General features: G+C 45.3%; 71 protein-coding genes, 1 rRNA gene and 1 other annotated feature (1 of these 73 running past the window's edge). Of the genes, 5 read left to right on the forward strand and 67 right to left on the reverse strand.

Features of this window, described 5'->3' with window-relative positions:
• Together D469_RS0117155 and D469_RS0117160 are read right to left on the reverse strand one after the other, a co-directional pair.
• A 16S ribosomal RNA gene (locus D469_RS0117155) occupies window positions 1–124 on the reverse strand; the annotation flags it as partial.
• Between the two features lie 336 nt (window positions 125–460).
• The gene (locus D469_RS0117160; protein WP_018924620.1) at window positions 461–679 is read right to left on the reverse strand and encodes a hypothetical protein; all 219 of its coding nucleotides are present in this window, start codon (window positions 677–679) and stop codon (window positions 461–463) included.
• A 114-nt stretch (window positions 680–793) separates the two neighbouring features.
• Between D469_RS0117160 and D469_RS20715 the strand changes: the two genes are divergently transcribed.
• Window positions 794–1,546, forward strand: coding sequence for a polysaccharide deacetylase family protein (locus tag D469_RS20715; protein WP_018924621.1), 753 nt, complete (start codon window positions 794–796; stop codon window positions 1,544–1,546).
• A 67-nt stretch (window positions 1,547–1,613) separates the two neighbouring features.
• Here D469_RS20715 and D469_RS0117170 read toward each other — a convergent pair whose 3' ends face one another.
• Entirely contained in the window at window positions 1,614–2,318 is a 705-nt protein-coding gene (locus tag D469_RS0117170; RefSeq protein WP_018924622.1) for a KinB-signaling pathway activation protein, read from the reverse strand.
• Window positions 2,319–2,783: 465 nt separating this feature from the next.
• Between D469_RS0117170 and gerD the strand changes: the two genes are divergently transcribed.
• On the forward strand, window positions 2,784–3,455 hold the full coding sequence (gerD, locus tag D469_RS20720; RefSeq protein WP_018924623.1) for a spore germination lipoprotein GerD: 672 nt from the start codon (window positions 2,784–2,786) through the stop codon (window positions 3,453–3,455).
• A gap of 11 nt (window positions 3,456–3,466) precedes the next feature.
• On the opposite strand, the gene D469_RS0117180 is transcribed toward gerD, so the two are convergent.
• From D469_RS0117180 to D469_RS0117225, 10 genes are all read right to left on the reverse strand, one after another.
• Window positions 3,467–4,549, reverse strand: coding sequence for an FAD-dependent oxidoreductase (locus D469_RS0117180; RefSeq protein WP_018924624.1), 1,083 nt, complete (start codon window positions 4,547–4,549; stop codon window positions 3,467–3,469).
• A gap of 357 nt (window positions 4,550–4,906) precedes the next feature.
• Window positions 4,907–6,349, reverse strand: coding sequence for a dihydrolipoyl dehydrogenase family protein (locus D469_RS0117185; RefSeq protein ID WP_018924625.1), 1,443 nt, complete (start codon window positions 6,347–6,349; stop codon window positions 4,907–4,909).
• The gene (locus D469_RS20725) at window positions 6,333–7,034 is read right to left on the reverse strand and encodes a TVP38/TMEM64 family protein (RefSeq protein WP_018924626.1); all 702 of its coding nucleotides are present in this window, start codon (window positions 7,032–7,034) and stop codon (window positions 6,333–6,335) included. The genes D469_RS0117185 and D469_RS20725 overlap by 17 nt, the downstream gene beginning before the upstream one ends.
• A complete protein-coding gene (locus D469_RS20730; RefSeq protein ID WP_169577122.1) occupies window positions 7,031–8,071 on the reverse strand; it encodes an ABC transporter ATP-binding protein in 1,041 nt (346 codons plus the stop codon). The genes D469_RS20725 and D469_RS20730 overlap by 4 nt, the downstream gene beginning before the upstream one ends.
• A gap of 5 nt (window positions 8,072–8,076) precedes the next feature.
• Entirely contained in the window at window positions 8,077–8,877 is an 801-nt protein-coding gene (locus D469_RS0117200; protein WP_018924628.1) for an ABC transporter permease, read from the reverse strand.
• Window positions 8,874–9,740, reverse strand: a complete 867-nt coding sequence (locus D469_RS0117205) for an ABC transporter permease family protein (protein ID WP_018924629.1) — start codon at window positions 9,738–9,740, stop codon at window positions 8,874–8,876. Before D469_RS0117205 ends, D469_RS0117200 begins: the two co-directional genes overlap by 4 nt.
• Complete coding sequence (locus tag D469_RS0117210; protein ID WP_156817027.1) at window positions 9,727–10,995, reverse strand: ABC transporter substrate-binding protein; 1,269 nt, start codon at window positions 10,993–10,995, stop codon at window positions 9,727–9,729. The genes D469_RS0117205 and D469_RS0117210 overlap by 14 nt, the downstream gene beginning before the upstream one ends.
• A gap of 199 nt (window positions 10,996–11,194) precedes the next feature.
• Window positions 11,195–12,241 carry an Mrp/NBP35 family ATP-binding protein gene (locus D469_RS0117215; protein ID WP_018924631.1) on the reverse strand — a complete coding sequence of 349 codons (1,047 nt, stop codon included), beginning with the start codon at window positions 12,239–12,241 and terminating at the stop codon, window positions 11,195–11,197.
• A 95-nt stretch (window positions 12,242–12,336) separates the two neighbouring features.
• Window positions 12,337–13,059, reverse strand: a complete 723-nt coding sequence (gene cwlD, locus D469_RS0117220; RefSeq protein ID WP_018924632.1) for an N-acetylmuramoyl-L-alanine amidase CwlD — start codon at window positions 13,057–13,059, stop codon at window positions 12,337–12,339.
• Between the two features lie 75 nt (window positions 13,060–13,134).
• Window positions 13,135–13,566 carry a DUF2521 family protein gene (locus tag D469_RS0117225; RefSeq protein WP_018924633.1) on the reverse strand — a complete coding sequence of 144 codons (432 nt, stop codon included), beginning with the start codon at window positions 13,564–13,566 and terminating at the stop codon, window positions 13,135–13,137.
• A gap of 517 nt (window positions 13,567–14,083) precedes the next feature.
• On the opposite strand from D469_RS0117225, the gene D469_RS0117230 reads away from it, so the two are divergent.
• Genes D469_RS0117230 through D469_RS0117240 form a run of 3 tightly spaced genes read left to right on the forward strand, consistent with a single transcriptional unit; the run spans window position 14,084 to window position 16,322 of the window.
• Complete coding sequence (locus D469_RS0117230; RefSeq protein WP_018924634.1) at window positions 14,084–14,512, forward strand: MarR family transcriptional regulator; 429 nt, start codon at window positions 14,084–14,086, stop codon at window positions 14,510–14,512.
• 58 nt (window positions 14,513–14,570) lie between these two features.
• The gene (locus D469_RS0117235; protein ID WP_018924635.1) at window positions 14,571–15,485 is read left to right on the forward strand and encodes a daunorubicin resistance protein DrrA family ABC transporter ATP-binding protein; all 915 of its coding nucleotides are present in this window, start codon (window positions 14,571–14,573) and stop codon (window positions 15,483–15,485) included.
• Window positions 15,486–15,500: 15 nt separating this feature from the next.
• Window positions 15,501–16,322, forward strand: coding sequence for an ABC transporter permease (locus tag D469_RS0117240; protein WP_018924636.1), 822 nt, complete (start codon window positions 15,501–15,503; stop codon window positions 16,320–16,322).
• A 329-nt stretch (window positions 16,323–16,651) separates the two neighbouring features.
• Here D469_RS0117240 and rpsI read toward each other — a convergent pair whose 3' ends face one another.
• The 54 genes from rpsI to rlmB form a co-directional block, all read right to left on the reverse strand.
• Window positions 16,652–17,044 carry a 30S ribosomal protein S9 gene (rpsI, locus tag D469_RS0117245; RefSeq protein ID WP_018924637.1) on the reverse strand — a complete coding sequence of 131 codons (393 nt, stop codon included), beginning with the start codon at window positions 17,042–17,044 and terminating at the stop codon, window positions 16,652–16,654.
• Between the two features lie 59 nt (window positions 17,045–17,103).
• Complete coding sequence (gene rplM / locus D469_RS0117250; protein ID WP_018924638.1) at window positions 17,104–17,541, reverse strand: 50S ribosomal protein L13; 438 nt, start codon at window positions 17,539–17,541, stop codon at window positions 17,104–17,106.
• A 199-nt stretch (window positions 17,542–17,740) separates the two neighbouring features.
• Window positions 17,741–18,499 (reverse strand): tRNA pseudouridine(38-40) synthase TruA, encoded by a 759-nt coding sequence (truA, locus tag D469_RS0117255; protein ID WP_018924639.1) that lies wholly within the window; start codon window positions 18,497–18,499, stop codon window positions 17,741–17,743.
• Between the two features lie 13 nt (window positions 18,500–18,512).
• Window positions 18,513–19,310: an energy-coupling factor transporter transmembrane component T family protein gene (locus D469_RS0117260; RefSeq protein WP_018924640.1), complete on the reverse strand. Its 798-nt coding sequence runs from the start codon at window positions 19,308–19,310 to the stop codon at window positions 18,513–18,515.
• On the reverse strand, window positions 19,307–20,194 hold the full coding sequence (locus tag D469_RS0117265; protein ID WP_018924641.1) for an energy-coupling factor transporter ATPase: 888 nt from the start codon (window positions 20,192–20,194) through the stop codon (window positions 19,307–19,309). The genes D469_RS0117260 and D469_RS0117265 overlap by 4 nt, the downstream gene beginning before the upstream one ends.
• Entirely contained in the window at window positions 20,170–21,009 is an 840-nt protein-coding gene (locus D469_RS0117270; protein WP_018924642.1) for an energy-coupling factor transporter ATPase, read from the reverse strand. Before D469_RS0117270 ends, D469_RS0117265 begins: the two co-directional genes overlap by 25 nt.
• Before the next feature lie 249 nt (window positions 21,010–21,258).
• Window positions 21,259–21,621 carry a 50S ribosomal protein L17 gene (gene rplQ, locus D469_RS0117275; protein ID WP_018924643.1) on the reverse strand — a complete coding sequence of 121 codons (363 nt, stop codon included), beginning with the start codon at window positions 21,619–21,621 and terminating at the stop codon, window positions 21,259–21,261.
• A 46-nt stretch (window positions 21,622–21,667) separates the two neighbouring features.
• On the reverse strand, window positions 21,668–22,612 hold the full coding sequence (locus D469_RS0117280; RefSeq protein ID WP_018924644.1) for a DNA-directed RNA polymerase subunit alpha: 945 nt from the start codon (window positions 22,610–22,612) through the stop codon (window positions 21,668–21,670).
• A gap of 185 nt (window positions 22,613–22,797) precedes the next feature.
• Entirely contained in the window at window positions 22,798–23,190 is a 393-nt protein-coding gene (gene rpsK, locus D469_RS0117285) for a 30S ribosomal protein S11 (protein ID WP_018924645.1), read from the reverse strand.
• A 22-nt stretch (window positions 23,191–23,212) separates the two neighbouring features.
• On the reverse strand, window positions 23,213–23,581 hold the full coding sequence (gene rpsM / locus D469_RS0117290) for a 30S ribosomal protein S13 (RefSeq protein ID WP_018924646.1): 369 nt from the start codon (window positions 23,579–23,581) through the stop codon (window positions 23,213–23,215).
• Between the two features lie 21 nt (window positions 23,582–23,602).
• A complete protein-coding gene (gene rpmJ / locus D469_RS0117295; protein WP_018924647.1) occupies window positions 23,603–23,716 on the reverse strand; it encodes a 50S ribosomal protein L36 in 114 nt (37 codons plus the stop codon).
• Between the two features lie 71 nt (window positions 23,717–23,787).
• Entirely contained in the window at window positions 23,788–24,006 is a 219-nt protein-coding gene (gene infA / locus D469_RS0117300; protein WP_018924648.1) for a translation initiation factor IF-1, read from the reverse strand.
• A gap of 4 nt (window positions 24,007–24,010) precedes the next feature.
• Entirely contained in the window at window positions 24,011–24,316 is a 306-nt protein-coding gene (locus tag D469_RS0117305; protein WP_018924649.1) for a KOW domain-containing RNA-binding protein, read from the reverse strand.
• 23 nt (window positions 24,317–24,339) lie between these two features.
• Window positions 24,340–25,086: a type I methionyl aminopeptidase gene (gene map / locus D469_RS0117310; protein ID WP_018924650.1), complete on the reverse strand. Its 747-nt coding sequence runs from the start codon at window positions 25,084–25,086 to the stop codon at window positions 24,340–24,342.
• Window positions 25,083–25,736 (reverse strand): adenylate kinase, encoded by a 654-nt coding sequence (locus D469_RS0117315; RefSeq protein WP_018924651.1) that lies wholly within the window; start codon window positions 25,734–25,736, stop codon window positions 25,083–25,085. The genes map and D469_RS0117315 overlap by 4 nt, the downstream gene beginning before the upstream one ends.
• 79 nt (window positions 25,737–25,815) lie before the next feature.
• Window positions 25,816–27,108, reverse strand: coding sequence for a preprotein translocase subunit SecY (secY, locus tag D469_RS0117320; RefSeq protein ID WP_018924652.1), 1,293 nt, complete (start codon window positions 27,106–27,108; stop codon window positions 25,816–25,818).
• Window positions 27,108–27,548 carry a 50S ribosomal protein L15 gene (rplO, locus tag D469_RS0117325; RefSeq protein ID WP_018924653.1) on the reverse strand — a complete coding sequence of 147 codons (441 nt, stop codon included), beginning with the start codon at window positions 27,546–27,548 and terminating at the stop codon, window positions 27,108–27,110. Before rplO ends, secY begins: the two co-directional genes overlap by 1 nt.
• A gap of 29 nt (window positions 27,549–27,577) precedes the next feature.
• Window positions 27,578–27,766: a 50S ribosomal protein L30 gene (gene rpmD / locus D469_RS0117330; RefSeq protein WP_018924654.1), complete on the reverse strand. Its 189-nt coding sequence runs from the start codon at window positions 27,764–27,766 to the stop codon at window positions 27,578–27,580.
• A 13-nt stretch (window positions 27,767–27,779) separates the two neighbouring features.
• A complete protein-coding gene (gene rpsE / locus D469_RS0117335) occupies window positions 27,780–28,277 on the reverse strand; it encodes a 30S ribosomal protein S5 (protein ID WP_018924655.1) in 498 nt (165 codons plus the stop codon).
• 20 nt (window positions 28,278–28,297) lie between these two features.
• Window positions 28,298–28,657 carry a 50S ribosomal protein L18 gene (gene rplR / locus D469_RS0117340; protein ID WP_018924656.1) on the reverse strand — a complete coding sequence of 120 codons (360 nt, stop codon included), beginning with the start codon at window positions 28,655–28,657 and terminating at the stop codon, window positions 28,298–28,300.
• A gap of 34 nt (window positions 28,658–28,691) precedes the next feature.
• Window positions 28,692–29,228 (reverse strand): 50S ribosomal protein L6, encoded by a 537-nt coding sequence (gene rplF / locus D469_RS0117345; RefSeq protein WP_018924657.1) that lies wholly within the window; start codon window positions 29,226–29,228, stop codon window positions 28,692–28,694.
• Window positions 29,229–29,260: 32 nt separating this feature from the next.
• Entirely contained in the window at window positions 29,261–29,659 is a 399-nt protein-coding gene (gene rpsH / locus D469_RS0117350; protein ID WP_018924658.1) for a 30S ribosomal protein S8, read from the reverse strand.
• Between the two features lie 28 nt (window positions 29,660–29,687).
• Window positions 29,688–29,873 carry a type Z 30S ribosomal protein S14 gene (locus tag D469_RS0117355; RefSeq protein ID WP_018924659.1) on the reverse strand — a complete coding sequence of 62 codons (186 nt, stop codon included), beginning with the start codon at window positions 29,871–29,873 and terminating at the stop codon, window positions 29,688–29,690.
• A 32-nt stretch (window positions 29,874–29,905) separates the two neighbouring features.
• Window positions 29,906–30,445 carry a 50S ribosomal protein L5 gene (gene rplE, locus D469_RS0117360; RefSeq protein WP_018924660.1) on the reverse strand — a complete coding sequence of 180 codons (540 nt, stop codon included), beginning with the start codon at window positions 30,443–30,445 and terminating at the stop codon, window positions 29,906–29,908.
• 27 nt (window positions 30,446–30,472) lie between these two features.
• Window positions 30,473–30,799, reverse strand: a complete 327-nt coding sequence (gene rplX / locus D469_RS0117365) for a 50S ribosomal protein L24 (RefSeq protein WP_018924661.1) — start codon at window positions 30,797–30,799, stop codon at window positions 30,473–30,475.
• 51 nt (window positions 30,800–30,850) lie between these two features.
• Entirely contained in the window at window positions 30,851–31,219 is a 369-nt protein-coding gene (gene rplN, locus D469_RS0117370; RefSeq protein ID WP_018924662.1) for a 50S ribosomal protein L14, read from the reverse strand.
• Between the two features lie 34 nt (window positions 31,220–31,253).
• Window positions 31,254–31,517, reverse strand: a complete 264-nt coding sequence (gene rpsQ / locus D469_RS0117375; protein ID WP_018924663.1) for a 30S ribosomal protein S17 — start codon at window positions 31,515–31,517, stop codon at window positions 31,254–31,256.
• A 27-nt stretch (window positions 31,518–31,544) separates the two neighbouring features.
• A complete protein-coding gene (gene rpmC, locus D469_RS0117380; RefSeq protein WP_018924664.1) occupies window positions 31,545–31,748 on the reverse strand; it encodes a 50S ribosomal protein L29 in 204 nt (67 codons plus the stop codon).
• Window positions 31,738–32,172, reverse strand: coding sequence for a 50S ribosomal protein L16 (rplP, locus tag D469_RS0117385; RefSeq protein ID WP_018924665.1), 435 nt, complete (start codon window positions 32,170–32,172; stop codon window positions 31,738–31,740). Before rplP ends, rpmC begins: the two co-directional genes overlap by 11 nt.
• A 2-nt stretch (window positions 32,173–32,174) precedes the next feature.
• The gene (gene rpsC, locus D469_RS0117390; RefSeq protein ID WP_018924666.1) at window positions 32,175–32,834 is read right to left on the reverse strand and encodes a 30S ribosomal protein S3; all 660 of its coding nucleotides are present in this window, start codon (window positions 32,832–32,834) and stop codon (window positions 32,175–32,177) included.
• Window positions 32,835–32,837: 3 nt separating this feature from the next.
• Window positions 32,838–33,179 carry a 50S ribosomal protein L22 gene (gene rplV, locus D469_RS0117395; protein ID WP_018924667.1) on the reverse strand — a complete coding sequence of 114 codons (342 nt, stop codon included), beginning with the start codon at window positions 33,177–33,179 and terminating at the stop codon, window positions 32,838–32,840.
• A 21-nt stretch (window positions 33,180–33,200) separates the two neighbouring features.
• Window positions 33,201–33,482: a 30S ribosomal protein S19 gene (rpsS, locus tag D469_RS0117400; RefSeq protein ID WP_018924668.1), complete on the reverse strand. Its 282-nt coding sequence runs from the start codon at window positions 33,480–33,482 to the stop codon at window positions 33,201–33,203.
• A gap of 61 nt (window positions 33,483–33,543) precedes the next feature.
• Window positions 33,544–34,383 carry a 50S ribosomal protein L2 gene (rplB, locus tag D469_RS0117405; RefSeq protein WP_018924669.1) on the reverse strand — a complete coding sequence of 280 codons (840 nt, stop codon included), beginning with the start codon at window positions 34,381–34,383 and terminating at the stop codon, window positions 33,544–33,546.
• Window positions 34,384–34,409: 26 nt separating this feature from the next.
• A complete protein-coding gene (gene rplW / locus D469_RS0117410; RefSeq protein ID WP_018924670.1) occupies window positions 34,410–34,694 on the reverse strand; it encodes a 50S ribosomal protein L23 in 285 nt (94 codons plus the stop codon).
• The gene (gene rplD / locus D469_RS0117415) at window positions 34,694–35,317 is read right to left on the reverse strand and encodes a 50S ribosomal protein L4 (RefSeq protein ID WP_018924671.1); all 624 of its coding nucleotides are present in this window, start codon (window positions 35,315–35,317) and stop codon (window positions 34,694–34,696) included. Before rplD ends, rplW begins: the two co-directional genes overlap by 1 nt.
• A gap of 26 nt (window positions 35,318–35,343) precedes the next feature.
• Complete coding sequence (gene rplC, locus D469_RS0117420; protein ID WP_018924672.1) at window positions 35,344–35,973, reverse strand: 50S ribosomal protein L3; 630 nt, start codon at window positions 35,971–35,973, stop codon at window positions 35,344–35,346.
• A gap of 43 nt (window positions 35,974–36,016) precedes the next feature.
• Entirely contained in the window at window positions 36,017–36,325 is a 309-nt protein-coding gene (rpsJ, locus tag D469_RS0117425) for a 30S ribosomal protein S10 (RefSeq protein WP_018924673.1), read from the reverse strand.
• A 581-nt stretch (window positions 36,326–36,906) separates the two neighbouring features.
• On the reverse strand, window positions 36,907–38,097 hold the full coding sequence (gene tuf / locus D469_RS0117430) for an elongation factor Tu (RefSeq protein WP_018924674.1): 1,191 nt from the start codon (window positions 38,095–38,097) through the stop codon (window positions 36,907–36,909).
• Window positions 38,098–38,219: 122 nt separating this feature from the next.
• Window positions 38,220–40,298 (reverse strand): elongation factor G, encoded by a 2,079-nt coding sequence (fusA, locus tag D469_RS0117435; RefSeq protein ID WP_018924675.1) that lies wholly within the window; start codon window positions 40,296–40,298, stop codon window positions 38,220–38,222.
• A 53-nt stretch (window positions 40,299–40,351) separates the two neighbouring features.
• Window positions 40,352–40,822 (reverse strand): 30S ribosomal protein S7, encoded by a 471-nt coding sequence (gene rpsG / locus D469_RS0117440; protein ID WP_018924676.1) that lies wholly within the window; start codon window positions 40,820–40,822, stop codon window positions 40,352–40,354.
• Window positions 40,823–40,863: 41 nt separating this feature from the next.
• Window positions 40,864–41,283, reverse strand: a complete 420-nt coding sequence (gene rpsL, locus D469_RS0117445; protein ID WP_018924677.1) for a 30S ribosomal protein S12 — start codon at window positions 41,281–41,283, stop codon at window positions 40,864–40,866.
• 115 nt (window positions 41,284–41,398) lie between these two features.
• Window positions 41,399–41,650, reverse strand: a complete 252-nt coding sequence (locus tag D469_RS0117450) for a 50S ribosomal protein L7ae-like protein (protein ID WP_018924678.1) — start codon at window positions 41,648–41,650, stop codon at window positions 41,399–41,401.
• A gap of 77 nt (window positions 41,651–41,727) precedes the next feature.
• The gene (rpoC, locus tag D469_RS0117455; protein ID WP_018924679.1) at window positions 41,728–45,345 is read right to left on the reverse strand and encodes a DNA-directed RNA polymerase subunit beta'; all 3,618 of its coding nucleotides are present in this window, start codon (window positions 45,343–45,345) and stop codon (window positions 41,728–41,730) included.
• 91 nt (window positions 45,346–45,436) lie between these two features.
• On the reverse strand, window positions 45,437–48,976 hold the full coding sequence (rpoB, locus tag D469_RS0117460; protein ID WP_018924680.1) for a DNA-directed RNA polymerase subunit beta: 3,540 nt from the start codon (window positions 48,974–48,976) through the stop codon (window positions 45,437–45,439).
• A 363-nt stretch (window positions 48,977–49,339) separates the two neighbouring features.
• Window positions 49,340–49,936 carry a class I SAM-dependent methyltransferase gene (locus D469_RS0117465; RefSeq protein ID WP_018924681.1) on the reverse strand — a complete coding sequence of 199 codons (597 nt, stop codon included), beginning with the start codon at window positions 49,934–49,936 and terminating at the stop codon, window positions 49,340–49,342.
• Between the two features lie 403 nt (window positions 49,937–50,339).
• Window positions 50,340–50,705, reverse strand: coding sequence for a 50S ribosomal protein L7/L12 (rplL, locus tag D469_RS0117470; protein WP_018924682.1), 366 nt, complete (start codon window positions 50,703–50,705; stop codon window positions 50,340–50,342).
• 74 nt (window positions 50,706–50,779) lie between these two features.
• A complete protein-coding gene (gene rplJ, locus D469_RS0117475; RefSeq protein ID WP_018924683.1) occupies window positions 50,780–51,277 on the reverse strand; it encodes a 50S ribosomal protein L10 in 498 nt (165 codons plus the stop codon).
• Between the two features lie 89 nt (window positions 51,278–51,366).
• Window positions 51,367–51,535 (reverse strand) — a sequence feature (ribosomal protein L10 leader region).
• Between the two features lie 53 nt (window positions 51,536–51,588).
• The gene (gene rplA, locus D469_RS0117480; RefSeq protein WP_420834859.1) at window positions 51,589–52,296 is read right to left on the reverse strand and encodes a 50S ribosomal protein L1; all 708 of its coding nucleotides are present in this window, start codon (window positions 52,294–52,296) and stop codon (window positions 51,589–51,591) included.
• A gap of 104 nt (window positions 52,297–52,400) precedes the next feature.
• Entirely contained in the window at window positions 52,401–52,826 is a 426-nt protein-coding gene (gene rplK / locus D469_RS0117485; protein ID WP_018924685.1) for a 50S ribosomal protein L11, read from the reverse strand.
• 146 nt (window positions 52,827–52,972) lie between these two features.
• Window positions 52,973–53,509, reverse strand: a complete 537-nt coding sequence (nusG, locus tag D469_RS0117490) for a transcription termination/antitermination protein NusG (RefSeq protein ID WP_018924686.1) — start codon at window positions 53,507–53,509, stop codon at window positions 52,973–52,975.
• A gap of 66 nt (window positions 53,510–53,575) precedes the next feature.
• Complete coding sequence (gene secE, locus D469_RS0117495; RefSeq protein WP_018924687.1) at window positions 53,576–53,794, reverse strand: preprotein translocase subunit SecE; 219 nt, start codon at window positions 53,792–53,794, stop codon at window positions 53,576–53,578.
• Between the two features lie 345 nt (window positions 53,795–54,139).
• Window positions 54,140–54,787, reverse strand: coding sequence for an RNA polymerase sporulation sigma factor SigH (sigH, locus tag D469_RS0117500; protein ID WP_018924688.1), 648 nt, complete (start codon window positions 54,785–54,787; stop codon window positions 54,140–54,142).
• 76 nt (window positions 54,788–54,863) lie between these two features.
• A complete protein-coding gene (locus tag D469_RS0117505; protein WP_018924689.1) occupies window positions 54,864–55,379 on the reverse strand; it encodes an NYN domain-containing protein in 516 nt (171 codons plus the stop codon).
• A gap of 2 nt (window positions 55,380–55,381) precedes the next feature.
• Window positions 55,382–55,727 carry the 3' end of a 23S rRNA (guanosine(2251)-2'-O)-methyltransferase RlmB gene (gene rlmB / locus D469_RS0117510; protein ID WP_018924690.1) on the reverse strand. Its footprint extends 401 nt past the window's final position, so 346 of the gene's 747 nt are visible here — the last part of the coding sequence; its start codon lies beyond the right edge, outside the window; the stop codon is at window positions 55,382–55,384.

The raw sequence follows: 55,727 nt of genomic DNA on the forward strand, positions 1-55,727 counted from the left end.
ACCCGTCCGCCGCTCGATCCACAGGTGTCACCCCGAAGGGATCAACCTGCTTCACGCGCTCGACTTGCATGTATTAGGCATGCCGCCAGCGTTCGTCCTGAGCCAGGATCAAACTCTCCGAAGCACAGGGATGTGCAAGTGCCGACGTTGCGACAGGACGTCGCGACGTTAGTCGGCCTTCCTTAACACTTACCTGCGTAATTTCGAAGCGATTTGACTCGCTCTCATATAAACTATCAATTAAAATTGACAGGCGCTTTCTTTCATTCAGTTTTCAAAGGGCGAATTCTTGTCGAGACAACTAACATTGTAACTCAACTGTGCATATCTGTCAATACTCCTTCTTGTGTTTGCCGGATGTCCGGAGTCACTCAATGGAAGTATTGATACATTTTTTAGCCCGCTATTTTAAGCGGCAAAAAATAATATATCACCTGCATTTCATTTGGTCAACACTTTTTTATCCTTTTTTTAAAATGGAAGGATAACGATAATAATCTTCAGGAGGTGTTAGTCTTTTGTACAGGGATAACAATAACTCATACTTCTCTTTCATCACGGTTTTTACATAATCATCAATTCGTTCGTCCTCGACGTCCAATAGGATTTCTTCCATCTCTCGTTTCAATAGGTATTCTATTTCTTTTTGTTCTTTATAATTTAACAGTAGGCCAATCACAGAAAAACCTCCTGATTTTTAGACTTAGCTGAAGAGATCCTCCCCATATATACACATATCTTGTCCTCCCGAGCATAAACTTATGCGAAGACTCGTTTTCTAGGGAGGTATGATGTGAAAAGGACACCTGTTTTTTCTCAACTTAAAACTGCTTTTGTTCTTGTAGTATGTTCGATCGCTGCAGCAAGCTGGATATATCTCTCTCAACCAGTTGTCGAAGTGACAACCTCCGAGGCGTTAGACGGTGCCATTTCTTCAGTAGAAACAGATGAAAAAAAAGTAGCGCTCACCTTTAATGTCGGTTGGGGGGATACCAACCCTGAAGCAATTTTGAATGTATTAACTGAAAATAACGTAGAAGAGAGCACCTTTTTTCTTTCAGGTGCATGGGCTGAACGACATCCTGACCTCGTTGAAGCACTTGCAGAAGCGTCATATGAAATTGGTAATCATGGTTACCAATATAAGCCCTATTTAACCTGGGAAACCGACGACATGGTAGCCGACATGAGAAAAAGCCATAACGTACTAGCTGATTTATCTGATGAAGAACCCCGTTTCTTCAGGCCTCCTGCAGCAGAAATGAATTCCAACGTACTCGAAGCGTCCAAGCAACTAAATTACCCATTAATTCAGTGGAGTATTGATGGGAAAGATTGGATGAACCCAGGTGTAGAACAAATTGTAGCTGATATAAGGGGCTCTCTGGAACCGGGTGGGGTGTTAATGTTTGATGCTTCTGATGGGTCGAAACAATTAGAAAAAGCGTTACCTCAAATTCTTCAAGAATTGAATGAGCAAAATTACGAAATTGTCTCCATAGAAGAACTAATCCACTTAGCCGATGTGGAAATTGAAGAATTATAAGAAGAGTCCTTCCTAATCAGCATATTTTGTACCAAAAACCGGCACGCCAAATGGCATGCCGGTTTGCTTATTTTTTCTTCTTCTTTTTCTTTTTTGATTGGTTCGGGTTTTTCGTTTTAACCTCGCCTACTTTTTTGGCGTTGTTATCTGCTTCTTTTCGTACGCCATCCTCTCCTTCGGGCTTTTCATACAAACGGTGTAAGAGTAAAAGCTGCCAGGAATTAGCGGCAAGAAGTGGAGATAAATAAATCCAGAGCCATTTTGAATTGTTGACTTCCTCCACCGTTAAAGCAGGTATCCATTCAATAGTAGTAATCACATACATAAAGAAAAGAGCTGGAACAAACGCAGAGCGATTCGTTTCTTTCATTTTCCAATATGCAATAATTAGAGCAAACACAAGCAATAATATTGGCATTATAAAATAGCCAGCTAATGTCTCGCCCGGTTCAGCATAGGCCCAATAGCGCAGGAAGATTAAGTCGAAAAAAACAAATGCTATCAGAACCCATTGGATCCAGTTCCAGAGGCGAACTGACTTAAAAAGGCTCAACGCAAAACGATGAACGGTCAGGTAGGCAAAAAAGCCCATTTGCGCCACCACACTAATGGCTGCGCTAATACCGAGCATCCAAATAACTCCTAAAATAAAATTAAGCGGTCCTTCGCCAAGGTACATGTCTAAGTCAATTAAAACCCCGACGACAGCTCCCGCTATGGAACCAATTACAATTGTCGTCCAGAACCAAAAAACGATTTTTCGTGTATTCAATGGAATCGTGCCCCCATCCATAGTTCAAATCATGTCTGCCATGCTCGATTGTATCAACCCCGCTCAAAAAAAACTAGCATTCCTTGCTTTCCGCATATTTTGTTCGCACAAACTTCATATTAAGAAAAGCGGAGGCAGCTTGGGTAAACACCGCAGATTTTCAATTTTTGCAGCGCGGTCGTAGTTTGAATCCACGGATCCGAAGAAAAAACAGGGTGGAGTTGACCCCTTATATTAACGGCCATCTCTTCCGTTATTTTTATAAATGGCTTAATTTCGAAAAATAACGGCTCTCATGTTCGTTACTCACCAATATGCTTATGCTGCTTAAAACGCAAAGCGTTTGCAAGTAACGGGGGACTCAATCAACTTCTTCTCCTTTAGCCTGGCCTGTTTTATGTAGTTATTAACCGTAATACCACTTATTTACTATATAGTCATACAAACTACAAAGGAGGTGGAGAGATGAAAAAACAAATCGAACTTTTGGCTGCAGTCTTAATGCTCGTGTTACTTGGAAGTTGCGCCCCTGAAGCCGAAGGTACTCAAGCTCAGCATATGGATTATGAGCAATCTAAAGAAATGATGGTGGACTTGTTAAAGTCTGACCAAGCCAAAGGTGCATTGCTTGAGGTATTAGAAGAAGAAGAATTTCAACAAGCGCTCGTGTTAAACCAGCCTGTTGTAAAGGATGCAATTGAAGATCAGCTTTTATCTGAAGAGGGCAAGCAGTTTTGGAAGCACGCTTTTAACGATCCAGAATTTAGCGCTACTATGGCTAAAAGCATGGAAGAAGAACATGAGCAATTATTAAATGACTTAATGAAAGAACCTGAATATAGGCAAAGAATGACAGAAATCCTAGCCGATCAAGAAATGAGTGACGTTTTTTTTGACATGATGAAAACGTCGGAATATCGGCAATTAATCATGGATGTGATGGCAGAAGCGCTCGAAGCTCCGCACTTCCGCCTCAAAGTTCAAGAACTCTTACTTCAGCAGGCCGATGAAATTGCTGAGGAAGGGGATACAGAGGATCATGAAGGGGAAGAAGAAGGGGATGAGGATGAAGAAGAGGAAGACGAAACCGAAGAAGAGGAGGACGAACCTGTTGAGTTTGAAGGCGATGAGAGCTAAAAGTAGCCGGTTTATTTGAATTTTTTCATGAAGCGAGTATCAATTCTGTCCTTTAGTCGCCAAGAAAGACGCCCAATGAACGAACGTCCTCCGTATAACAGGAGGGCTTTTCTTTTGCCAAGCGATATAATCGCTAAATATCTCTCCTGAGGCCGGTAGGGGCGCAGAGAGTGACGGCGGAGTCGCCTTAATAAGTTTTCATGCAAGACAGGCGTGTGACTAAGTGCATAAACACCGTTCTTTGGCAGGTCCGGATGCGATTGGACTGTGATGCAATCGCCAGCCCCAAATATATCAGGGTCTTCAATAGATTGAAGGGTGTGCTTGACAGGCAAAAAACCATCTTCACCGGCAAGGTCTGCATTGGCAAACAAAGGCGGAGCACCACTTCCAGCAAGCCAGATGGCTTTATCATACGGAATCTTTTCTTGGCGCGTAATTAAGGAACTCGGGGTCATTTCTTTCACCGCTGCTTGTTCATAAAGCTGGACGCCTGCACGTTCTAATTCATTCTTCAGCAATGCCTTGTCTTCTTCTCTTAAGTCCTCCATTATTTCTCCTTTGGTAAGAAGTGAGGTTGTTTGATAACTGCCATGTTTTTCATTGTAGGATTGAAATGCAAAGGCAACTTCTACGCCTGCAGCTCCGCCTCCTACAATAGCCAGGTTTTTAGCACCTTTCACCTGCTGGACCACAGTAGGCAAGCGATGGGTCGGTTTTATCGTATGAGCGTATTGCTCAGCTCCAGGTACGTGTTCCCACGCAGCGCTTGAGCCTATATTAAACGAAAGAAGGTCATAGGAAACGACACTCCCTCCTTCGGTATGGAGCTCTTTTCGTTGCGGGTATAGTTGTGAGACTGCATCCTCAATAAAGCGAATGCCGGCTTTTTCACAGAGGCGTTTCACATCAATTCTTATCTCCGGTTCACTATAGAGGCCTTCAATAAACCCTGCGTACATACCTGAATAGTATTGATAACGCGACGGTGAAATAAGCATCCACTCTGCTTCACGCACTGATTTCTTCATTTCTTTTCTAAGTAATGAAACATGGGCATGGCCCGCTCCTACTAATACGACCCTGGCAACCATCGACTCACCTCGGTTTGTGTTTTAGGCGGTTTTCTAAAAGATTGTTGTTTTACAAAAAGAACGGAACCTCTTTGCATACATTCCAGACGGAGGCTTTCACTGCAGGCACAAGCGTGACGCCGGCATCCTCTAACCGCGTTTTAGGTCGCCGTGTCTTCTTTGCCGCAAGAACAAGTGCATGTTCTCGGGAAACCCTAGCTGCGGGATCTTACCCAGCCTCGCCTGTTGTCCCGCTAGCATGTCCGCTATTCTTGTATAAACGTCAACGATTACACAAACTGCCTTGTTTAAAAGTCAGAAATAAGTGTGGGCTGTCATGTAAAACTCTGTACCCACTTCTTTCTCTTCCTGTTTTCATCAACGGAGAATTTTAGACAACCTCTTCATCCAGCGCGAAGATTTTCCGGCAAATAAAACATCCCGCCAATACTGGTCGGCTATTTGTTTTACAATTTCTCCTCTGGCTGGATATGGATAAATGGCATTTGCTAATGTTCTAAGCGGCTGTTTGGAAGCATGGAGCTGCACCATTTCCTGCATCCAGTCCCCTGCATTTTCTCCGCACGCGTGCGCTCCGAGTAAGTATCCTTTTTCGTCGGTAATAACTTTTACAAACGCTTCTGTCTTCTGTTCTGCAATCATACGGTCTACCCGCTCTCCATTATTTCGGTAGATACGTATTTTATCCTGGTCGTAAGTTTTTAATGCTTCTTCTTCGGTTAAACCAAAATGAAATAAGGAAGGGTCAGTATAATAGCTCCAAGCCATGCCCTCGTCCTTCACCTGTCGTTTTAAACCAAAAGCCAAATTTCCTACTACAGTCTGTGCTTCAAGTCCTGCTCGGTGGGTGAACGGATAAGCTCCTGTCACATCCCCCACGGCAAAAATGTGTTTTTGCGATGTTTGCATGGTCTTTTTGACAGCAAGCGAGCCGTCTTCATTCACAGCCACGCCTGCTTTTTCTAGCTCTAGCGTATCTGTATTTGGCTGCCGTCCTACTGCACTAAAAAAAACATCTGCAGCGATTGTCTTCTCCTTGCCGTTGTTCTTATTAGCGAGGACAAAGTCATAACCCTCCGCCTGGGAACGGATGGCAACCACTTGTTGGTTCAAATGGAGATGCAGTTCATGCTGTAGTTGCTGTTGCACTTTCTCAGCCACTTCCGGCTCTTCATTAGGAAAAAGGTGGGGATGCGGATCAACAATATGTACTTCCGTCCCAAACCGGGCCAGTGCCTGAGCAATCTCCATTCCAACTGGGCCGCCTCCAGCTACCACCATCCGTTTAGGGACTTGCTCAAGGTTATACACCGTTCGGTTCGTTAACACGGGCACCTCTTGAATACCCGGGATTTCTGGTACGACTGGTCTAGAGCCAGTAGCGATTACCAAACGTTCTGCTTTTAATTCGAACGCTCCATTCACTATTATGTTTCGCTTATTTTTAAACGTCGCTTCTCCAGTGAAAACGTCTACTCCTAGTTCTTCAAAGCGGGCTGCATCATCATGCGCTTGGATATGAGAGCGGGCCTCTTCAATTCGCCGTCTCGCTTCCTTAAAGTCAGGAGCTCCAACCGTACCCATTCCGAAGGCATAGCTTGCTGTTTTGGCGGTGTATACTTCCTTTGCGGAAGCGATCAGTGCTTTTGAAGGTACGCATCCGTAGTGAAGGCAATCCCCACCCAACTGTTCGCTTTTATCAATGAGAGCCACCTTTATGCCAAAGGATGCTGCCCCTGCAGCTACTGTTAACCCTCCTGCACCACCGCCAATTACGATCAATTCATACTTTTTTTTCATGTTCTTTTTCCTCCCCTTGTTCTGCTCTCGTCTCATCAGGCACATGCATCGTCGTTCGTTTTCGTAAAAACAAACGCAAGCCAACCGGAAGCAGCATGACGAGTAGAAAAACGATAAGGGTCCACATGATTAAGGCAGGATCACCTTCTACAATCGTGCTGCCAGCCATCGTATAAGCGACTGCTCCAGGCAAAAGGCCAAACATGGTACCAAACAAAAATGGAAAAAACCGCACCTTCGATATACCTGCTAAATAACTGACAGCGTCAAAGTTAAGGACAGGAATTAACCGAATAGCGAGCATGTAAAAAAAGCCGTGCTGTTCCATTTGATTTTGCAACGTTTTATAGCGCCCTGTCCATTCACGTTGAACAATACTTGCGCCAAACCAACGTGACAAGCTAAAGGCAAGGGCAGCACTGCCGAGCGCTCCTGCTACATTTAGAAAAAAGCCCCAAAATCCAAAAGCTAATCCGCCTGCCATCGAAAAAATAGAGGCTGGAAACAATACGAGCGGACGCAGCGTGTAGAGAATTACATATATTAACGGCGCCCATATCCCAAAGTTAAGAATCCAATCGCGCAACACCTCAGGTTCAAACACAAGATCATCCCGGTATAACCACCCGGCCGCAAGAGCAGCTACAATTAGAGCAATGAATAGCAGCAGCTTGAGCCGATTCATATCTCGTTTTCTCCAACAAAAGCAGGCTTTGGATCATCAGAAAAAGAACTGCAGCCTCCATTTAACGGCTGAAGTGCAGATTCCTCTGCCCACACCCATACGTTTGCTCCAACCTTTAATTCACCCGCTGCCGGCAATATCACGTCTTGCTTATCTGTAAACAGTTGCAGGCCAAGAAACACTTGACCATGGCGACGAAAGCAGTGCGTTACCGTTCCTTCCTGGATATAATAAGCTGACTCGGGCAACTGAGCCTTGTGCAAAACTACTGAGAGATTAGCGGCGCTGATAAATGTTCGATTTTCAAGTACAATACCCTCTCCGATTAAGTTGGCAACTTCAAGATTTTCGGGGCTCTCTGTCAATTCAGCAGGCTTACCGCTTGAAAGTACAGTTCCCCGCGCCATGACGAAAATCCGGTCTCCCATTAACATTGCTTCCTCCCGGTCATGGGTGACAAAAAGAGCGGTGACGCCTTCTTCTTTTAATACCCCTTTCACCCATGTTCGCATCATACGGCGCAACGATTCATCCAAACGAGCAAATGGTTCATCCAGAAGCAGCAAGCTTGGCTTCGTAATCAACGCTCTGGCCAGCGCAATACGCTGCTGTTCTCCGCCCGAGCATTGATGCGGATATCGATTGGCGTGCTCCACCATGTCTACTTTTTTTAAATAGTAAAGGCCTTCACGCTCGCGTTCTTGTTTGTTGTAACGGCGTACACGCAAGCCATACGTGACGTTTTCTAGCACAGTCATGTGCGGAAAAAGCAAAGAGTCTTGAAACATAAGAACGATTGGCCGTTTCTTGGCCGACCAATTGGAAATGTCCTGCTGGTCGAGTTCAAGCTGAACCGCTGTACATGATTCTATGCCGGCTATACATTGTAGCAGGGTTGATTTCCCAGCTCCGGAAGCCCCCATGACACTTACAATTTCCCCTTTCTTAACCGAAAAACTAACCTCGTTTAACACGTTCCCCTTCTGATACGTTTTGTTTAATTTTTGAATCGATAGTGCTTGCACCAATTCAGTCACCTCATTTATATCTTACTCACTCGATATGGCAGACAAAGCCGTATAAGCCCTTCAATTAAGAAAAGAAAGGTCAAGGGCAAGAGCGCAAACAGGATTGAAAATGCAGCCATGACCTGGGTTGAAGCGCTCTCGGCAAAAGGGAAATATAATAAAGCTAACGTCACCACTTCTCCCCCTCCAATCATCGTCGTTAACGCATATTGACTAAGGGAGATGACCGTAACGAGAAAAATGGCAGCGCGGACACTAGGAAGCAGTTGGGGAAGTGTAATATGAAAGAACACATGCACTTGTGAGGCTCCAAGCGTCTGAGCCTGGCTTTCCTGCTGTGAACCCAACCGTTCAAAACCTGCCCTTACTATTCGTATCGTGTAAGGAAGCGTAGGCAGCATGTGTATAAGCACTACTCCCCAAAAAGTGCTGGCCAGACCAATCCGCAGAAGGGTAAGATGAAGCCCCATTGCAAGCGCCAACGCTGGAATAAAAATCGGTAAAAACAGCACCGTTTCAATCATTTCCTTTCCTCGAAAAGAAGAGAAGGCCAGTTGTTTTGCTGCAGGAAAAGCAAGCAGCAAGTTTAAGAGAATCACAGTTAATGTCAGGCTCCACGTCGTCCAAAGAGCCGAAACCAAGGAAGCATCTTGAAAAATACTTTCCCACCCGTAATAGGAAAATGAAGATGGCAAAAGGTGAGGAAAGCGCCATTCTCCAGCTATACTTTGCAAAAACAGGAGTAGAACAGGTATGACAAAACAGCTTGACAATGCTAGTAGGAGAAGTTTATGCTGCGCGGCCTCTTGCTTCATTTTGCTCCTCCTTTCATCATCCGGTACCGCAAACCTCGTACCCAGCGCAGTGTTCCCCAGGCAAGGAGAAGAAACACTAAGGTAGTCATCATCATTATGGCTAAAGCTTCAGGGCGCCGCTCCCATAAACCTTGATGAAACCACTCATAAGTAAGCACAGCCAGCATTTGCGGGTCACTTGCGCCAATCAGTTGAGGCACTTCGAAGGCGGCAAATGTAAAAGCAAAGAGAATGACCGCGGTCTCAAAAAAAATGGGTTTGATTTGTGGCCACTCCACCTCTTTAAAGGCAGCAGCTTTTCCACCGCCTAACGTATAAACCACCATACGTAAACGCTCATCCATCTCCACATAAGCTGGAAGCAGCATAAGAATAACAAACGGAACCTCTTTCCACATATAGGTTAATAATATACCAACACCGCTGCGGTCTTGTGTGAGCGCTGGAAAATCAGCAGGATCTTCAATCACTCCTGCATGAAAGAACAAGCTCGGCACCCAGCCGCTTTGTGAGAAGAACAATATAATGACATACGCTGCCACAAAATGTGGTACCAACATCGGAAGCCATGCGAGTGCTTTGGCATAACGGTGTAAACAGCTATAATACAGCCAACGGGTTAAGAGCCAGCCAACTATAAGAGAAATAAGTGTAGATAAAAAGGCTATATATAAGCTAAAGCCAAGACTCTCTCTTACCCGCTCATCCGTTAAAACAGTACGGTAAGCCGAAAGTGACCCTTCAGACCAGCTGCCATCAAGGTGCAAGCTCTGCCAAACTCCATGAAAGAAGCTAAAAAAAGATAGAAACCCTAATAAAAATAAACTAGGCAAAAGCCAAATATACGCTTTACGAACTCTCACGAACAACCTCATCAATCCAGTGCTGCTCTACCCAGTCTACAAAGCTGGCATCCATCTCTGGCTCAAATGTTTCATTGAGCTCCTTCTCATCAGGTACGGTGTCTCCTCGCTCAATCGCTTCAACTTCTTCTTGTTCTTCGGCTGAGAGGCTAGCTGGTTCAAGCACCATGCTCTCTCCCCACATGGCAGGGTCAAGCTTGGCAATTTGAGCTTCCGGCGACAACATAAAGTTTATCGCTGCCATCGCTCCTGCCTTATTTTGCGCATTGTATGGAATCGATAAATAATGAGTGTTTCCTATAGAGCCTTGTTCAAATAACTGACTTTCTGTTGCTTGAGGGAACGTTTCATTTTGAACGAGATGCTCCGCTCTCCCTTCGTTGTAACCCATCGTCATCCACACTTCTTCATTTGCAAACAGCTGATCTAGTTCAGCCAGGCTAGATGGATAGGTTTCTCCTTCACGCCAAAGGTGCGGGCTTAGTTCTTGAAAATAGGACCATACTTCTTCCCCGTAACGCTCTTCTGCTTCGTTAGGGTCATTGATCGTAAGCACTTCTTCGGTATCAGGAGTCAGTTCGTATATCAGCTGGCGCACGAAGGCATTGCCAGTAAAGTCTTGAGGTTCAGGGTACGTAAAACGCCCTGGATTCTCTTTTGCCCATGCTAATAATTCTTCATAGGTAGCAGGAGGGTCAGTTACGTGCTCGTCGTTATAAAAAAGGGTAAACTGCACGTTGCCCCATGGTACCTGCAACCCCTCTACCGCTGTGCCAAAATCATAGGCTACGTCCGGGTCCTCCATATCGACATATTCCTCTACGTTCGGAAGTCGCTCAGCAAATGCACCCCACAGTAACTCTTCTTCTTTTGCCAGGCGAAAATTTTCCCCATTCAACCAAAACACGTCTGTGCTCCCGGCGCCTTCACCCGCTTGTTTTTCCGTATAAAGACGCTGTACCACTTCTTCTGTGTCCAGTGGCACCCGCTCTAAATAAATATCATATTCTTCTGCTAAACGAGGAGCGACCCATTCGTCTATGTATGTATTGGTCCCTTCATCTCCGCCCCACATGTGAAAACGTACGTCCGTTCCCTCCGCCTCTGCCACTACTTCCTCCCATCCCGCTTCAAGCAAATCATCTGCCGACTCGTCCTCATCTTGTTCTTGAGCACAGGCAGAAAAAAGAAATATAGCCGGCAAATACACAAGAAAAGCACCCTTGTTTATACCATTTCGTTTTTCGTTCATCATTCATCCCCTTACCGTAAAAAATTACCCTTTACTGAAAAAAGACTCTGCGTTCTTTTCCCGAATTGAGATAAACATAACCTCCTCTAAAGGTCAGTGGTCTCTAAGTTGGCTACCGTCTTATCAACTACATTTCCTCTAGCAGCTAAGAAAAGCTGATAGCAAATTAGTGCCATCAGCTTTACCTACTGTCTTCTTCCTTTTAAGTCTTCTCAATAAGGCGTTTTGCCATTTCCTCGTAAACTTGTCCGATCGGATGGTCTTTTTCATAAACAGACGGCGCAAAGTCTTCTTCATTGATGGTCGGTTGGCCAAGCGGAATGCGGCCGACAATCTCCGTTTTTAATTCTTCACTTAAACGCTCACCGCCGCCGGTGCCGAAGACATATTCCTTTTCACCGGTAAGCTGGCTTTCAAAGTAGGCCATATTCTCTACCACACCTAAAATTTCATGGTGGGTCTTGATCGCCATTGCCCCTGCCCGTGCTGCTACAAACGCTGCGGTCGCATGAGGGGTGGTCACAATTAGTTCTTTACACTCAGGCAGCATCGTATGAATATCTAAAGCCACGTCACCAGTACCTGGAGGCAAATCCAAAATTAAATAATCAAGGTCTCCCCATTCTACTTCGTTAAAGAAATTGTTAAGCATTTTGCCAAGCATTGGACCGCGCCAGACAACAGGCGCATTGTCCTCCACGAAAAAGCCCATGGAAATGACTTTCACACCGTAACGCTCTACCGGGTAAATGGTCTCTCCGACAACTTGTGGCCGTTCTTCAATTCCCATCATGTCTGGGACGCTAAAGCCGTAAATGTCTGCATCAATAATGCCGACTTTCTTTCCTTCACGGGCCATCGATGTAGCAAGGTTAACGGTGACGGTAGATTTTCCAACTCCGCCTTTGCCACTGCTTACCGCAATGAACGTAGTGTCATTATTTTCAGACAAAAGACTGCCGGCACCTTCCGCTGTCTGTTTACCTCCGTGAGCTTCTACTTCTTCAGAGGAAAGTTCTTCAAAACGAAGCCCTACTGAAGCTGCACCTGCTTCTTTTACTTTGCCGACAATTTCCTGCTGTAGCTGCATTTGTTCGGCCGTGCCAGTTTGGACAAGCGCGATTTTAAGGCTTACATTATCGCCATCAATCTTTACTTCGCGCACCCCGCTAGTCTCAGTAATACTTTTATTTAAATCCGGATCTTTAATCGGTTGTAGTGCTTCAATGAGTTGCTGCTCTGTTAACAAACGTGACACCTTCCTTTATAGTAATCGTTTTCTTACCAAGTATAGCATAACAGGAAAGATTTCTTTAGAGAAAGGCACACGGCTTATAAAGAATGCTATTTTGCTTCTTCTCCACTTGCATATCGAAGCATCCCCCGGTAAATGGAAGCAGCTACTTGATTTTGATAACTAGGCTGCTGCAATCGCTTTGCTTCTTCCGGGTTTGATAAGAAACCAATTTCTGAGAGGATACCAGGAATTTCTGCTTCTTTTAGCAAATAAATGTTCGATAACCCTTTGGCCTGTCGCGTTGTATTCTCTAAGTCGGTTACTAGCGCCTCCTGAACATGTTTGGCCAAACGCTCGCTGTCTTCATTCGTTGGGTAATAAAACGTCTGCGCCCCAGTATATTGCTGTTGCGGAATCGCATTTAAATGCAGACTGATAAAAAAGTCAGCGTCTGATTCGTTGATTAATGCTTTGCGCGCTTTAAGATCATCAATTTTTCGCTGCCTATAACGACTTACATCTTCGTCGGCCAAATCATAATCTCCTTCACGCGTCATCTTCACAAGGGCTCCTGCTTCCTGTAGATAATCGCGCAATTGGTAGGATACTTGTAGTGCTATGTCCTTTTCCAAACCACCATCTTTAGCTACGGCACCGCCGTCTACACCTCCGTGTCCTGAATCAAGAATGATGACCTGTCCTGAAAGCGGTAGGCTCCAGCTATTAACAGGTTGGTCCTCACTCGGCCAAATAGAATAGACCATGAAGCCGACAACCAACCCAATCGTTAAAAATCCAATGATTGCAGGAGATAATAGACGCCCTCTCATATTTGCTTCGCTCCTTCATTTACTTGTCCTTATTTCAACGTATGCAAAAAAGCACGGACCTATACAAGTCCGTGCTTACAATTTCATCCGGTTGCGTTTTTGACCAAGCCGGTAACCAACCATCCACCAATCTTCTACATATTTTTGGGTGCCATGGCGCAAAATAGCTGGACGAAGACGCTTGGGGTCCACCCAGGAAATGATGAGCATTTGCAGTTCAATAATTAAATACGCTAACGTCGGAAATGCTTCAGAAAATGCTTTAATTTCACACGTATCAATCGCATGGCCGCTCCCCATCTTAGCACCGATCACATAAGATTCCACGCCGATGTCTATACAAAATTCCTCCAAAAATGAGGCTCGAAAAGTAAATCCGGGGAGAGAAGAAGCCATATATCTAGAAGCCCGCTCCGCTACCTCTTCATACGTAAGCATGCCAATGACCTGACGTTCTAACGTGTGCTCTTTTTGCTCTTTATATGATTCAAGTGAGACAACTGTCATTTAAACCGCTCCCCTCACTCATAGCATGGGTTTTTTCCCTTCTCCTCAGCCAAGAAAAATGGACCAAAAATGAAGAAATACTGAAGAAAGCGGAGGACTTACTTCATCACACAGTTCCTTCTCACCAGCTAGAAGGCTGACCCTGCAGCATGGTTCAAAAAAGATTTAAAATCCTCCCCGAGCAATGATTAGAATAGCAGGGGTGTTTTATGAAAATGGCCCACATCTTCTCTGCAATTGCTCCTGAATGGTTCTCCCTTTAACGTTCTTCGCTCGTTTAAACGGCCGCTCGATCCTTCACAATGCAGGTAGTCAGGTTTTAATCAAATCTTCCAGGAAACCGTTACCACGCGTGAATTTTTATATCCTGGGCATTTTAAACATATACTTATTTGTTTACCTCCCTTTTTCTTGACAAAAACAGCACATAAGCGATAATTAAGTTATAAATAGTTCGCATACGAATTATTTACATAAGAACTTTTTATAGGTATTTACCGAATGAGGATGATAAAGCATGCACAACCATGATGAGATCTTTCGGGTACTATCATCATTCAAAGAAGTGAACAAGAGCTTATTTCATATCTTACAAGACGAAGCAGGCAAGCTTGGAATTACTGGCTTGCAAGTACTAGTACTTAAAGTACTCGTCGATAAGCCACATCTTACGCTCGCGGAGCTTGCCGAGCAATTACATTCAAGTACCAGTACGATGAGCGGTGTTGTGGACCGTCTCGTTAAAAATGGTTACGTCCGCAGGGAACGTTCAGAATCAGATCGTCGTTCTTTAATGTTATCTCTCACGCAAGCGGGCATAGAGAAAGAAGCAGAAACATATCAAAAAATTATTACTACGCTAGCCGAAAAATTACGTGATGTTCCAGAAGAGGAGCTTGAAGTCCTTTTGGCGTTACATGATAAGTTGTTAAAAAAACTGAAGTAGCTACAAATAACAGAAGCTTTCTTCTCCGCCACCAACTGATTTTAAAGGAGGTCGCACGATGATTGACGTTCAACATTTAAAGAAAACATACAAATCCTTTGCAGCTGTAAAGGATAGCAATTTTCATGTCAAAGAAGGTGAAATTTTTGGCTTTCTCGGCCCGAATGGCGCAGGGAAAAGTACCACTATCAACATTTTATCTACCGTGTTGCAGCCAACGAGCGGCACAGTTACCATTAACGGTTATGATGTCACCAAGGAACAAAACCGAGTGCGAGAAAGCATCGGCATTATTTTTCAGCAAAATACACTCGATGAAAAATTAACAGCCCGGGAGAACTTAAAGCTGCATTGTAAGTTTTACAGGGTTCCGCGCTCTAAGCGAAAAGCCCGTATCGACGAAGTGCTAGAAATTGTTGACCTTAGCGATAACATTGATACGATGGTGGAAAAGTTTTCAGGCGGCATGCAGCGGCGTCTTGAAATTGCCCGCGGCCTGCTTCACTATCCTAAGGTGTTATTTCTCGATGAACCCTCGGTCGGCCTCGACCCGCAAACCCGAGCTCATATATGGGAATACATTTTAAAACTAAAAGAAAAAGAAAATATCACCATGTTTTTGACGACTCATTATTTGGATGAAGCCGAAATCAGCGACCGGGTCGCGATTATGGACCACGGCGAAATTATTGCCATTGATACGCCGAAAAAATTAAAAGACCAGCTCGGCGGCGATATTATTGAACTTACGACTACGGATAATGAAGCGGCTGTCGAAGAAATTAAAGCTTCTTTTGATAGAGTCGATGTAGAGTTAAAAGACGAGGTTATCTATTGCAAAGTAGACAATAGCGATGCTTTTATTTCTACATTTGTGAAGAGGCTAGAAACCCCCCTAACCGGATTAGATATTCGGAAACCTACGTTAAATGACGTCTTTTTGTCGTTTACCGGACGGGAAATTAGAGATTAAGCGGAGGAATGACTTGTGGAAGGGATTATCGCGATTTGGCAGCGAGATATTATAAAATTTTTTAGAGACCGGGCTCGTTTGATCGGATCCTTTTCCATGCCGATTTTGTTTTTAGTCGTTTTTGGCGTCGGCATGGGCGGAGCTATGGAATCACTCGTAACAGCCGGAACAGACGCTACAGATTTTAACTACATAGAATTTATTTTTCCAGGCATCGTCTCGATGACATTGTTAATGACATCTGTCTTTTCTTCTCTCTCGATCATTCAAGACCGGGATTTTGGCTACATGCGGGAAATTCTAGTATCTCCGGTATCGCGGGTGAACATTGCGATTGGAAAAATGCTGGGGTCAGCGACAGTTGCGTTTTTACAAGGAATCATGATGTTTGTCCTCATGCCTTTTTTAGGGATCAGTATAGACCCCCTCTCGTTTCTTCAATTACTACCTGTTATGTTTATGATCGCTTGCACTTTTTCTTCGCTCGGCCTATTAGTGGCAAGCTTATTAAATTCCACGCAAGGCTTTCAACTGGTCGTAAACATTTTAGTCATGCCGATGGTTTTTTTGTCCGGTGCGTTGTTTCCTTTGAGTAATATGCCGGCCTGGGTTGACGTTATCGTCACCTTAAACCCGGTGACCTACGGGGTAGACTTGATGAAACATATCATGATTGATGTAGACAGCTTAAGCGCCCAGGTGCAAGAAGAAATGGGCCTCAACCTTACATTCTTCGGGTACCCTGTTACCACCACCAGTGAAGTTATCTTTTTAGTAGGATTTACTACATTGTTGATTTTGCTTGCCACAGTTAGCTTTAAGCGGCAGAACGGATGAATTTTATACAGAAAACTTGGTAAAGCCAAGCCTACGGCGTAGGCAGAGCCTTAGTTGCACGCCTACCGTTTCTTTCAACTATTTATACATTCTTATAGTGTAAAAAGAACCAGTCGTGATATGAGATCGCTGCTGGTTCTATTTCTCGTTACGGACACTGGTCACTAGCGACGCAAATCCACCAAAAAATTGCATTGATTCTTTACGATTTCTTACTCTATGTAATGTCAGGTCTGAACTCGCTGCTAGCTCATCCAGCGGTTAAATTAAAAACCCTCTCTGCCGGGTTGGGGAACAGAGAGGGCTGTAAGCCTTGTAGAAAGGCGATATTAACGCTTCGAGAACTGTGGCGCACGACGTGCTGCTTTAAGACCGTATTTCTTACGTTCTTTCATACGGGAGTCACGTGTGAGGTAGCCGTTCTCTTTAAGAGGCTTGCGGAAGTCAGGGTCAACTTCAAGCAGCGCACGAGCTACACCGTGCTGGATCGCGCCAGCTTGCCCGGTGAAACCGCCACCGTCTACGTTTACTTTCAAATCATATTGACCTTCTGTTGCAGTTTCCACAAGTGGCATGCGTACAACGCGCTTTAGTGTTTCAAAATCAAAGTACTCGTCGATTGTACGACCGTTGATAGTGATGTTTCCGTCGCCAGGCTGCATGAATACACGAGCGACAGCGTTTTTACGGCGTCCGGTACCGTAGTATTGAACTTGTGCCAAAAGGGTTCCCTCCTTTAATATTGTCCTTTATTCAAGGTAAAAATGTAATTTAAAAATGCTTAGCCGCGAAGCTCGTATTTTTCAGGCTGCTGTGCTTCGTGCTTGTGCTCTGGCCCAGCATATACGTGTAGCTTCATGCCTTGCTTTCGGCCCAAAGTGTTCTTTGGAAGCATACCTTTGATGCTTGTTTCAAGCAAACGCTCTGGGTTGTTGTTGCGCATGTCAATTGCGCGTGTTGACTTAAGTCCGCCTGGATGCTGGCTGTGGCGGTAGTATCTCTTGTCAGTCAATTTGTTACCTGTAAGTTGAATCTTCTCCGCATTGATAACGATCACGTGATCACCTGTGTCTACGTGCGGTGTGAACTGAGGCTTGTGCTTGCCACGAAGAATTGCAGCTACTTCGCTTGCAAGACGGCCTAGCGTTTGGCCTTCAGCGTCAACCACGTGCCATTTGCGTTCAACTTCGTGCGGCTTTGCCATGTATGTCGTACGCATTATTTTTCCCTCCTGCATATTCCTTGTCTATCATCTCTTGTCATTATTGTCCGTTCTATCATTTCAACTTCCCGGGGCTAGTGGGACGTGAAATGCCAAATAACATCATATAACAATTCCAACGCCGTGTCAATGCCGAATTTGGCCGGTTGGCGTAGAAGTTTCAAACTTCTCTATATTCATGGGTTGGCATGTTTCCCTACTTTTTTTCATAACCTATTTCCCAAAGGTAAAGACCGCTCCCTGGTACCGTCGGCCCCGCTTTGCGCCGGTCTTTGGCGGCAAGTATAGCCTCGATGGAATCTTTTTTCCTGCCGACTCCAATTTCAAGTAATGTGCCAACTAGAATACGGATCATGTTATATAAAAAACCGTCCCCCCGGAACGTGAATATAAGTTCGTCCCCTTGTTCTTCCACCTCGGCTACATAGAGCGTTCTTACTTTTGAGTTCACTTTCGTATTGGTCCCGCTAAAAGAAGTAAAGTCATGCCTCCCTATTAAAGCAGCGGCGGCTTCTTGCATAGCAGCTACATCAATGTCACCATACAAATGATACGTATAATTGCGGCGGAAGACATCTCTCTTTCGCTTCCGGTAGACGCGGTAGCGATATTCCTTTTCGATTGCATCGTAACGGGCGTGGAAACGATCGCTCACTAACTCGGCCTCTGAAAGAAAAATATCTTTTGGTAAGTATTGTTCCATGGCCAGGGACCACTTGTGCGCTGGAATAGCTAGGTCAGTATCAAAATGGATAACTTGCCCAATTGAATGAACGCCTGTGTCTGTTCGTCCGGCCGCATGAACCGTTACAAACCTTCCTTTATGCAGCCTTTTTAGTGCTTTTTCCACTTCTTCCTGCACTGTTCTGCCTGTAGACGTACGACCAGCGGGCTGACGCTGCCAGCCTGAAAAATGGGTGCCGTCGTAAGCTATTGTTGCTTTTATCCGTTTCATGTTCGTCCCTCCGCTATGTTCGCATCATCCATAACACCACTCCAAAAACGATAACAAGAAAACATCCCCAACTGTCACGCCATCCCCATTCCAGTACTCTTAGCTTTGTCCTTCCTTCTCCCCCGTTATAGCCTCTTGCTTCCATCGCAGTAGCCATATGTTCAGCACGCTGAAATGAACGGGCAAACAACGGGATAATGAGAGCGATAATCGATCTGGAACGGTCTTTTAAACTACCTTTTACAAAATCAGCCCCCCTGGCACTCTGAGCTTTTAAGATTTTTTCCGTTTCCTGCAAAAGTGTGGGGATCAAACGGATAGTAATTGACATCATCAATGCCATTTCGTGAGCCGGCAGCCCAAAACGCTTAAACGGTGATAATAACTGCTCCAACGCATCCGTTAAATCAATAGGCGTTGTCGTAAGGGTTAAAAGGGAGGTCAGCACTACTAGACTGCCAATTCTCGTCGAGATGTACACCCCTTGCCAGACGCCACCCTCATGCACGGTAAAAGCTCCAAGTTCAAATAATTCATCACCTTCATTTGTAAAAAAGAAATGAATAAAAAAAGTAAATAGAATTAATATAAAAACGGGAAATAAGCCTTTCGCTAAGTAACGAATGGGCACCCCGCTTAACCAAACGAGAACAGCTGTTGTACCTGCAAGCACTCCGTAAGAGACGAGGTTATTAGCGAAAAAAACAATTACTACTAACAATACTACCGCCAGTAATTTAGCGCGAGCATCCATCTTATGCAAAAAACTGGACCCAGGGAAATACTGGCCAATGACAACATGCTGCATCATTTTCCTTCCCCTCCCTGCCCGCGCTTCTGCAAGTAAGGAAGAAGGTTAAGAGCTGCTTGCTTGGCGCTGACTCCATTCTCCGGCGCCTCCCAGCCTGTATGTTCACGAATGCTTTGTGGGACCCGAATTGACTCCGGCGCTTTTAAATGAAGGCGTTCTAATTCAGCATCCTGTGCAAACACTGTCTCCGGCCGCCCTTTCATAATGATCTCGCTTTGGTCCATCACAAGTACCTCATCAGCATAATAAGCCGCATCTTCCATGTGATGTGTGACTAACAGGGTAGTGAGGCCTTTTTCCTTATGCGAGGCATAGAGCAAGTCCAATAATTGGCGATGGCCTTGCGGGTCCAATGCGGCAGCGGGCTCGTCTAAAATTAAGACTTCCGGTTCCATTGCTAGTACACCTGCAATAGCTACTCTCCGCATTTGACCTCCACTCAATTCAAAAGGGGAGCGGTCCTTTACATCCAACGGCAGGCCGACAAGCTCCAATAGCTTCGGAAGCTGCCGTCTAATCCGAGTCTCGCTCATGCCTATATTTAATGGGCCGAAAGCAATATCTTCTGCCACTGTATCACCGAACAATTGATGTTCAGGATATTGAAAGATCATTCCTGTCCGTTTCCGCCATGCTTTGAGCTGTTTCCGCTTTGTTTTATGGTGCATTACAAGTTCGTCCTTGCCTAAGCGGACTTTTCCTTCTGTAGGAAGAAGCAGACCGTTCACATGTTGAGCCAAAGTGGACTTTCCTGAGCCGGTGTGCCCGATAAGTGCAGTAAATGAACCCGAAGAAAGGGTGAGATTAATCTCGTTTAACGCCTTATGCTCAAAGGGGGTTTTTGGCATATAGACATGGCTTACATTTTCGAAGATAACATCCATAAAGCCTCCACCCATTCCTCTTCCGTAACATAGTACGTTGGCAGATGAACACCCTGCCGCGTAAGTTCCTGTTGCATTTCAATAAAATACGGCCACTCGTACCCACGTGCTCTGAGGCGATCCCCTTCGTTACATAATCCAGCAGGGGTTTGATCCAACAGAAGCTTACCTTCTTCCAACACAAGAATCCGTTCTGCTTGCAATGCTTCTTTAATATCATGAGTAATCATAATTATAGTGATATTTTCTTCTTCAAAGAGACCAGTAAGGGTGGCCAACACTTCTTTTCTTCCATACGGATCTAACATTGACGTTGCTTCATCAAACACGAGAATAGAGGGCTTCAAAGCCAAGACACCAGCGATCGCAGCACGTTGCTTCTGTCCGCCTGAAAGTCGGTGAGGCTCTGCATCTAATAACTCACTAATCCCTGTCTTCTTCGCGCTCCACTCAATCCGTTCTATCATTTTTTCACGAGGCATCCCGATATTTTCAAGGCCGAACGCAATGTCATCTCGAACGGTGGCAGCCACAAATTGATGTTCCGGATTTTGAAAGACCATGCCTACACGCTGACGCAACCAGCTATGGTTCGCTTCATCTGCCACATTTCGGCCTTTTACTTCAACCTTTCCCCTAGTAGGGAGCAGCAAGCCATTTATCATATGAGCAAAGGTTGATTTTCCTGAACCGTTGCGGCCCAATACGGCTACAAATTCACGAGCTCCAATGCTGAGAGATAGGTCTTGAACGACTGCCGGATCTTCTTCTTTGTATTGAAACCATACGTCTTCCACGTATATAGCCGCTGCCATCAGGAACCGTCCCTTCTTTTTCTAATTGTCAACATATGTATTATAAAAGGTTAACGATAAGTGAGCAAGAAAATAACAGTATAAGTACTTTGTTTTGTTGGCAGGTGCAGCTTTTGCTCGTGAAGTAAGCATTCTCCCTCGTTTCACATACTAAAAAAGGGCATAGACTGAAGGCCCAAAGAGGTCCCGTCCTGCCCCAAACAAGCAGCGTGCAATCATACGTGATACACAGAAGCTTTTATTTTCCTATTATACAAGTTCAATAATAGCTGTTTCTGCGCCGTCCCCTTTACGCTTTCCTACTTTCAGGATGCGCGTGTAACCACCTTGGCGGTCTTCATAACGAGGGCCAATGTCAGAGAAAAGCTTTTGAACTGCATCTTGATTCTCTTCTTCATCAGCAAGACGATCACGTACAAATGCAGCAGCCTGACGGCGTGCATGCAGATCGCCACGTTTGCCGAGTGTGATCAGCTTCTCAACAACCGGACGAATTTCCTTTGCTTTCGCTTCAGTTGTTTCAATGCGCTCATGAATAATAATATCTGTCGCTAAGTCGCGAAGCAGTGCTTTACGAGCAGATGTGTCTCGTCCAAGCTTTGAATAACCCATGCTCGATTCCCCTCCTTTTCGCTAGACGTGATATAGGTAATAGACTCTATTCGTCATTGCGTAAGCCAAGGCCTAGTTCGCCTAGCTTTTCTTGTACTTCTTCAAGTGATTTGCGGCCCAGGTTGCGAACTTTCATCATGTCTTCTTCAGACTTTTGAGTTAGTTCCTGCACCGTGTTGATTCCAGCGCGCTTAAGACAGTTATAAGAACGGACAGAGAGATCCAGTTCTTCAATCGTCATTTCAAGCACTTTTTCTTTTTGATCCTCTTCTTTTTCAACCATGATTTCAGCATGTTGAGCTTGGTCAGTTAAACCAATGAAAATGTTCAAATGCTCATTCATGATCTTAGCCCCAAGAGATACGGCTTCTTCCGGACGAATGCTACCGTCCGTCCATACGTCCAATGTGAGCTTGTCAAAGTTCGTAATCTGACCGACACGTGTATTTTCCACCTGATAGTTAACCCGGGAAACTGGTGTATAGATGGAATCTACAGGAAGCACACCAATCGGAAGCTCCTCTTCATTGTTACCTTCAGCTGGTACATAACCGCGACCGCGCTTAGCTGTCATACGCATGCGCAACTGAGCACCCTTAGAGAGTGTGGCAATGTGAAGATCCGGGTTTAAAATATCCACATCACTGTCGTGTGTAATATCCTGTGCCGTAACAGTTCCTTCACCCTGTACATCAATCTCGAGTACTTTCTCTTCCTCCGAGTGAACGTGCAGAGCAAGCTTTTTCAAGTTCAGAATGACCGTTGTTACATCTTCCACTACATTTTCAATCGTAGAAAATTCATGTAACACACCATCAATCTGGACGGAGGTGACAGCCGACCCTGGAAGGGAGGATAGAAGGATACGACGTAAGGAGTTTCCTAATGTCGTGCCATATCCGCGCTCCAATGGTTCCACGACAAACTTCCCATACTTTGCATCTTCGCTGATTTCAATCGTCTCAATGCTTGGCTTTTCGATTTCGATCATACTATTTAGATACCCTCCTTCAAAACGTCGAAACTCCGGTAAGCGCCGGATGCGCCTAACCGGAATTTCCCATTAGGCAGTCCCCGACCACATAAAGGCCTTCTTTTGTTGCCAATAAAAGAATACGAATCTAGACGATTTCTCTATTATTGACAACTTGAAAGCTTTTCAAACTTCGGTGGCAATTAAACTCTGCGACGTTTTGGTGGACGACAGCCGTTGTGTGGAACTGGAGTTACGTCACGAATCATGCTCACTTCAAGTCCAGTTGCCTGCAAGGAACGGATCGCTGCTTCACGGCCTGCACCAGGCCCTTTAACAGCTACTTCTACCGTTTTCATGCCATGCTCCATCGCTGCTTTAGCTGCTGTTTCTGCAGCCATCTGAGAAGCGAATGGCGTAGACTTACGAGAGCCTTTAAAACCAAGTGCCCCAGAGCTTGCCCATGAAACCGCATTCCCCTGCGTATCCGTAATCGTAACAATCGTGTTGTTAAACGTGGAACGGATATGAGCTACACCAGACTCAATATTCTTTTTCTGACGACGCTTGCGCGTATTCGTTTTAGCTTTAGCCATGGCGTGGTTACCTCCTTTTCATTTATTTCTTCTTGTTAGCCATTGTCTTACGAGGGCCTTTACGTGTACGAGAGTTATTCTTCGTTCTTTGGCCGCGAAGTGGTAAACCACGGCGGTGACGCATGCCACGATAAGAGCCGATCTCGATCAAGCGCTTGATGTTAAGTGATTTTTCACGGCGAAGATCACCTTCAACCAAGTAGTTATTGCTGATCACTTCACGCAAACGACCAAGTTCTTCTTCAGTCAAGTCACGAACGCGCGTGGAATCTGCTACATCTGCTTCCTTTACGATTTGTTCAGCAAGGGACTTGCCGATACCAAAGATATACGTGAGGGAAATGACGATTCGCTTATCACGCGGTACGTCTACACCTGCAATACGTGCCATCGATAGAGCACCTCCTTTGAATTAACCTTGTTTTTGCTTATGCTTCGGATTGGAACAAATCACCATGACGGTCCCTTTACGACGAATGATTTTACATTTCTCGCAAATAGGCTTTACGGACGCTCTGACCTTCATGACTTTACCTCCTTCACTACGCGGAGTAAGTGGTGACCTTGTGTTACGGTATTTGTGTATATGCTGAACGATTATTTGTAGCGGTACGTGATGCGACCGCGGGACAGATCATACGGAGAAAGTTCAACAGTTACTTTGTCTCCTGGCAAAATACGAATGTAGTGCATGCGAATTTTACCGGAAACGTGAGCCAGAATTCGATGGCCATTATCCAGTTCAACGCGGAACATAGCGTTTGGCAGAGGCTCAATAACTGTACCTTCTACTTCAATTACATCATCTTTGGCCATGAATTTACTCTCCTTCCTTGGTTTCGGACTGTTCACTTTGGAATGCAGCAATTGCATAGCGCAGTCTTGCATTCGTCACACGTCCGGACTCTTCAATGCTCTTTCTTACTTCCCGGGAGATGTAAGAAAGGGGAAGCAAATGATTGATGTTCTTTCGCTTCGGTCGATCATACTTCCTCTTGTCGCCATCAGCTACGAGAACAAACCGTTCATCGAGTATACTGATAACAACGGCGTGTTGTCCAGCGTCTCTCCCTTTGGTGAATTGAACAATTTCACCAATTTCCGGGAAGGCTTCCGCATCATGCATTCGATTGGCACCTCTTTATGCATTTAAGCCTTTGTTAAAATCTCAAAGCCTGTCGTCGTAATAGCAATGGTGTGTTCAAAGTGAGCACAATTTGCACCATCTGACGTCACCACTGTCCAGTCATCCTCCAATGTATGCACATGCCGTTCTTTGGCATTAACCATTGGTTCGACAGCAAGAACCATTCCAGGCTTTAGACGTGGGCCTTTTCCAGGCGGTCCAAAATGAGGAATTTGCGGGTCTTCATGTAGTTCTTGGCCTACTCCATGCCCTACATATTCCCGAACAATCGAAAAACCAAAAGGTTCCACGTACGATTGAATAGCATGAGAAATATTAGACAAGCGTTCTTTCGGCTTCGCTTCTTCTAATCCTTTGAAAAGAGAAGCTTCTGTCACATCCAGTAGCTTTTGATCATCATTTGAGATGCTGCCAACAGGATACGTCCATGCGGAATCCCCATGATATCCTTTGTAATGGGCGCCGACATCAATAGAGATAATATCGCCTTCATTCAGCACGCGATCGCCCGGAATGCCGTGGACAAGTTCTTCATTGACGGAAGCGCAAATGCTGCCAGTAAATCCACCGTAGCCTTTAAAAGATGGTGTAGCGTCGTGCTCACGAATCTTTTTGTCTGCAATTGCATCAAGGTCGCCCGTCGTAATCCCTGGGCGGATATGCTTTTGCAATTCTTGATGTGTGATCGCGACGATTCTTCCCGCTTCTCGCATAATATCGAGTTCACGGTCTGTTTTGCAAATAATCATGCACGAAGTCCTTTCAGCAATTCATCAATCTCCCGAAACACGTCGTGAATATCTTGCTCCCCGTCAATATTTCGAAGATAGCCTTTTTCGCTATAAAAATCGATAAGAGGCTGCTGTTGCTCAATGTTGACCTCAAGGCGGTTCTTAACTGTTTCTGGCTTGTCATCATCACGTTGGATGAGTTCACTGCCATCAACGTCACATTTGCCTTCAACTTTTGGAGGATTGAAAACCACATGGTACGTTTTACCTGAAGTTGGTGAAACACGACGACCTGTTAAACGTTCCATGAGCTTTTCTTTTTCAACGTTAACGTTAATCACATAGTCCAAGCTTTTACCGAGCGTGCCCATAATATCTTCGAGAGCTTCAGCTTGTGGAACTGTACGTGGGAATCCATCGAGCAAAAATCCATCTTTACAATCATCTTGGCTCAATCTCTCGCGCACAATACCAACTGTAACCTCGTCAGGTACAAGCTCGCCTGCATCCATGAAAGACTTGGCTTTTACGCCTAATTCCGTTTCATTTTTAATCGCAGCACGAAACATATCGCCTGTGGAGATATGAGGAATCCCATATTTCTCAACAATCATTTCAGCTTGAGTGCCTTTTCCAGCACCAGGCAGACCCATGAGAATCAAATTCATACTATCTCTCCTCCGTCATCCGAATTCAGCCAGGAGATAAGGGCAAGTGTTGCCTCACCCTCACCTTGTCCCCTCATCTTTATTTAATAAACCCTTTGTAACTTCGTTTAATAAGCTGGCTTTCAATCTGTTTCATCGTATCTAGCGCAACACCTACGACGATGAGGAGTCCTGTTCCTCCGATTTGGATTGCGGCCGGCAGCCCAATCTGGTCGGTGAAGAATATCGGTAAGGTCGAGACAGTAGCTAAGAACAGTGCCCCTACGAGTGTAAGTCGATACAAAATACGACGAATGAAAATTTCTGTTGTTTTCCCAGGTCGTATACCGGGTACATATCCACCCTGACGCTTCAAGTTTTCAGCCATCTGCTCAGGGTTAACTTGAACAAATGTATAGAAATAGGTAAACCCTATAATTAGCAGACCATAAATCAGCATACCAATCGGTTGAGTGTAATCGAAGTTTTCTATAATCCAGAGCGCAATCGGGTTATTCTCTCCAATAAATCCGGCAATTGTCGGCGGGAAGATAAATAGTGAGAGCGCAAAGATAATAGGAATAACTCCGGCAGCGTTAACCTTCAGTGGTAAATGCGTTGATTGACCACCGACCGGGCTGCGTCCAACCAAACGTTTTGCATACTGAATCGGTACTTTGCGGATCGCTTGCTGCACGAATATAACCCCAACAATAATTGCAAGCACACCAAGAGCTAATATGAGAACCGTTACGATGCCCATAAACAACTGATCTCCTGAGTCCTGAATCTGGGTGGTGTAAATTAAGTTTACTCCATCTGGAATACCAGCAGCGATACCTGCAAAAATTACAATGGAAATACCGTTCCCGACACCTTTTGCTGTGATCTGTTCACCCAACCACATTAGGAAGGTCGTACCAGCTGTCATCACAAGAGCTATAAAAATGTACATCGGAACCGTATCGTTAGGAATTAAACCTGGAAATAGGTTATTAAAACCGATAGACATTCCTAAGCCTTGCAAAAAAGCAAGAACTACCGTGAAGTAACGGGTGAACTGAGCTAGCTTACGACGCCCGGCTTCTCCTTGTTTCGCCCATTCAGTGAACTTAGGCACTACATCCATACGTAAAAGCTGAACCACGATGGATGCAGTAATATACGGCATGACACCCATGGCAAAGATAGAAAAATTACCGAGGGCTCCACCACCGAATGTATCTAGAAATCCGAATGCATTGGCCTGGTCCGTGAATTCGATCACGTCACTATCTGAGCCAGGTACTGGAATAAAACTTCCCATTCGGAAAACGACAAGCATGAGCAGGGTGAAAATGACTTTTCGTCTTAGATCACCCACTCTAAAAATGTCGACGAACGTCCGGAACATTAGATCACCTCAGTTTGTCCGCCCGCTGCTTCGATTGCTTTAGAAGCAGAAGCAGAAAACTTGTTGGCCTTTACGGTGAGGCGCTTCTCTACGTTGCCATTACCAAGAATCTTAACTCCGTTTTTCGTCTTGCTGATTACGCCTTTTTCTTGCAAAAGCTCTGGAGTTACCTCTGTACCTTCCTCAAAACGATTAAGGTCATCAAGGTTAACTACTGTATATTCTTTACGGTTCGGATTCGTAAATCCACGCTTTGGTGTACGTTTGAAGATAGGGTTTTGCCCACCTTCAAAGCCTGGGCGTACGCCGCCACCGGAGCGGGAATTCTGGCCGTGCTCACCACGACGGGAAGTCGAGCCGCGACCTGAACCATAGCCTCGCCCAACACGGGTGCGCTTTTTACGAGAACCTTTTGCTGGTTGCAGTTCATGAAGTTTCATATTGACACCTCCTGTTCCACTATAGGATCTTACTCGTCTAGTTCTTTAACAGATACGAGATGGGGTACTTTATTAACCATTCCGCGAATCGCAGGATTGTCATCTTTTACGATCGTATGATTCACCTTGCGAAGACCTAGCGTACGTACCGTTACACGCTGATCTTCTGGGCGTCCGATCAAGCTGCGGTCGAGGGTGATTTCCAGTTTTTTGGCCATCTTCGTTCCCTCCTTATCCTAACAGTTCTTCTACGCTCTTACCACGCAGTTTGGCGACTCTTTCAGCGGTTTTCAAGCTGCTGAGTCCTTCAAGAGTGGCGCGTACCATATTGATCGGGTTGTTGGAACCGTGAGATTTAGAAAGGATATCATGTACCCCACCAAGCTCAAGGACAGCACGAACTGGTCCGCCTGCAATGATCCCTGTACCTTCTCCAGCTGGCTTAAGGAGTACTTTACCTGCTCCAAAACGTCCAACAACTTCGTGTGGAATAGATGTTCCGACCTTAGGCACTTCAATTAAGTTTTTCTTTGCCGCTTCCACACCTTTACGGATAGCTTCAGGTACTTCAAGTGCTTTCCCGATACCGAATCCGACATGGCCGTTACGGTCACCTACTACGACGATCGCTGCAAAACGAAAGCGACGTCCACCTTTAACAACTTTAGATACACGATTGATCGCTACTACTTTTTCTTCAAGATCTAATTTGCTTGCATCGATACTCAAGGTTTTCCCTCCTTCGCCTCTTAAAATTTGAGTCCGTTTTCGCGCGCTGCGTCAGCTAGCTCTTGAACGCGTCCGTGATATACAAAGCCTCCACGGTCGAATACCACCGTGTCAAGTCCTTTCTCTACAGCACGTGTTGCGATAAGCTCTCCAATTTTCTTCGCCGCTTCTTTATTTCCGCCGTTTTCAAGACCGAGATCATTTTCAGTAGAAGAAGCAGCTACAATTGTTTCTCCTTTTACATCATCGATCACTTGGGCGTAAATGTGCTTTGACGAACGAAAAACGTTTAAACGCGGGCGCTCGGTAGTCCCTTTAATTTTCTTTCGTACGCTCATATGACGTTTCTTGCGCGCAGTCAAATTGTTCGCTTTTGCCATGGGGGAACGTTCCTCCTTTCTATGCCGTTAGGCGTTACTTACCAGTTTTACCTTCTTTGCGGCGAACTGCTTCGCCTTCGTAACGTACACCTTTTCCTTTGTAAGGTTCTGGTGTGCGCATGGAACGGATATTGGAAGCAACTGCTCCTACGAGTTCTTTATCAATACCTTTAACGGTTACTTTTGTATTGGAAGGAACTTCGATTGTGATTCCTTCTTGCTCTTCGATCTCCACTGGATGAGAGTAACCAACGTTTAACACAAGTTTGTTACCAGACTTAGACGCTCGGTAACCTACTCCAACGAGTTCAAGAGACTTTTCAAAGCCTTTCGTAACTCCTTGAACCATATTATTAAGCAGGCTGCGGGTCGTGCCATGAAGAGCACGATGCTCTTTGTGTTCAGATGGACGCTCGATAACAAGCGTATTATCTTCATCCTTAATAGTAATATCTTCATGAAATTGACGACTGAGCTCCCCTTTTGGGCCCTTCACTGTGAAGTAGTTGCCGTCTCTTTCAATTGTAACGTCGTTTGGGACTTCAATTGGAAGAACACCTACGCGTGACATATCTTTGCACCTCCATTCTTTCAATCAGTGGATTACCATACGTACGCAAGAACTTCTCCGCCAACTTTGTTCTGGCGAGCGTCCTTGTCAGTCATTAAACCATTTGAAGTTGAAATCACTGCGATACCTAGGCCGTTCAAGACACGTGGTACCTCGTCAGACTTCGTATATACGCGCAAACCAGGCTTACTGATTCGTTTAAGACCGGAGATGACACGCTCATTGCTTTCTCCGTATTTCAAAAACAAGCGCAGAACACCTTGTTTATTGTCTTCAATAAATTCCACATCGCGAATGAAACCTTCACGCTTGAGGATTTCAGCCATTTCTTTTTTCAAGTTCGATGCTGGAAGTTCCAGCTTATCGTGACGTACCGTATTCGCGTTACGGATACGTGTAAGCATATCTGCAACAGGATCTGTCATGACCATCTTGTATACCTCCTTCCCTAAATGGGGCTTACCAGCTGGCTTTTTTCACGCCAGGGATTTGACCTTTATATGCGAGTTCCCGGAAGCAAATCCGGCAAAGTTTAAACTTCCGAATAACGGAGTGAGGACGTCCACAACGTTCACAGCGCGTGTACTCACGTACTTTGAACTTTTGAGGACGTTGTTGCTTTGCAACCATTGATTTTTTTGCCAAAGCTTATTTCCCTCCTTATCGTTTTGAATTCGTTACTTTTGGAATGGCATCCCGATTTGAGTCAACAATTCACGTGCTTCTTCATCTGAATCAGCTGTAGTGACGATGACGATATCCATTCCACGGACTTTATCGACCTTATCGTATTCCACTTCTGGAAAAATTAATTGTTCTTTTACACCAAGCGTAAAGTTGCCGCGTCCGTCAAATGCTTTGTTAGATACACCACGGAAGTCACGTACACGTGGAAGTGAAACGTGGATCAACTTTTCAAGAAAATCATACATGCGCTCACCGCGAAGCGTTACTTTTGCACCGATTGGGTTGCCTTCACGGAGTTTAAATCCAGCGATGGATTTTTTCGCTTTTGTAATAAGTGGCTTTTGCCCTGTAATAGCACTAAGTTCTTCAACTGCTTTATCTAGTGCTTTTGGGTTTTGTACCGCGTCACCTACACCCATGTTAATAACTACCTTCTCGATTTTTGGAACGGCCATCACCGAAGAGTAGTTAAACTTATCATGAAGTTGAGAGACAATTTCATTTTTGTAGCGTTCTTTCATTGCGTTCATACAGTAGACCTCCTTTCACCTGGACGATTACTGATCTAGAGCTTCTCCAGATTTTTTTGCGATTCGTACTTTTTTACCGTCTTCTTCTTTTTTACCGACACGTGTTGGTTCATTTGTCTTCGGATCAATCGGCATCACGTTGGAAACGTGAACTGGGGCTTCTTGTTCAAGAATGCCGCCCTGTGGATTTTCCTGAGAAGGCTTAGCGTGTTTTTTGATCATGTTAATGCCTTCCACAAGCACTCGTTGGTTGCTTGGATAGGCTTGAAGGATGACACCTTCTTTGCCTTTGTCTTTACCGGAGATCACTTTTACTTTGTCACCGGTTTTTACATGAAGCTTTGGTTGAGCCATAGTTGGTCGCACCTCCTTGACCAGTCAATATCAATTGTATCTATCCGATTCTTACAAAACTTCCGGAGCAAGAGAGACAATCTTCATGTATTGTCTATCACGAAGTTCACGTGCAACTGGACCAAAAATCCGAGTTCCGCGTGGTCCTTTATCATCACGAACCACTACTGCTGCATTTTCGTCAAAGCTGATGTACGTGCCATCCGGGCGACGAACACCACTGCGTGAACGTACGATAACTGCACGTACAACTTCACCTTTCTTGACAACGCCACCTGGTGTTGCTTGCTTAACAGCACAAACGATCATATCACCAATATTAGCGGACTTACGGCCAGAACCGCCGAGGACTTTAATGCACTCTACTTCACGTGCGCCGGAGTTGTCTGCTACTTTCAAGCGACTTTCCTGCTGGATCATAAGGTCATGACCTCCCTTCCGTCGAAAACTTGAGTTAGATAATAACTGCTTCTTCCACTACTTCAACGAGGCGGAAATATTTATCTTTTGAAAGTGGGCGTGTTTCCATAATTTTCACGACATCGCCAACTTTAGCTTCGTTGTTTTCATCATGGGTTTTAAATTTCTTGGAGTACTTTACGCGCTTGCCGTAAAGTGAGTCCATTTTATACGTTTCAACAACAACCGTGATTGTTTTGTCCATTTTGTCAGAAACAACACGGCCATTATATACTTTACGCTGTTTACGTTCAGCCATTGGTTGTGAAACCTCCTCTACAGTAGATTAACCTTTGTTTATGCCGAGCTCACGTTCACGCAAGACAGTTTTGGCACGGGCGATATCTTTGCGGACGTGGCGAATGCGGGTAGGGTTATCCAATTGGCCAGTTGCTAGCTGGAAACGGAGGTTGAACAATTCTTCTTTTAGAGAATCGGTTTGCTGTTCAATCTCTGCCGTGGTTAGATCGCGGAATTCGTTAGCTTTCATTTGCGTCACCACCCACTTCTTCGCGTTTTACAAACTTAGTTTTTATCGGGAGTTTATGAGACGCAAGACGTAGCGCTTCGCGGGCAACGTCTTCATTTACACCTGCGATTTCGAACATAACTTTCCCGGGCTTAACAACAGCTACCCAGCCTTCTGGAGCACCTTTACCAGAACCCATACGTACTTCTAGAGGCTTTGCAGTGTAAGGCTTATCTGGGAAAATTTTAATCCATACTTTACCGCCACGTTTCATGTAACGAGTCATCGCAATACGAGCGGCTTCAATCTGGCGGTTTGTTATCCATGCGGCTTCAGTCGCACGAAGACCATATTCACCAAATGTTACTTCTTTGCCGCCTTTAGCGCGTCCGCGCATGCGTCCGCGATGCTGACGACGATATTTTACGCGTTTAGGCATTAACATGATTAGTTGCCTCCTTCCTCGTTATTCGTTCCTTTGGTAGGAAGGACCTCTCCACGGTAGATCCAGATTTTAACGCCTAGCTTACCGTAAGTGGTGTCCGCTTCAGCTGTGCCATAATCGATATCAGCACGCAATGTGTGAAGTGGAACGGTTCCTTCGCTGTAACTTTCTGAACGAGCAATGTCCGCACCGCCAAGACGACCGTTTACTTCTGTACGGATTCCTTGGGCGCCAGCGCGCATTGTACGCTGCATAGACTGCTTCATCGCACGGCGGAATGATACTCGGTTTTCTAATTGTCTTGCAATGTTTTCAGCAACGAGACGTGCATCCAAGTCAGGCTGCTTTACCTCTGCAATGTTAATATGCACGCGCTTGCCAGTCAGGTTATTTAAGTTCTTGCGTAGAGATTCTACTTCAGAACCACCTTTACCAATAACCATACCAGGCTTTGCTGTGTGGATCGTAATGTTTACACGATTAGCTGCACGCTCAATTTCAACCATTGATACAGCCGCGTCGGTTAGACGATTTTCGATATATTCCCGGATCTTCACGTCTTCGTGAAGAAGATTGGCATATTCTTTCTCGGCATACCATTTAGATTCCCAGTCACGGATAACTCCGACCCGTAGACCAACTGGATTAACTTTTTGACCCACTCTTTAACCCTCCTCTTTCTCTGATACTACAATGGTGATGTGGCTTGTGCGCTTGTTAATACGAGTAGCACGGCCCATCGCACGTGGACGGAAACGTTTCAGTGTAATACCTTCGTCTACAAAAGCCTCACTGATGTATAGGTTTTCCGGTTCCATATCATAATTGTGCTCTGCGTTTGCGATAGCAGAATTTAATACTTTCTCAACGATTGGTGAAGCAGCTTTCGGTGTGTGGTTCAAGATGGAAAGCGCTTCTCCTACCTCTTTGCCCCGTACAAGGTCTACGACCAGGCGCGCTTTGCGAGGGGCAATGCGCATTTGCTTTGCGACTGCTTTGGCTTGCATCGTGCAGAACCTCCCCTCTAATTAGCGTCGTTTCGTTTTCTTGTCATCTTTCTCGTGACCTCGGAACGTACGCGATGGTGCGAATTCTCCGAGCTTGTGTCCGACCATGTCTTCCTGAACGTAAACAGGAACGTGTTTGCGTCCATCATAAACAGCAATCGTGTGTCCTACAAAGTCAGGGAAGACTGTGGAACGACGAGACCATGTTTTTATGACCTGCTTTTCGCTTTTTTCATTTAACGCTTCAACCTTTTTCATCAAATGATCATCGACAAAAGGTCCTTTTTTCAAACTGCGAGCCATGATGAAACCTCCCTTCGCAATGGACCTACGGTTCCATAGAACCGTAGATCATTTCATTGGTTTACTTCTTTTTCTTCTTACGACGACGAACGATATACTTATCAGTGTCTTTATTCTTCTTGCGGGTCTTCAAGCCAACTGCTTTTTGTCCCCAAGGAGAAACTGGAGCGACACGACCAACTGGCGCGCGACCTTCACCACCACCGTGTGGGTGATCGGTAGGGTTCATTGCAGAACCACGTACGTGTGGACGCTTATTCATCCAGCGGCTGCGGCCTGCTTTACCAACAGTGATTAGCTCATGTTCCAAGTTTCCAACCTGTCCAACTGTCGCACGGCAAGTTAGAAGTACAAGACGTGTTTCACCAGATTTCAGGCGAATCATTGCGTACTTACCTTCTTTACCTAGCACTTGAGCTTCAGAACCAGCAGCACGGACCATTTGCCCTCCGCGACCCGGCTTAAGCTCAATGTTGTGTACAATTGTACCAACTGGAAGGTCTTTAAGTTCCATCGCATTACCTGTTTTGATGTCAGCTTCTGAACCGTTCATGATCTCATCGCCGACTTTAAGTCCTTTAGGCGCTAGGATGTAGCGCTTCTCACCGTCTGCATAATTGATCAAAGCAATATTCGCTGTACGGTTCGGATCATATTCAATCGTAGCAACGCGACCTGGTACACCATCTTTATCACGTTTGAAGTCAATGATGCGGTATTGGCGCTTATGGCCGCCACCTTGATGGCGCATCGTCATGCGTCCATGGTTGTTACGTCCGCCTTTCTTATGAAGCGGAGCCGTAAGTGAGCGCTCTGGCTGGTCAGTTGTGATTTCCTCAAACGTTTTTCCAGACATAAAGCGTTGACCATTTGTGGTTGGTTTATACTTTTTCACTACCATCGTGATTTCCCTCCTTCTCTTATAAGTTAGACTTCAAAGAATTCGATTTCTTCGCTGTCAGATGTTAGCGTCACAATAGCTTTTTTCCGTGCTGGCTTGTAGCCTTCATAACGGCCAAAACGACGGAATTTACGCTTGTAATTCTGAGTGTTCACTTTATCAACTTCAACATCAAAGATCTCTTCGATGGCTTGTTTGACTTGTGTCTTATTAGCTTTTACGTCTACTTCAAACGTGTACTTTTTATCTTCCATGATTTCAGTAGTACGTTCTGTAATAACGGGGCGCTTAATCACGTCACGAGCTTTCATTAACCAAGCACCTCCTCTACCTTGCTGACAGCATCTTTTGTCATGACTAAATATTCATGCTTTAAGATCGTTAGGACGCTTACCTCATCTGCAGTAAGTACATCTACTTGCGGGAGGTTGCGTGCTGAAAGTGCTAATGTTTCATTCGCATCAGCTGTAACAACAAGTGTTTTTTCGCTTGCAGAAAGATTAGACAAAATACCAAGCATTTCTTTCGTCTTTGGCGCTTCAAGATTCAACTCATCCACTACAACGAGTGTCTCGTCTTTTACTTTTGAAGCGTAAGCTGACTTAAGTGCTAATCGACGTGCTTTTTTCGGCATTTTGAAACCATAATTGCGTGGTGTTGGAGCAAATGCTACACCACCACCCACCCAGATTGGGGAGCGGATTGAACCGTGGCGGGCACGACCAGTGCCTTTTTGGCGCCATGGCTTACGTCCTCCTCCTCTGCGCTCTGAACGTGTTTTTGCTTTGTGCGTGCCTTGACGCTCAGAAGCCTGTTGCATGACAACAGCGTCATGAAGAACGTTTTCGTTTGGTTCAATCCCAAACACAGCTTCAGCTAAGTCAAGATCACCGACTTGCGAGCCGGCCTGATTATACAACGTAACGTTAGGCATGGGGAAGCCTCCTTTCCTCTAAACAATTAGTTAGCTTTAATAGTTGATTTCACAGTAACGAAGCTTTTCTTCGGTCCTGGTACATTTCCTTTAATAAGCAGCAGATTGCGCTCACCGTCAACCTTTACGATTTCTAGGTTCTGAACGGTTACTTGCTTGCCACCCATACGGCCTGGAAGCTTTTTGCCCTTCTTAACCGTGTAATGACCCATTACACCCATTGAACCTGGACGACGGTGGAAACGAGAACCGTGGCTCATTGGCCCACGTGTTTGGTTGTGGCGCTTGATCGCACCCTGGAACCCTTTCCCTTTTGATGTTCCTACCACGTCTACAAAATCGCCTGCATCAAATGTATCAACTTTGACTTCTTGACCAGCTTCGTAGTCCGTAACGTTTGCATCACGGATCTCACGAATGTAGCGCTTGGGGGTCGCCCCTACTTTCTCAGCATGCCCCTGCTCTGGTTTATTAGAACGTGACTGCTTCTTGTCAGCCACACCTAGTTGCACTGCCTCATAACCATCTGTTTCCTGGTTCTTTGTTTGTAGCACAACGTTAGGCTCTGCTTCGATTACAGTCACGGGAACTACTTCGCCGTTTTCGTCGAAGATTTGAGTCATGCCGAGTTTTTTACCCAAGATTCCTTTGGCCATAAGTCACACCTCCTGTGATATTAATAATTCTTGCCTAATATAATTAAAGTTTGATTTCAATATCTACGCCAGATGGTAAATCTAAACGCATGAGTGCGTCTACAGTTTGCGGCGTTGGACTGAGGATGTCAATCAGTCTCTTATGTGTACGCATTTCAAACTGTTCGCGAGAATCCTTAAACTTATGAGTTGCACGAAGTACTGTGTAGATTGAACGCTCTGTTGGAAGCGGGATCGGTCCTGAAACATTCGCACCTGAACGCTTCGCCGTTTCCACGATCTTCTCTGCAGACTGATCAAGCACACGGTGATCATAAGCCTTTAAACGAATTCTGATTTTCTCATTTGCCATTATAAGCCCTCCTTTTTCGCCCGATTTTACAGACTTACTCCGTGAAAATTATCCTCAACCCACCCATGGCAAAGGGGCCGGGTGTATCGGCAACCTTTCACATCATTGCAATCAATGACCGTCACATAAGGGCTGTTGCCCTCAATCTGTGATCACACTTTATCTATTATAAAGATCTAGCTCATTAAATGCAAGGATATAATAAAATTTTTTTTGATGAAGGTTTTGTTGTTCGTTTTTACGAGATTTTACTGCATAATATCCCTTGCTGAGGTTGATCAAAGTTACTGTGACTTGTTCGAGTGGTAAAGTAACAGCTGTAGACGTGCACGGCTTTCAGCGAGGAGGCTGAAGCGTGGCTGCGGCTAGGATGTCGCACTAGTGCCGACAGAGGCCGCGTCCGTCTCCAATAAATTCTCTTTATCTTCTCTGTTATAAAAAGCAATCTGCAAACATCCACATCGACCCCTTATATTATAGAAGAAACTCGAAACAGCCTTGTTCCCATAAGAGAATAACGCGAAAGGCCGCCTGGATCAGGCGGCCTTTAATAAAAGATGCATCTTTTTTTAAACCATTACTTACTTCTCGATAGTAGAAACAACACCAGCGCCTACTGTACGTCCACCTTCACGGATTGAGAACTTAGTACCTTCTTCAATCGCGATTGGCTGGATAAGGTCAACTGTCATTTCAACGTTGTCTCCAGGCATAACCATTTCCACGCCTTCTGGAAGTTCAATAACACCAGTTACGTCCGTAGTACGGAAGTAAAACTGTGGGCGGTAGTTTTGGAAGAATGGAGTATGACGTCCACCTTCTTCTTTTGAAAGAACATAAACTTCCGCTTTGAAACGAGTATGTGGAGTGATTGAACCTGGCTTAGCTAGAACCTGGCCACGCTTGATGTCTTCACGGTCAACACCACGAAGTAGTGCACCAATGTTGTCGCCTGCTTCAGCATAGTCTAGTAGCTTACGGAACATTTCAACTCCAGTGACAGTTGTTTTGCGAGCATCTTCGTCAATACCAAGGATTTCTACCTCGTCACCAACGTTAAGCATACCGCGCTCAACACGACCAGTTGCAACTGTACCACGACCAGTGATTGAGAATACGTCCTCAACTGGCATCATGAATGGCTTGTCTTTGTCACGGTCTGGAGTTGGGATGTAGTCGTCAACAGACTGCATAAGTTCAACGATTTTCTCTTCGTACTGCTCGTCTCCTTCAAGTGCTTTAAGAGCAGAACCGGCTACGATTGGTACATCGTCACCATCAAAGTCATACTCAGAAAGAAGGTCGCGAACTTCCATTTCTACTAGCTCAAGAAGCTCTTCATCGTCGACCATGTCTACTTTGTTAAGGAATACAACGATTGAAGGTACACCAACCTGACGGGAAAGAAGGATATGCTCACGAGTTTGTGGCATTGGGCCATCAGCAGCGGATACAACAAGAATTGCTCCGTCCATTTGTGCCGCACCAGTGATCATGTTTTTAACATAGTCAGCGTGACCTGGGCAGTCAACGTGTGCATAGTGACGAGTGTCAGTTTCATACTCAACGTGTGCAGTGGAGATAGTGATTCCACGCTCGCGCTCTTCAGGAGCACCGTCGATTGCGTCATAAGCCATAGCTTCGCCAGAGCCGGAACGCTTATGAAGAACAGTTGTGATTGCAGCAGTTAATGTAGTTTTACCGTGGTCAACGTGACCAATAGTACCGATATTCGCATGCGTTTTCGAACGGTCAAATTTTTCTTTTGCCATTTGTGGGTTCCTCCCTTAATAACATAAAAGTTTATGGTAGTAAGAAGGGTGAAAGAAAACACTTTCAGTCACCTTTCTTAGCTTACAATAGATGTCACTTAGTGACAATTGGTTGTGGTGAATTATTCCCCACTATTTTTCTTAACAATCTCTTCAGAGATACTCTTTGGCACTTCTTCATAGTGGTCAAAGAACATGGAGTACGTACCGCGTCCTTGTGTGCTGGAACGAAGGTTTGTCGCATATCCGAACATTTCCGCTAACGGAACAAAAGCACGGATCGTTTGAGCATTACCTCTTGCTTCCATACCGTCAACACGGCCACGACGGGAAGTGATATCACCCATCACATCACCCATGTACTCTTCTGGAAGTACAACCTCCACTTTCATAACTGGCTCAAGAAGTGCTGGGTTACAATGTTTCTTCGCTTCTTTAAGCGCCATTGATGCAGCAATCTTATATGCCATTTCGTTGGAATCCACATCGTGATAAGAGCCATCGAAAAGTTTTGCTTTAACATCGATTAATGGATAACCAGCTAAGAGCCCGTTGTCCATCGCCTCTTCCAACCCTTGCTCAACAGATGCAATGTATTCACGAGGGATTACACCACCAACGATTTTGTTTTCAAATTCAAAGCCTGCGCCTTCTTCGTTTGGTTCGAATTCGATCCAAACGTGACCATATTGACCACGACCACCAGACTGACGTACAAACTTACCTTCAACTTGTGCACCTTGTTTGATTGACTCACGGTAGGAAACTTGTGGAGCCCCTACTTGTGCTTCAACCTTGAATTCACGCTTCAAACGATCAACGATGATATCAAGGTGAAGTTCACCCATACCAGCTATAATCGTCTGGCCTGTTTCTTCATCAGTGTGCGTCTTGAAGGTCGGGTCTTCTTCAGCTAGCTTGGCAAGAGCCATACCCATTTTATCCTGGTCGGCCTTTGATTTTGGCTCAACAGATAGAGAGATTACAGGCTCAGGGAAGTCCATTGATTCAAGAATCACATGGTTTTTCTCATCACAAAGAGTGTCACCCGTTGCTGTATCTTTCAACCCAACGCCGGCACCGATTTCGCCCGCATAGATTGTATTTAACTCTTCACGTGAGTTAGCGTGCATCTGCAAGATACGGCCTACGCGCTCACGCTTTCCTTTTGTTGTGTTTTGCACATAAGAGCCTGCGCTCAATGTACCAGAATACACACGGAAGAAAGTTAATTTACCTACGTATGGGTCAGCCATTACTTTAAAGGCAAGTGCAGAGAACGGGCCGTTGTCATCTGCTTCACGAGTTACTTCCTCTTCGGAATCCGGAAGAATACCTTTAATTGCTGGTACATCTAGTGGTGATGGCAAGTAATCAATAACAGCGTCGATCATAAGCTGAACACCTTTGTTTTTGAAAGCTGACCCGCAAAGTACCGGGTAAAACTCAACATTAAGTGTTCCAGTACGAATAGCTGCAACCAATTCTTCATTGGTGATTTCTTCACCTTCAAGGTACTTATTCATGAGATTCTCATCAAAGTCTGCAGCAGCTTCGACAAGGGACTCACGGTATTCTTCAGCCTGCTCTTTATATTCATCAGGAATCTCGCGAGCCTCTGTGCGGCTTCCAAGATCGTCGAGGTAATAGAACGCCTGCATGCCAATAAGGTCAATGATGCCTTCAAAATTATCCTCTGCACCAATTGGAAGCTGAATTGGGTGTGCATTTGCGCCCAATCGATCTTGCAATGTGCTTACTGAATACAAGTAGTCTGCACCGACTTTATCCATTTTGTTAACAAATACGATACGTGGTACATGGTATGTTGTTGCCTGGCGCCATACGGTTTCTGTTTGCGGCTCAACGCCTGATTGAGCGTCAAGAACCGCAACAGATCCGTCAAGCACCCGCAATGAACGTTCAACTTCAACTGTGAAGTCGACGTGTCCTGGTGTGTCAATAATGTTAATGCGGTGATCTTTCCATTCAGCAGAAGTGGCCGCGGAAGTAATTGTAATTCCGCGCTCCTGCTCCTGGGACATCCAGTCCATTTGGGATGCACCTTCATGGGTTTCACCGATTTTGTGAATACGTCCTGTATAATAGAGAACACGCTCTGTAGCCGTTGTTTTACCGGCATCGATGTGAGCCATAATCCCGATGTTGCGTGTTTTTTCTAAGGAGAACTCTCGTGCCATGACTGTCTTTTCTCCTTTCTTCTTTTGGAAGAATAGTTAATTGGATAATTTAATTACCAGCGGTAGTGAGCAAACGCTTTGTTCGCTTCTGCCATACGGTGCGTATCTTCACGCTTTTTAACCGCAGAACCTGAATTGTTTGCAGCATCCAAGATTTCATTAGCTAGACGCTCTTCCATTGTTTTCTCTCCACGAAGTCGTGCATAGCTAACGATCCAACGAAGGCCAAGTGTCGTACGACGGTCTGGCTTCACTTCGATTGGTACTTGGTAGTTCGCACCACCAACACGGCGTGCTTTAACTTCAAGTACTGGCATTACGTTTTTGAGCGCTTGGTCAAAGATCTCCATTGGATCCTGTCCACTGCGTTCTCCAACTAGTTCAAATGCTTTATAAAGAATGTTTTGCGCTTTTCCTTTTTTGCCATCTACCATGATACGGTTTACGAGGCGAGTTACAAGCTTCGAATTATAAATCGGATCTGGTAGCACTTCACGGCGAGGTACTGGACCTTTACGAGGCATGGTCACCCCTCCTTTCCTACTATTACAATGTGGTCTTCACATTATTTTTTCTTCTTTCCACGTTTCGTTCCATACTTGGAACGACCTTGCTTGCGGTCTTGAACACCAGCTGTGTCAAGTGCTCCGCGAACGATTGTGTAACGCACACCTGGAAGGTCTTTTACACGGCCTCCGCGAATAAGAACAACACTGTGTTCTTGCAGGTTATGGCCGATTCCAGGAATATAAGCAGTTACTTCAATCCCGTTGGTCAAACGCACACGTGCATATTTACGCAGTGCTGAGTTTGGTTTCTTTGGTGTCATTGTACCAACACGTGTACAAACCCCGCGCTTTTGAGGTGCTGACTGGTCCGTCTGCACTTTTTTGTAGCTGTTATAACCTTTGTTAAGTGCTGGAGCATCAGAAGTACGAGGCTTTGAGACGCGTCCTTTTCGCACCAATTGACTAATCGTAGGCATATTAGCTCCTCCTTTCAGTTCACATTTTAAGACCACCGTTCCGGGTGGTTCAACAAAAGGCATAAGTTAAGTTTTTGCCGGCATGGCAGGACTTGCCTGCCACACCGCAAAAACATCACTCCGTTTTTAAGGCAACCGTTGCTGCTCCAACATCAATTCCACAAGCTCTACCAAGTCTTTTCATAGAATTAACCATTGTTACTGTAACTTTGGCCTCTTCCGCAGCCTTCACCACTTGTTCCACGACTTGTGGGTCAGCGTCTTCAGCTACTAACACTTCGGTCACAGCTCGTGAGTCTAAAGCTTTCAACGTTTGCTTAGTGCCAATGATAACCGCTTTAGCCTGTGTAACTTTTTCATAAGACATCGCACATCCTCCAAAGCACAGGTATTAGGCGCACTTAAACATCTTATCACCGGGATAAGCACGTGTCAACGGCTAAATTAATCTTTTGCAACAACTTCTCCATTTTCGTTTGCTTCAGCTTCAATAATGTCGTCAGGTACGTCCATTTCCAAGTCTCTATACCTTTGCATTCCAGTTCCAGCTGGTACAAGTTTACCAATAATCACATTTTCTTTTAAGCCGAGCAGTTCATCGCGGCGTCCTTTGATCCCTGCATCGGTAAGAACACGTGTGGTCTCCTGGAAGGAAGCTGCTGACAAGAATGAATCAGTTTCAAGCGAGGCCTTAGTAATCCCGAGAATAACAGGTGTCCCTACAGCTGGCTGCCCTTTGTTAGTAAGCGCATTGCGGTTGGCGTCGTTAAAGTGCTTCATTTCTACCAGTGTACCTGGCAATACATTGGTATCTCCAGAGTCGTTCACTCGGATTTTGCGAAGCATTTGACGTACCATCACTTCGACGTGTTTGTCACCAATTTCAACCCCTTGCATCCGGTAAACCTTTTGCACTTCTTTCAACAAATATTCTTGGACTTGATGAAGACCGGTTACCTTCAGAAGTTCTTTCGGGTCAATGGAACCTTCAGTCAGCGGATCTCCAGCTTCAACCTGCGAGCCTACCTCTATCTTCAGACGAGCTCCATAGGCGGTAGTATAGGTGCGTGATTCTAGCGGGCCTGTTACCGTAATTTCTTTCTTATCGGCATGCTCTTTAACGTCTGTTACTTCCCCAGCAAGCTCAGTAATGAGAGCCTGCCCCTTCGGATTCCTAGCTTCAAAAAGCTCCTGAATACGCGGAAGACCCTGGGTGATATCGTCGCCAGCCACTCCGCCTGTATGGAAGGTACGCATCGTTAACTGCGTTCCTGGTTCACCGATCGATTGAGCAGCGATAATTCCTACAGCTTCTCCAACCTCAACATCTGAACCGGTAGCAAGATTACGGCCATAGCACTTCTTACATGCCCCGTGATGCGTGTCACAAGTGAAGACTGAGCGGATATTGACCGACTCAACCCCTGCATCAACAATCCGTTTTGCGTCGTCTTCATACATAAGTTCACCTTTATTGTGAAGCACTTCTCCCGTTTCAGGGTGACGGATGGTTTGGAACGCCACACGGCCGACAAGGCGATCATAAAGGTCTTCAATCATTTCAACGCCTTCTTTAAGCGTCGTTACAGTAAGACCACGATCTGTGCCGCAATCGTCTTCACGGATAATGACATCCTGGGCCACATCCACGAGGCGTCGAGTCAAGTAACCTGAGTCAGCTGTCTTAAGAGCTGTATCTGCTAGACCTTTACGTGCCCCGTGTGTAGAGATGAAGTATTCAAGTACTGTCAAACCTTCGCGGAAGCTTGATTTAATCGGTAGCTCAATAATCCGGCCAGATGGATTGGCCATCAAACCACGCATACCTGCAAGCTGCGTGAAGTTAGAAGCGTTACCACGCGCTCCGGAGTCGCTCATCATAAAGATTGGGTTTCTCTTATCAAGTGTGCCCATTAAGCGATCCTGAATCGTATCTTTTGCGCCGCCCCAGATCGAGATGACTTTATCATAGCGTTCTTCTTCTGTAATAAGACCACGGCGGAACTGTTTCATGACTCGGTCTACTTTTGTTTCTGCATCATCTAAGATTTCTTGCTTGTCACCAAGCACCACAATATCAGAGACCCCAACCGTAATTCCTGCTTTGGTTGAATAGTAGAAGCCTAAGTCTTTCATGCGGTCAAGCATACGTGACGTTTCAGTAATATGGAAGTTCTTAAAGACTTGAGCAATGATATCTCCTAAGAAGCCTTTCTTAAATGGCGCAACTTCTTCACATTGAGCAATTTGCTCTGCCACATCACTTGTAGTCGCGATCAAGTACTTAGCAGGGAGTGCTTTTTCAAGGTTTTCTGCCGTCGGTTCATTCACATAAGGGAAGGAAGACGGAAGAATTTCGTTAAAGATTAACTTACCAACAGTCGTAACTAGAAGCAAATCCTGTTCTCTTTCTTCAAAGGTTGTTTTCCCTAACGAGCGTACAGGAAGTGCTATTCGGCTGTGCAGGTGCACGTAACCATTTTGATAGGCCGTGAGAGCTTCATCCGAAGTCTTGAAGATCATGCCTTCACCCACAGCACCTTGGCGCTCAAGTGTGAGGTAGTAGTTACCCAGCACCATATCCTGGGACGGTGTTACTACCGGCTTACCGTCCTTAGGGTTCAAGATGTTTTGAGCAGCCATCATAAGGATACGGGCTTCCGCCTGCGCCTCAGCAGATAACGGCACGTGAACGGCCATTTGGTCTCCGTCAAAGTCGGCATTATAAGCTGTACACACTAGTGGGTGAAGCTTAATTGCCCGCCCTTCTACAAGAACCGGCTCAAAAGCCTGGATCCCTAAACGGTGCAAGGTTGGGGCGCGATTCAACAGAACAGGATGCTCTTTAATGACTTCCTCGAGGACATCCCAAATTTCTGGCTGTACGCGTTCAACTTTCCGCTTTGCACTTTTGATATTATGAGCAAAACCTTTACGTACAAGTTCACGCATTACAAATGGTTTGAACAGCTCTAACGCCATTTCTTTTGGCAGGCCGCACTGATACATTTTCAAGCTCGGACCGACAACGATTACGGACCGGCCGGAATAGTCAACACGCTTACCGAGCAAGTTTTGGCGGAAGCGCCCTTGCTTTCCTTTCAACATGTGCGAAAGGGACTTTAACGGACGGTTTCCAGGTCCCGTTACAGGTCGGCCGCGACGGCCATTATCAATTAAAGCGTCAACTGCTTCCTGAAGCATCCGTTTTTCGTTTTGAACGATGATACTTGGAGCTCCGAGGTCGAGAAGCCGCTTCAAGCGGTTGTTACGATTGATTACCCGACGATACAAATCATTCAAGTCGGAGGTAGCAAAACGACCGCCATCGAGCTGAACCATCGGACGCAATTCCGGTGGAATTACCGGCAGCACATCTAAAATCATCCAAGCTGGTTCATTGCCAGAATGACGAAATGCTTCAAGCACCTCTAAGCGTTTAATTGCCCGAGTTCTTCGCTGACCTTGAGCTGTCTCAAGTTCCTCTTTTAAGGCATGAACTTCTTTTTCAAGGTCGATGTTTTCAAGCAATTTACGAATCGCTTCTGCGCCCATGGCTGCACTAAAGCTACGGCCGTATTTATCATAATAGGCCCGGTATTCTTTTTCTGAGAGTAGCTGTTTATACTCAAGCGGAGTGTCGCCTGTGTCTGTAACCACGTAAGAAGCAAAATAAATGATCTCTTCCAAAGAACGCGGAGACATATCAAGAACAAGCCCCATTCGGCTTGGGATGCCTTTAAAGTACCAAATGTGAGAAACAGGAGCCGCCAGTTCAATGTGCCCCATACGCTCACGGCGAACTTTGGCGCGAGTGACTTCCACGCCACACCGGTCACAAACGACACCTTTATAGCGGACCCGTTTATATTTACCACAATGACATTCCCAGTCTTTTTGTGGGCCAAAAATACGCTCGCAGAAAAGGCCGTCTTTTTCAGGCTTTAACGTACGGTAGTTGATCGTTTCTGGTTTCTTCACTTCACCGCGAGACCAGGAGCGGATCTTTTCAGGGGATGCTAAGCCAACTTTCATATACTCGAAATTATTGACATCTAACAAGGGGTCAACCTCCCTTTCCATCTTTAACAGGTTGTCCGGGAAAAGGCAGGGGAGCACTCCATCTGGAATGTCTCCCTCCTGCACGAACGAACTATGCGTTTTCGCCAGATTCGAGCTTTAAATTCACTTTGTCATTTGATTCTTCTTCTTCATCATCGAGCTCTTTCATTTCAATTTCTTCTTCTGTGCTCGATAACATTTTCACATCCATACCTAAGCTCTGTAGTTCTTTAATTAGTACTTTGAACGATTCAGGCACGCCTGGTTCAGGCACGTTTTCTCCTTTGACAATGGCTTCGTACGTTTTCACACGTCCTACTACATCATCAGATTTAACTGTCAGGATTTCCTGTAATGTGTAAGCTGCACCATAAGCTTCAAGTGCCCATACTTCCATTTCCCCGAAACGCTGACCGCCAAATTGAGCTTTACCGCCAAGCGGCTGCTGTGTAACAAGAGAATAAGGACCTGTTGAACGAGCGTGCAGCTTATCGTCAACCATGTGAGCAAGCTTGATCATATACATGATCCCTACAGACACTCTGTTATCAAACGGCTCACCCGTGCGGCCGTCATAAAGTATGGTTTTCCCGTCCCGGGCAATGCCTGCTTCTTCAAGCGTTTCCCATACGTCTTCTTCACGCGCTCCATCAAACACCGGCGATGCCATATGCAGATTGAGCTTACGAGCAGCCATACCGAGATGAAGCTCCAGTACCTGGCCGATATTCATACGGGATGGAACACCAAGTGGGTTCAACATGATATCGATCGGCTGGCCATCAGGCATATACGGCATATCCTCTTCCGGTAAAATACGGGAGATAACACCTTTGTTACCGTGGCGACCTGCCATTTTGTCCCCTTCGTGAATTTTACGCTTCTGTACAATGTAAACCCGTACGAGCTGATTCACGCCTGGAGGAAGTTCATCATCATCTTCACGGTTAAAGATTTTCACGTCGAGTACAATCCCATCTCCACCGTGTGGGGAACGTAATGACGTGTCACGGACTTCACGAGCTTTTTCTCCAAAGATGGCATGAAGAAGTCGTTCTTCTGCGGTAAGTTCTGTCACACCTTTAGGCGTCACTTTGCCGACTAGAATGTCGCCGTCTTTTACTTCGGCTCCAACACGGATGATTCCGCGTTCATCCAGGTTCTTAAGGGCTTCTTCACTGACGTTTGGAATATCACGGGTAATCTCTTCAGGCCCGAGCTTCGTATCACGTGCTTCTGATTCATATTCTTCAATATGAACAGAAGTATAGACATCATCTTTCACCAAACGTTCGCTAAGAATGATCGCATCCTCATAGTTGTAGCCGTCCCATGTCATAAAGCCAACCAGGACATTTCGTCCTAAAGCCATTTCGCCCATATCCATGGAAGGGCCATCACACAAGACTTCCCCTTTTTCTACAATTATGCCCTCATCCACAATTGGGCGTTGATTGTAACTTGTCCCCTGGTTGGAGCGAATAAATTTGGACATATTATATTTATCAAGGTCGGTTTCAACTTCTTTGCCATCCACTTCTTCAATGCGGCGCACACGAATTTCACGAGCTGACACATTTTCAACCCGCCCGCGGTGTTTCGCAATAATGGCGGCTCCTGAGTCTTTTGCAGAGACGTATTCCATCCCTGTACCAACAAGAGGAGCTTCAGGTTCCAACAAAGGCACGGCCTGACGCTGCATGTTTGCTCCCATTAACGCACGGTTTGAGTCGTCGTTTTCAAGGAACGGCACAGAGGCTGTGGCAGCAGATACTACCTGCTTAGGGGAAACGTCCATATAATCAATCCGCTCTTGCGGCACGATCGTGTTTTCCCCGCGGAAACGAGCGATGATATTTTCATCCACAAAGCGCCCTTCTTCATCTAGTTGGGCGTTGGCCTGCGCCACTACATAGTGGTCTTCTTCGTCTGCAGTCAAGTAGTCGACTTCTTCAAGCACGCGGCCACTATCCGGGTCAACGCGGCGATAAGGGGTTTCCATAAACCCAAATTCGTTGACCTTTGCATAGGAGGAAAGCGAGTTAATCAAGCCGATATTCGGACCTTCCGGAGTTTCAATCGGACACATACGTCCATAGTGGGAGTAGTGAACGTCCCGCACTTCAAACCCAGCGCGTTCACGGGTAAGTCCGCCTGGTCCAAGCGCAGAAAGACGGCGTTTGTGTGTCAATTCTGCTAGCGGGTTTGTTTGATCCATAAACTGAGACAACTGCGAGCTGCCGAAGAACTCTTTAATAGAGGCGATCACTGGCCGTATATTAATAAGAGCCTGTGGCGTGATTGAGCTTGGGTCTTGGATAGACATCCGTTCACGCACAACCCGTTCCATTCTTGACAAACCAATGCGGAATTGGTTTTGCAGTAATTCGCCTACCGAACGAAGGCGGCGATTTCCAAGATGGTCAATGTCATCTGTATCTCCGACCCCATGAAGTAAATTAAAGAAATAATTGATCGCTGCAATCATGTCTTCCGGAGTGATATTCTTAACTCCGCGGTCGATGTTGCCATTACTGATTACATTGATGACACGTTCTCCGTCTTGATCATCAGGCGCATAAATCTTCACCGATTGAACAGCAATATCTGTCTCATCAATGACTCCGCCTGCTACTGAAAACTTACGGAAGCCAAGATTGTTTTCAAGGTATGGCAGCAACCGGTCCAGTGTGCGCCGGTCAATCAAGTTACCTTCTTCCGCAAGGATCTCCCCTGTTTCAGGGTCTGCCAACGTTTCTGCTAGCCGTTGGTTAAACAGACGATTTTTAATGTGAAGCTTTTTATTTACTTTGTAACGACCAACATTGGCGAGATCATACCGTTTTGGATCAAAAAACCTTGATTCTAACAAGCTTTTTGCATTTTCTACGGTTGGTGGTTCCCCTGGGCGAAGGCGCTCATATATTTCCAGAAGCGCTTTTTCGGTGCCGTCGGTATTGTCTTTTTCTAATGAGTTCCGCAAGTATTCATCGTCGCCAAGCAAGTCTATAATTTCTTGATCAGAACCAAATCCGAGCGCACGTAGAAGGACCGTGATTGGAATCTTTCTTGTACGGTCGATGCGTACATAAACGACATCTTTGGCGTCTGTTTCTAATTCTAGCCAAGCCCCACGGTTTGGGATCACCGTCGCTGTGTGACCTTTCTTTCCGTTCTTATCAAACTTTTTGTTGTAATAAACGCTAGGCGAGCGAACCAGCTGTGAAACAATGACTCGTTCTGCTCCGTTAATTACAAACGTACCAGTATCAGTCATAAGCGGGAAGTCTCCCATGAACACTTCCTGCTCTTTCACTTCACCAGTTTCCTTGTTTCTAAGACGGACTTTCACTCGAAGTGGTGCTGCATAGGTGACGTCGCGTTCTTTTGACTCATCTACCGAATATTTCGGTTCACCTAATGAGTAATCAATAAATTCCAATACAAGGTTTCCCGTGAAATCTTCAATTGGTGAAATGTCTGAGAACATTTCGCGAATCCCTTCGTCAAGGAACCATTGATAGGAAGCCGTCTGGATTTCAATCAAGTTCGGTAATTCAAGTACCTCGCTGATTTGAGCATATGATCTTCTCTGACGATGACGTCCATACTGAATAAGCTGACCTGCCAACTGATTCACCCCTCAAAACTTGGCTTTTGTCCGCCACTCAAAGCTAACAAACATGTATACTTTAAGCGGCAAGCAACGGGTTATATGATGTAAGCTCAACTGCCTGAATGGAAGTTGAGGTGTTGCCGTGGCTAAACACGCATAACGACGAGCTGTTTTTATAATAAACACGTCGCGCCGCTTGCTAAATCCATCACGTTATCTATTCATTGCAACCCTGAGGTCATATGTGAATAGACTCACTAACGATTTCATTGTTTCCTATTACCTTATTCTTTATACTAAGGAAAAGGTCTTTTTCCCTATGTACTAAAAAAGGCATTTATATGCATTTAATAATAATATCACACGAGAGCAATGGTTTCAAATGTTTTTTCCGCGTAATACATAAAATCCTTTGTTCCTGCGCACAATTTCCACTTCAGCAAACAATGTTTCCATATGAGCACGAGCAGATGGAGCGCCTTGTTTTTTTCGTATCACTACCCAGAGTTCCCCTTGCTCCAGCAAATGTTCTCTGGCTTTTGTTATCATGCTATGAACAACATTTTTGCCCGCTCGGATCGGTGGGTTACTCACTATAGCTGCAAAAGAGCCCTCAATTGCTTCAAACTGATCACTCTTTACCACCTCTACGTTACGCAAGCCGGCACGATCGGCATTCTTGCGGCTGAGTTCGACCGCTCGTTCATTTACATCTGCCAGAACGACCTCATGTTCTGTATCGGCAGCTAATGCCAAGCCGACTGGCCCATACCCACACCCTATATCAAGCACCCTGCCTTCGACAGCAGGAAAAGCGAAGTTCTCTACTAGCAGGCGGCTCCCTTCGTCAACTTCTCCTTTAGAGAAAACGCCTCGGTCGGAGGTGAACGAAAATTCACGTCCTCGTAATTCAGCTGTGAACGTTTCCGGGCTACTTTTAACTTCCGGCTGTGAAGAATAGTAATGTTCGCTCATTTTCTCCCTCCTGTCTACACCTTGAATGTACTGAGCTGACCTGTGCTGCCTCTAAAGTGCACCTATCTCCAATTCACCTTTATTCTCTGCCCCTCTAAAACTAGTAGACCTCCCACTCTTATCATCATTCATTACCTCTACTTACCAATCATAGACGTAACTTTTAACAAAGTGGGTCTGTTAACGTTTGGTGTTGCGATGTAAAAACGCAGCGCTGAGAGGACCTCCTGTGGAAGTATGCAGAGCGATGACCCCACTGCAAACAAGAAAGCTGATAGGCACAACTGCGAGAAATGCCCGCCGAGAGCGCAGCACAAATCAACCATGTCAGTTAACAGAGTCAATAATAAGACAAATAAAAGGCTCCCCCACACGTGGGGAAGCCTCGACATTTGTGCGGGCCTTACTTAACTTCGATAGAAGCACCAGCTTCTTCAAGTTGACTCTTAATTTCTTCAGCGTCTTCTTTGCTTACGCCTTCTTTAAGAGTTTCTGGCGCACCGTCAACGACAGCTTTCGCTTCTTTAAGTCCAAGACCTGTTACTTCACGTACAACTTTGATTACGCCGACTTTAGAAGAACCAGCGTCTGTGATTACTACGTCGAATTCAGTTTGCTCTTCAGCTTCTTCAGCTGGAGCTGCGCCACCTGCTGCTGCAACTGGAGCTGCTGCCGTTACACCGAATTCCTCTTCGATTGCTTTGACAAGGTCATTTAGTTCTAGAACGGTCATTTCTTTGATCGCTTCAATAATTTGTTCGTTACTCATCAGTAATCCTCCTTAAATTTATCTTCGTATTTATCTCGAAACTTTACAGGCAAGTTCGTTAGCTTGCGTGCGACTTAAGCACTCTCTTCTTTTTGGTCAGCGACTGCTTTAGCACCAAGGGCAAAGTTGCGGATTGGCGCCTGCATAACGCTAAGAAGCATAGCCACAAGTCCTTCGTGAGAAGGAAGCTCAGCAATTTCTTTCACTTGCTCTGGCGTAGTTACTTGGCCTTGAATGATACCTGTTTTGATTTCGAGTGCTTTGTTGTCTTTTGCGAACTGTTGAAGAACTTTAGCCGGAGCGACAGCATCATCTGAGCTGGTTGCAATCGCTGTTGGACCGACTAAGTATTCATCAAGCTCCGTCATTTCTGCTTGTTCGGTTGCACGACGTGCAAGTGTATTTTTGTACACTTTGAAATCCACGTCTGCTTCACGAAGTTGACGACGAAGTTCAGTTACTTGAGCAACATTCAGACCACGATAATCAACAAGAATAGCCGACTCGCTTTCAGAAAGCTTAGATGTGATTTCGTTAACAACTTCCTGTTTCTGTTCAATCACAGTGCTCATTTGGTCCACCTCCTACATCGTTGGATCACCGAACCGTAGCCTAAACATTCATTTCTTTACACAATGAATGCCCAGCCTTGTTTGTACGTTTATGCATTAAAAAACCTCTGCATCTACAGCACCGTAGATACAGAGGAGTTTACACACGTTCACAAACGATAAAGATTAACACCTTAATCGTCAAACTCGTACATCACCTCGGCAGGGTATTAAGCCATGGACGGCACCTGCTGTCTACGGTAAGAATGAATCCTATTTAGTTGAATTAAATCCTTACAAAGTATATGCCCTTCTGCGTCGGATGTCAATTCTTATTTTAGATTTAATGTTGACGTGCTCACTTCGACACTTGGACCCATAGTAGAAGTAAGAGCTACGTTTTGCACGTACGTGCCTTTTGCGGCAGCTGGCTTTGCTTTAACGAGAATGTCTACAATTGTGTTCACATTCTCTGCAAGCTGATCTTCAGTAAATGAAACTTTGCCTACTGGCGCATGCACATTCCCTGCTTTATCAACGCGGTATTCAACTTTACCTGCTTTGATTTCAGAGATAGCATTGGACACGTCCATTGTTACAGTGCCTGTTTTCGGGTTTGGCATGAGACCTTTTGGCCCAAGCACCTTACCAAGCTTACCAACTTGCCCCATCATATCAGGCGTAGCAACAACAACATCAAAATCCATCCAGCCTTGCTGAATTTGGTTGATTAGATCTTCTTCACCAACAAAATCAGCGCCAGCTTCTTCTGCTTCTTTTGCTTTATCGCCTTTCGCGAAAACAAGAACACGCTGGGTTTTACCTGTACCATTTGGAAGTACAGTAGCGCCGCGAATCTGCTGATCTGCTTTACGCGGGTCAACACCCAAACGAACAGCTACTTCAACTGTTTCGTCAAAGTTAGCAATCGATGTTTTTTTCACGAGTTCAACGGCTTCTTGGACATTATATTGAGCGTCACGATCAATCAGCTTTACAGCATCTTGATATTTTTTTCCTCTCGTTTTAGCCACTTTCATTTCCTCCTCAATTGTGGTTTTAACGGATTAACCTCCCACGAATAAAGGTTGCGAAACAGCCGAATAACGGGCCGCTATCGCAACCTTCCGCACAAGCACGAGTGTTAGCCTTCGATGTTAAGACCCATGCTGCGGGCAGTACCTTCGACCATACGCACAGCCGCATCAACGTCAGCTGCATTCAAGTCCGGCATTTTCGTTTCCGCGATTTCACGAACTTTATCCTGACTCACCGTACCCACTTTATTCACATGTGGTTCACCCGAACCGCTGTTAATTCCGGCTGCTTGCTTTAGAAGCACGGCAGCTGGTGGAGTTTTGGTGATAAAGGTAAACGAACGATCCTCATATACACTAATCTCGACAGGGATAATCATACCTGCCTGATCTTCAGTACGCGCGTTAAATTCTTTACAGAATCCCATGATATTCACACCGGCTTGACCAAGTGCAGGACCTACCGGGGGAGCTGGATTGGCTTTACCAGCAGGGATTTGAAGTTTAACTACCTTTTCAACTTTCTTTGCCACGCGACACACCTCCTTAGTCCGTGATGTGGTTAATCAGACGCCTTGCGCCCTCCCACTCTTATACAGCTGTTAGGTAAAAACAGCTTAGATATATACATATCAAACATTAGAATCTTACCACTAACATTACTTAAGAGCAAGAGTAATTATGAAATCTTTTCAACTTGATGAAATTCGAGTTCAACTGGAGTCTCTCGCCCGAACATATTAACATGGACTTTCACTTTCTCTTTTTCCACATCGATGTCTTCTACTGTGCCTGTGAAATCTGCAAACGGGCCTTCTTTTACTTTAACTGATTCTTTCAGTTCAAATTCTACTTCTGCTTTCGGAGCTTCTTCACCCATCTGGCGAAGAAGTGCATCTACTTCATCCGGCAAAAGCGGTGTCGGTTTGGAACCAGCTCCTGAAGAGCCGACAAAACCTGTAACACCTGGCGTATTTCGCACTACATACCAGGAGTCATCTGTCATCACCATCTCGACAATAACATAGCCCGGGAAGGTCTTACGGGTCACTGTCTTCGCCTTGCCATCTTTATATTCGGTCTCCTCTTCAACCGGCACAAAGACACGGAATATTTTATCCGTCATTTCCATAGATTCTACACGTTTTTCCAAATTTGTTTTTACTTTATTCTCGTATCCTGAGTAAGTATGAACTACATACCAATTCTTTTCCATTTGGGAGCGGACCGTAGATGTCCTTCCCTCCTTCCAGCGGTCTATTTACCAATACATCCAACCTATTTACAAGAACGTACGCACTAGGTAGGAGAAACCGAGATCGACAATCGCAAAAAAGACCGAGATAAAAAATACGGTCAGAATGACGACACCGGTGTATTTCATCAATTCCTGCCTCGTCGGCCACGTCACCCGTTTCATTTCACGTCCAACTTGCCCGAGAAAGCGGATTGGATTTTTCTCTTTTTCCTCTTGAGGAGCTTTGTTTGTTTCTTCTGCCATGTTACCCACCTCCATCACGGAGTGTTTTATAAAGTAGCTGAAGGAACATTTTTCTTCTTCCTTCACGCTAGTGCATTAGACTTGTCCACCCGCCACCACAAAATTTAAACAAAAAAAACAACCGCACCTGAACCTGTCGTAGCGGCTTTCTGTTCATTCTGAATCATCATCCGGCAATATCAACCTGCAGTGGGTTAGCGGTTGCCTTCGATTCGCTATATGCTAATTGAAGGTACCATAATTCCTACATGTTGTCAATCGAACGGGAAAAGCACCTCTTGACCCCTGTCGAAAGAAGTGCTTTCATTGAAACCGGTTACGAAAATTGCGAAAAATAAAAGCGGCTTACACACGTATCTCACTTGCTTCTACATACTTCTCTAGCTTTCTCTTCACTCGCTGCAAGGCATTGTCAATCGATTTTACATGGCGGTTAAGTTCTTCTGAGATTTCTTGGTAAGACTGGCCGTCCAAATAAAGCCTGAGTACTTTTTGTTCTAGTTCACTGAGTACTTCTGTAATCTTACCGTCAATGTCATCAAACTCTTCTTGATTAACAAGCAGTTCCTCTGGGTCACTGACTTTTGTCCCGCATAACACATCCAAAAGTGTTCGATCTGATTCATCATCGTAAAGAGGCTTGTCCAGTGACACATAAGAGTTCAGAGGGATGTGCTTTTGACGGGTAGCTGTTTTTATTGCTGTGATTATCTGCCGGGTAATACACAGCTCAGCAAAAGCACGAAAGGAAGAGAGCTTGTCCCCTTTAAAATCTCGTACGGCTTTGAACAAACCGATCATGCCTTCTTGAACGATATCTTCGTGATCAGCGCCAATGAGAAAATAAGACCTCGACTTCGCCCGTACAAAATTTTTGTACTTGTTAATCAGCTGTTCGAGGGACGCACTATCCCCTTGTCTCGCATGGAGAACGAGTTGTTCATCTTCTGCTTGACCGAAGTTCTGTTGCTTCTCTTTGAGGCCAATACCCAATCGAATCCCTCCGCCCTCGACAAGATGTATAAATATAGAAATAGTATAATGCACACGTTACCAAAGCGTCAACTACCTATCGACGATTTCGACGCCATTTGTCAAAAAATTCTGCTACATCTTCTGACAATGGTAATGACCGCCCTCGGCGAAGGTTTTTTGTGTCCTTCACCTTATTTTCGATATCCCGCTCTACTAGTTGGGTGTTAGTTCGTAATTCCCGGGCCGAAATACGCAGAGCTCCGCTTCCAAACGTCATAGATTGTTCAGCATAATCAGAAGTTGCTACATAGACACGGGTCTCAATGTTTTTTAGTTCGCGGACTAGTTTTTCTATACGTTCATCGGCTGTTTCATTTTCTCTCGTGTAGCAAACTTCTACGCGATGGTGGGCATAGTTTCTTCCGACCCCCGGGACCATGTGAGCGTCAAAAATAATTTTGACCTCCCATCCCTTGTAAGCCTGAAACTCTGCCATCTTTTCAATTAAGAGATCGCGTGCTTCGGTTAAATCGCGATCTCGAATCATTTTTAGTTCAGGCCAATCTCCGATAATGTTATAGCCGTCGACGAGCAATATATCTTTTCGCATGATTACTTCCCTATCGGATAGCGTTTATTGTAAACTTCATACATCAATAAACTCGCGGCAACCGAAGCGTTCAACGAAGTTACATGTCCGACCATCGGGATGGTTACTAGGAAATCACAAGATTCTTTAACCAGCCTGCTCATCCCTTTTCCCTCGCTTCCAATAACAAGCCCAAGCGGCATATCGCCATCTAATTGACGATAATCCTGTTTCGCCGAAGCATCTGTTCCCGCAATCCACATGTTACGCTTTTTCAAATCAGCCAAGGTGCGGGAAATATTAGTTACGCGTGTAACGGGCACATGTTCAATCGCTCCGGTCGAAGCTTTTGCTACCGCCTGGGTCAGT

Source organism: Salsuginibacillus kocurii DSM 18087 (genome assembly GCF_000377705.1).
GTDB classification, from domain to species: Bacteria; Bacillota; Bacilli; order Bacillales; family Marinococcaceae; genus Salsuginibacillus; species Salsuginibacillus kocurii.

Bases quoted from the DNA above. Each gene is read 5' to 3' on its own strand.
- D469_RS0117225 (WP_018924633.1), bottom strand. From the start codon at position 13,566: ATGACAGTTGTCTCACTTGAATCATATAAAGAGCAAAAAGAGCACACG.
- rplD (WP_018924671.1), bottom strand. From the start codon at position 35,317: ATGCCTAACGTTACGTTGTATAATCAGGCCGGCTCGCAAGTCGGTGAT.
- rpmC (WP_018924664.1), bottom strand. From the start codon at position 31,748: ATGAAAGCTAACGAATTCCGCGATCTAACCACGGCAGAGATTGAACAG.
- rpmD (WP_018924654.1), bottom strand. From the start codon at position 27,766: ATGGCCAAAAAACTGGAAATCACCCTCGACCGCAGCTTGATCGGACGC.
- rplR (WP_018924656.1), bottom strand. From the start codon at position 28,657: ATGGCAAAAGCGAACAATTTGACTGCGCGCAAGAAACGTCATATGAGC.
- D469_RS0117210 (WP_156817027.1), bottom strand. From the start codon at position 10,995: ATGATGAACGAAAAACGAAATGGTATAAACAAGGGTGCTTTTCTTGTG.
- secY (WP_018924652.1), bottom strand. From the start codon at position 27,108: ATGTTCCGGACGTTCGTCGACATTTTTAGAGTGGGTGATCTAAGACGA.
- rpmJ (WP_018924647.1), bottom strand. From the start codon at position 23,716: ATGAAGGTCAGAGCGTCCGTAAAGCCTATTTGCGAGAAATGTAAAATC.
- map (WP_018924650.1), bottom strand. From the start codon at position 25,086: ATGATTATTTGCAAAACAGACCGTGAACTCGATATTATGCGAGAAGCG.
- D469_RS0117280 (WP_018924644.1), bottom strand. From the start codon at position 22,612: ATGATCGAAATCGAAAAGCCAAGCATTGAGACGATTGAAATCAGCGAA.
- rpsM (WP_018924646.1), bottom strand. From the start codon at position 23,581: ATGGCACGTATTGCAGGTGTAGACGTACCGCGTGATAAGCGAATCGTC.
- D469_RS20725 (WP_018924626.1), bottom strand. From the start codon at position 7,034: ATGAATCGGCTCAAGCTGCTGCTATTCATTGCTCTAATTGTAGCTGCT.
- rpsS (WP_018924668.1), bottom strand. From the start codon at position 33,482: ATGGCTCGCAGTTTGAAAAAAGGACCTTTTGTCGATGATCATTTGATG.
- rplF (WP_018924657.1), bottom strand. From the start codon at position 29,228: ATGTCACGCGTAGGTGTTCTTCCAATTGAAGTCCCAAACGACGTTACA.
- fusA (WP_018924675.1), bottom strand. From the start codon at position 40,298: ATGGCACGAGAGTTCTCCTTAGAAAAAACACGCAACATCGGGATTATG.
- rpsL (WP_018924677.1), bottom strand. From the start codon at position 41,283: ATGCCTACGATTAGTCAATTGGTGCGAAAAGGACGCGTCTCAAAGCCT.
- cwlD (WP_018924632.1), bottom strand. From the start codon at position 13,059: ATGAGAGGGCGTCTATTATCTCCTGCAATCATTGGATTTTTAACGATT.
- rplX (WP_018924661.1), bottom strand. From the start codon at position 30,799: ATGGCTCAACCAAAGCTTCATGTAAAAACCGGTGACAAAGTAAAAGTG.
- rplQ (WP_018924643.1), bottom strand. From the start codon at position 21,621: ATGGGTTATTCAAAGCTTGGACGAGACACATCTGCTCGTAAAGCACTG.
- infA (WP_018924648.1), bottom strand. From the start codon at position 24,006: ATGGCCAAAGATGATGTAATTGAAGTAGAAGGTACAGTTATTGAGCCT.
- D469_RS0117180 (WP_018924624.1), bottom strand. From the start codon at position 4,549: ATGGTTGCCAGGGTCGTATTAGTAGGAGCGGGCCATGCCCATGTTTCA.
- D469_RS0117260 (WP_018924640.1), bottom strand. From the start codon at position 19,310: ATGATGCAGCATGTTGTCATTGGCCAGTATTTCCCTGGGTCCAGTTTT.
- D469_RS0117265 (WP_018924641.1), bottom strand. From the start codon at position 20,194: ATGGATGTTATCTTCGAAAATGTAAGCCATGTCTATATGCCAAAAACC.
- rplW (WP_018924670.1), bottom strand. From the start codon at position 34,694: ATGAAAGCTCGTGACGTGATTAAGCGCCCCGTTATTACAGAACGTACT.
- rpsG (WP_018924676.1), bottom strand. From the start codon at position 40,822: ATGCCTCGTAAAGGTCCAGTACCTCGCCGTGAAGTGCTACCAGATCCG.
- rplM (WP_018924638.1), bottom strand. From the start codon at position 17,541: ATGCGTACGACATACATGGCAAAGCCGCACGAAGTTGAACGCAAATGG.
- rplB (WP_018924669.1), bottom strand. From the start codon at position 34,383: ATGGTAGTGAAAAAGTATAAACCAACCACAAATGGTCAACGCTTTATG.
- truA (WP_018924639.1), bottom strand. From the start codon at position 18,499: ATGAAACGGATAAAAGCAACAATAGCTTACGACGGCACCCATTTTTCA.
- secE (WP_018924687.1), bottom strand. From the start codon at position 53,794: ATGGCAGAAGAAACAAACAAAGCTCCTCAAGAGGAAAAAGAGAAAAAT.
- D469_RS0117270 (WP_018924642.1), bottom strand. From the start codon at position 21,009: ATGGCAGCGGCTATATACGTGGAAGACGTATGGTTTCAATACAAAGAA.
- D469_RS0117305 (WP_018924649.1), bottom strand. From the start codon at position 24,316: ATGCATGATGCGGAAGCCTTCCCGGAAATTGGTGAAATTGTTCAATTC.
- D469_RS0117315 (WP_018924651.1), bottom strand. From the start codon at position 25,736: ATGAATTTGATTCTCATGGGTCTGCCTGGTGCTGGAAAAGGCACTCAA.
- D469_RS0117230 (WP_018924634.1), top strand. From the start codon at position 14,084: ATGCACAACCATGATGAGATCTTTCGGGTACTATCATCATTCAAAGAA.
- D469_RS0117235 (WP_018924635.1), top strand. From the start codon at position 14,571: ATGATTGACGTTCAACATTTAAAGAAAACATACAAATCCTTTGCAGCT.
- D469_RS0117185 (WP_018924625.1), bottom strand. From the start codon at position 6,349: ATGAAAAAAAAGTATGAATTGATCGTAATTGGCGGTGGTGCAGGAGGG.
- rpsK (WP_018924645.1), bottom strand. From the start codon at position 23,190: ATGGCTAAAGCTAAAACGAATACGCGCAAGCGTCGTCAGAAAAAGAAT.
- rplE (WP_018924660.1), bottom strand. From the start codon at position 30,445: ATGAACGCAATGAAAGAACGCTACAAAAATGAAATTGTCTCTCAACTT.
- rplP (WP_018924665.1), bottom strand. From the start codon at position 32,172: ATGTTAATGCCTAAACGCGTAAAATATCGTCGTCAGCATCGCGGACGC.
- rplJ (WP_018924683.1), bottom strand. From the start codon at position 51,277: ATGAGCACTGTGATTGAACAGAAACAGGAAGTTGTTAACGAAATCACA.
- gerD (WP_018924623.1), top strand. From the start codon at position 2,784: ATGAAAAAACAAATCGAACTTTTGGCTGCAGTCTTAATGCTCGTGTTA.
- D469_RS0117200 (WP_018924628.1), bottom strand. From the start codon at position 8,877: ATGAAGCAAGAGGCCGCGCAGCATAAACTTCTCCTACTAGCATTGTCA.
- D469_RS0117465 (WP_018924681.1), bottom strand. From the start codon at position 49,936: ATGAGCGAACATTACTATTCTTCACAGCCGGAAGTTAAAAGTAGCCCG.
- rpsH (WP_018924658.1), bottom strand. From the start codon at position 29,659: ATGGTCATGACAGATCCTGTTGCAGATATGCTTACACGTATCCGTAAC.
- nusG (WP_018924686.1), bottom strand. From the start codon at position 53,509: ATGGAAAAGAATTGGTATGTAGTTCATACTTACTCAGGATACGAGAAT.
- D469_RS0117450 (WP_018924678.1), bottom strand. From the start codon at position 41,650: ATGTCTTATGAAAAAGTTACACAGGCTAAAGCGGTTATCATTGGCACT.
- D469_RS0117505 (WP_018924689.1), bottom strand. From the start codon at position 55,379: ATGCGAAAAGATATATTGCTCGTCGACGGCTATAACATTATCGGAGAT.
- rplN (WP_018924662.1), bottom strand. From the start codon at position 31,219: ATGATCCAGCAGGAAAGTCGCTTGAAAGTAGCAGACAACTCCGGCGCA.
- rpsJ (WP_018924673.1), bottom strand. From the start codon at position 36,325: ATGGCAAATGAGAAAATCAGAATTCGTTTAAAGGCTTATGATCACCGT.
- tuf (WP_018924674.1), bottom strand. From the start codon at position 38,097: ATGGCAAAAGAAAAATTTGACCGTTCGAAAACGCATGCGAATATCGGT.
- rplV (WP_018924667.1), bottom strand. From the start codon at position 33,179: ATGCAAGCCAAAGCAGTCGCAAAGCAAATGCGCATTGCCCCTCGCAAA.
- rplC (WP_018924672.1), bottom strand. From the start codon at position 35,973: ATGGCCAAAGGAATCTTGGGTAAAAAACTCGGCATGACTCAAATCTTC.
- rplO (WP_018924653.1), bottom strand. From the start codon at position 27,548: ATGAAACTTCATGAACTGCAACCAGCAAAAGGTTCTCGTAAAAAGCGC.
- rpsQ (WP_018924663.1), bottom strand. From the start codon at position 31,517: ATGGCTGAACGTAAACAGCGTAAAGTATATAATGGCCGTGTTGTTTCT.
- rplA (WP_420834859.1), bottom strand. From the start codon at position 52,296: ATGAAAGTGGCTAAAACGAGAGGAAAAAAATATCAAGATGCTGTAAAG.
- rplL (WP_018924682.1), bottom strand. From the start codon at position 50,705: ATGAGTAACGAACAAATTATTGAAGCGATCAAAGAAATGACCGTTCTA.